This window comes from Pseudomonas sp. NY15437 (assembly GCF_048068435.1).
GTDB lineage: Bacteria > Pseudomonadota > Gammaproteobacteria > Pseudomonadales > Pseudomonadaceae > Pseudomonas > Pseudomonas nitroreducens_B.
On the sequence record NZ_JBLUQC010000008.1, the window covers coordinates 1 to 56,685 of the forward strand.

46 protein-coding genes and 3 pseudogenes (1 of these 49 only partly in view) are annotated in these 56,685 nt (G+C 67.9%); 20 read left to right on the top strand and 29 right to left on the bottom strand.

Going from position 1 to position 56,685, the window contains the following annotated elements:
* Positions 1–79: 79 nt before the first annotated feature.
* The 3 genes and pseudogenes from ACNFIA_RS18460 to ACNFIA_RS18470 form a co-directional block, all read right to left on the bottom strand.
* Positions 80–721: pseudogene (locus ACNFIA_RS18460) on the bottom strand (three-Cys-motif partner protein TcmP); the annotation flags it as partial.
* Positions 722–742: 21 nt separating this feature from the next.
* The gene (locus ACNFIA_RS18465) at positions 743–1,486 is read right to left on the bottom strand and encodes a DUF5131 family protein (RefSeq protein WP_416787445.1); all 744 of its coding nucleotides are present in this window, start codon (positions 1,484–1,486) and stop codon (positions 743–745) included.
* 29 nt (positions 1,487–1,515) lie between these two features.
* A complete protein-coding gene (locus ACNFIA_RS18470; protein ID WP_416787448.1) occupies positions 1,516–2,487 on the bottom strand; it encodes a site-specific integrase in 972 nt (323 codons plus the stop codon).
* Between the two features lie 179 nt (positions 2,488–2,666).
* Here ACNFIA_RS18470 and ACNFIA_RS18475 point away from each other — a divergent pair, with 179 nt between their 5' ends.
* Both ACNFIA_RS18475 and ACNFIA_RS18480 read left to right on the top strand, forming a co-directional pair.
* Positions 2,667–3,665 (top strand): DNA-binding protein, encoded by a 999-nt coding sequence (locus ACNFIA_RS18475; RefSeq protein WP_416787451.1) that lies wholly within the window; start codon positions 2,667–2,669, stop codon positions 3,663–3,665.
* Positions 3,666–3,862: 197 nt separating this feature from the next.
* Complete coding sequence (locus tag ACNFIA_RS18480) at positions 3,863–4,045, top strand: hypothetical protein (protein ID WP_416787455.1); 183 nt, start codon at positions 3,863–3,865, stop codon at positions 4,043–4,045.
* Between the two features lie 826 nt (positions 4,046–4,871).
* Here the strand turns inward: ACNFIA_RS18480 and ACNFIA_RS18485 are convergent.
* Positions 4,872–6,515: pseudogene (locus ACNFIA_RS18485) on the bottom strand (sigma-54-dependent Fis family transcriptional regulator); the annotation flags it as partial.
* Between the two features lie 349 nt (positions 6,516–6,864).
* On the opposite strand from ACNFIA_RS18485, the pseudogene ACNFIA_RS18490 reads away from it, so the two are divergent.
* The 5 genes and pseudogenes from ACNFIA_RS18490 to ACNFIA_RS18510 all read left to right on the top strand — a co-directional run bounded on the left by ACNFIA_RS18490 (position 6,865) and on the right by ACNFIA_RS18510 (position 12,212).
* Positions 6,865–7,928: pseudogene (locus ACNFIA_RS18490) on the top strand (ATP-NAD kinase family protein).
* Positions 7,909–8,883: a thiamine pyrophosphate-dependent dehydrogenase E1 component subunit alpha gene (locus tag ACNFIA_RS18495; protein ID WP_416787458.1), complete on the top strand. Its 975-nt coding sequence runs from the start codon at positions 7,909–7,911 to the stop codon at positions 8,881–8,883. The pseudogene ACNFIA_RS18490 and the gene ACNFIA_RS18495 overlap by 20 nt, the downstream one beginning before the upstream one ends.
* 32 nt (positions 8,884–8,915) lie before the next feature.
* Positions 8,916–9,935, top strand: a complete 1,020-nt coding sequence (locus ACNFIA_RS18500) for an alpha-ketoacid dehydrogenase subunit beta (protein ID WP_416787462.1) — start codon at positions 8,916–8,918, stop codon at positions 9,933–9,935.
* The gene (locus ACNFIA_RS18505; RefSeq protein WP_416787464.1) at positions 9,932–11,044 is read left to right on the top strand and encodes an acetoin dehydrogenase dihydrolipoyllysine-residue acetyltransferase subunit; all 1,113 of its coding nucleotides are present in this window, start codon (positions 9,932–9,934) and stop codon (positions 11,042–11,044) included. The genes ACNFIA_RS18500 and ACNFIA_RS18505 overlap by 4 nt, the downstream gene beginning before the upstream one ends.
* Before the next feature lie 103 nt (positions 11,045–11,147).
* Positions 11,148–12,212 carry a 2,3-butanediol dehydrogenase gene (locus tag ACNFIA_RS18510; RefSeq protein ID WP_416788000.1) on the top strand — a complete coding sequence of 355 codons (1,065 nt, stop codon included), beginning with the start codon at positions 11,148–11,150 and terminating at the stop codon, positions 12,210–12,212.
* Between the two features lie 122 nt (positions 12,213–12,334).
* Here the strand turns inward: ACNFIA_RS18510 and ACNFIA_RS18515 are convergent, their stop codons facing one another.
* From ACNFIA_RS18515 to tagH, 20 genes are all read right to left on the bottom strand, one after another.
* Complete coding sequence (locus tag ACNFIA_RS18515; RefSeq protein ID WP_416787467.1) at positions 12,335–13,447, bottom strand: alkene reductase; 1,113 nt, start codon at positions 13,445–13,447, stop codon at positions 12,335–12,337.
* A gap of 142 nt (positions 13,448–13,589) precedes the next feature.
* Entirely contained in the window at positions 13,590–15,818 is a 2,229-nt protein-coding gene (locus ACNFIA_RS18520) for a molybdopterin cofactor-binding domain-containing protein (protein WP_416787468.1), read from the bottom strand.
* Complete coding sequence (locus ACNFIA_RS18525; RefSeq protein ID WP_416787471.1) at positions 15,802–16,287, bottom strand: (2Fe-2S)-binding protein; 486 nt, start codon at positions 16,285–16,287, stop codon at positions 15,802–15,804. The genes ACNFIA_RS18520 and ACNFIA_RS18525 overlap by 17 nt, the downstream gene beginning before the upstream one ends.
* Complete coding sequence (locus tag ACNFIA_RS18530; RefSeq protein ID WP_416787472.1) at positions 16,284–17,549, bottom strand: c-type cytochrome; 1,266 nt, start codon at positions 17,547–17,549, stop codon at positions 16,284–16,286. The genes ACNFIA_RS18525 and ACNFIA_RS18530 overlap by 4 nt, the downstream gene beginning before the upstream one ends.
* 350 nt (positions 17,550–17,899) lie before the next feature.
* Positions 17,900–18,388: an HAD hydrolase-like protein gene (locus tag ACNFIA_RS18535; RefSeq protein WP_416787474.1), complete on the bottom strand. Its 489-nt coding sequence runs from the start codon at positions 18,386–18,388 to the stop codon at positions 17,900–17,902.
* On the bottom strand, positions 18,325–18,546 hold the full coding sequence (locus ACNFIA_RS18540) for an HAD hydrolase-like protein (RefSeq protein ID WP_416787476.1): 222 nt from the start codon (positions 18,544–18,546) through the stop codon (positions 18,325–18,327). The genes ACNFIA_RS18535 and ACNFIA_RS18540 overlap by 64 nt, the downstream gene beginning before the upstream one ends.
* A gap of 220 nt (positions 18,547–18,766) precedes the next feature.
* Positions 18,767–19,357: a hypothetical protein gene (locus tag ACNFIA_RS18545; protein ID WP_259754994.1), complete on the bottom strand. Its 591-nt coding sequence runs from the start codon at positions 19,355–19,357 to the stop codon at positions 18,767–18,769.
* 33 nt (positions 19,358–19,390) lie between these two features.
* Positions 19,391–19,801 carry a DUF3592 domain-containing protein gene (locus tag ACNFIA_RS18550; protein ID WP_416787479.1) on the bottom strand — a complete coding sequence of 137 codons (411 nt, stop codon included), beginning with the start codon at positions 19,799–19,801 and terminating at the stop codon, positions 19,391–19,393.
* 90 nt (positions 19,802–19,891) lie between these two features.
* Entirely contained in the window at positions 19,892–20,836 is a 945-nt protein-coding gene (tagQ, locus tag ACNFIA_RS18555) for a type VI secretion system-associated lipoprotein TagQ (protein WP_259754992.1), read from the bottom strand.
* 85 nt (positions 20,837–20,921) lie between these two features.
* Entirely contained in the window at positions 20,922–22,682 is a 1,761-nt protein-coding gene (locus ACNFIA_RS18560) for a formylglycine-generating enzyme family protein (RefSeq protein ID WP_416787481.1), read from the bottom strand.
* Positions 22,675–23,874, bottom strand: a complete 1,200-nt coding sequence (locus ACNFIA_RS18565; protein WP_416787485.1) for an FtsX-like permease family protein — start codon at positions 23,872–23,874, stop codon at positions 22,675–22,677. Before ACNFIA_RS18565 ends, ACNFIA_RS18560 begins: the two co-directional genes overlap by 8 nt.
* The gene (locus ACNFIA_RS18570) at positions 23,874–24,590 is read right to left on the bottom strand and encodes an ABC transporter ATP-binding protein (RefSeq protein ID WP_416788002.1); all 717 of its coding nucleotides are present in this window, start codon (positions 24,588–24,590) and stop codon (positions 23,874–23,876) included. The genes ACNFIA_RS18565 and ACNFIA_RS18570 overlap by 1 nt, the downstream gene beginning before the upstream one ends.
* Positions 24,591–24,592: 2 nt before the next feature.
* Complete coding sequence (locus ACNFIA_RS18575) at positions 24,593–27,685, bottom strand: serine/threonine-protein kinase (RefSeq protein ID WP_416787488.1); 3,093 nt, start codon at positions 27,683–27,685, stop codon at positions 24,593–24,595.
* Positions 27,682–28,413 (bottom strand): PP2C family protein-serine/threonine phosphatase, encoded by a 732-nt coding sequence (locus ACNFIA_RS18580; RefSeq protein WP_416787490.1) that lies wholly within the window; start codon positions 28,411–28,413, stop codon positions 27,682–27,684. Before ACNFIA_RS18580 ends, ACNFIA_RS18575 begins: the two co-directional genes overlap by 4 nt.
* Complete coding sequence (tagF, locus tag ACNFIA_RS18585; RefSeq protein WP_416787493.1) at positions 28,413–29,063, bottom strand: type VI secretion system-associated protein TagF; 651 nt, start codon at positions 29,061–29,063, stop codon at positions 28,413–28,415. Before tagF ends, ACNFIA_RS18580 begins: the two co-directional genes overlap by 1 nt.
* Positions 29,060–32,566 carry a type VI secretion system membrane subunit TssM gene (gene tssM / locus ACNFIA_RS18590; protein ID WP_416787496.1) on the bottom strand — a complete coding sequence of 1,169 codons (3,507 nt, stop codon included), beginning with the start codon at positions 32,564–32,566 and terminating at the stop codon, positions 29,060–29,062. Before tssM ends, tagF begins: the two co-directional genes overlap by 4 nt.
* Complete coding sequence (locus ACNFIA_RS18595) at positions 32,563–33,897, bottom strand: DotU family type VI secretion system protein (protein WP_416787499.1); 1,335 nt, start codon at positions 33,895–33,897, stop codon at positions 32,563–32,565. The genes tssM and ACNFIA_RS18595 overlap by 4 nt, the downstream gene beginning before the upstream one ends.
* A 3-nt stretch (positions 33,898–33,900) precedes the next feature.
* Positions 33,901–35,235: a type VI secretion system baseplate subunit TssK gene (tssK, locus tag ACNFIA_RS18600; protein ID WP_416787502.1), complete on the bottom strand. Its 1,335-nt coding sequence runs from the start codon at positions 35,233–35,235 to the stop codon at positions 33,901–33,903.
* 11 nt (positions 35,236–35,246) lie between these two features.
* Positions 35,247–35,750 (bottom strand): type VI secretion system lipoprotein TssJ, encoded by a 504-nt coding sequence (gene tssJ / locus ACNFIA_RS18605; RefSeq protein ID WP_416787504.1) that lies wholly within the window; start codon positions 35,748–35,750, stop codon positions 35,247–35,249.
* 43 nt (positions 35,751–35,793) lie between these two features.
* Positions 35,794–37,242 carry a type VI secretion system-associated FHA domain protein TagH gene (gene tagH / locus ACNFIA_RS18610; RefSeq protein ID WP_416787507.1) on the bottom strand — a complete coding sequence of 483 codons (1,449 nt, stop codon included), beginning with the start codon at positions 37,240–37,242 and terminating at the stop codon, positions 35,794–35,796.
* A 384-nt stretch (positions 37,243–37,626) separates the two neighbouring features.
* Here tagH and tssA point away from each other — a divergent pair, with 384 nt between their 5' ends.
* The 9 genes from tssA to ACNFIA_RS18655 all read left to right on the top strand — a co-directional run bounded on the left by tssA (position 37,627) and on the right by ACNFIA_RS18655 (position 49,514).
* Positions 37,627–38,652 carry a type VI secretion system protein TssA gene (tssA, locus tag ACNFIA_RS18615; protein ID WP_416787509.1) on the top strand — a complete coding sequence of 342 codons (1,026 nt, stop codon included), beginning with the start codon at positions 37,627–37,629 and terminating at the stop codon, positions 38,650–38,652.
* An 85-nt stretch (positions 38,653–38,737) separates the two neighbouring features.
* Positions 38,738–39,256, top strand: a complete 519-nt coding sequence (tssB, locus tag ACNFIA_RS18620) for a type VI secretion system contractile sheath small subunit (RefSeq protein ID WP_017518696.1) — start codon at positions 38,738–38,740, stop codon at positions 39,254–39,256.
* Between the two features lie 16 nt (positions 39,257–39,272).
* A complete protein-coding gene (gene tssC / locus ACNFIA_RS18625; RefSeq protein WP_259754976.1) occupies positions 39,273–40,766 on the top strand; it encodes a type VI secretion system contractile sheath large subunit in 1,494 nt (497 codons plus the stop codon).
* Positions 40,767–40,857: 91 nt separating this feature from the next.
* Positions 40,858–41,346, top strand: a complete 489-nt coding sequence (locus ACNFIA_RS18630; protein WP_017518698.1) for an Hcp family type VI secretion system effector — start codon at positions 40,858–40,860, stop codon at positions 41,344–41,346.
* A gap of 95 nt (positions 41,347–41,441) precedes the next feature.
* Positions 41,442–41,957, top strand: coding sequence for a type VI secretion system baseplate subunit TssE (tssE, locus tag ACNFIA_RS18635; protein ID WP_416787513.1), 516 nt, complete (start codon positions 41,442–41,444; stop codon positions 41,955–41,957).
* Positions 41,954–43,813, top strand: a complete 1,860-nt coding sequence (gene tssF / locus ACNFIA_RS18640) for a type VI secretion system baseplate subunit TssF (protein ID WP_416787516.1) — start codon at positions 41,954–41,956, stop codon at positions 43,811–43,813. The genes tssE and tssF overlap by 4 nt, the downstream gene beginning before the upstream one ends.
* Positions 43,777–44,805, top strand: coding sequence for a type VI secretion system baseplate subunit TssG (tssG, locus tag ACNFIA_RS18645; RefSeq protein ID WP_416787519.1), 1,029 nt, complete (start codon positions 43,777–43,779; stop codon positions 44,803–44,805). The genes tssF and tssG overlap by 37 nt, the downstream gene beginning before the upstream one ends.
* Positions 44,806–44,820: 15 nt before the next feature.
* Positions 44,821–47,502: a type VI secretion system ATPase TssH gene (gene tssH / locus ACNFIA_RS18650; RefSeq protein WP_416787521.1), complete on the top strand. Its 2,682-nt coding sequence runs from the start codon at positions 44,821–44,823 to the stop codon at positions 47,500–47,502.
* 65 nt (positions 47,503–47,567) lie between these two features.
* A complete protein-coding gene (locus tag ACNFIA_RS18655) occupies positions 47,568–49,514 on the top strand; it encodes a type VI secretion system Vgr family protein (RefSeq protein ID WP_416787523.1) in 1,947 nt (648 codons plus the stop codon).
* A 112-nt stretch (positions 49,515–49,626) separates the two neighbouring features.
* On the opposite strand, the gene ACNFIA_RS18660 is transcribed toward ACNFIA_RS18655, so the two are convergent.
* The 4 genes from ACNFIA_RS18660 to ACNFIA_RS18675 all read right to left on the bottom strand — a co-directional run bounded on the left by ACNFIA_RS18660 (position 49,627) and on the right by ACNFIA_RS18675 (position 52,973).
* A complete protein-coding gene (locus ACNFIA_RS18660; protein ID WP_416787526.1) occupies positions 49,627–50,151 on the bottom strand; it encodes a hypothetical protein in 525 nt (174 codons plus the stop codon).
* Complete coding sequence (locus ACNFIA_RS18665) at positions 50,148–51,452, bottom strand: PAAR domain-containing protein (protein ID WP_416787528.1); 1,305 nt, start codon at positions 51,450–51,452, stop codon at positions 50,148–50,150. The genes ACNFIA_RS18660 and ACNFIA_RS18665 overlap by 4 nt, the downstream gene beginning before the upstream one ends.
* Before the next feature lie 9 nt (positions 51,453–51,461).
* The gene (locus tag ACNFIA_RS18670) at positions 51,462–51,896 is read right to left on the bottom strand and encodes a DUF1795 domain-containing protein (protein ID WP_017518706.1); all 435 of its coding nucleotides are present in this window, start codon (positions 51,894–51,896) and stop codon (positions 51,462–51,464) included.
* Between the two features lie 162 nt (positions 51,897–52,058).
* On the bottom strand, positions 52,059–52,973 hold the full coding sequence (locus ACNFIA_RS18675; RefSeq protein WP_416787531.1) for a LysR family transcriptional regulator: 915 nt from the start codon (positions 52,971–52,973) through the stop codon (positions 52,059–52,061).
* A gap of 180 nt (positions 52,974–53,153) precedes the next feature.
* On the opposite strand from ACNFIA_RS18675, the gene ACNFIA_RS18680 reads away from it, so the two are divergent.
* The 4 genes from ACNFIA_RS18680 (at position 53,154) to ACNFIA_RS18695 (ending at position 56,422) form a co-directional block, all read left to right on the top strand.
* Positions 53,154–54,491 (top strand): nucleobase:cation symporter-2 family protein, encoded by a 1,338-nt coding sequence (locus ACNFIA_RS18680; RefSeq protein ID WP_416787534.1) that lies wholly within the window; start codon positions 53,154–53,156, stop codon positions 54,489–54,491.
* Between the two features lie 50 nt (positions 54,492–54,541).
* On the top strand, positions 54,542–55,051 hold the full coding sequence (locus ACNFIA_RS18685) for a deaminase (protein ID WP_416787536.1): 510 nt from the start codon (positions 54,542–54,544) through the stop codon (positions 55,049–55,051).
* 8 nt (positions 55,052–55,059) lie between these two features.
* On the top strand, positions 55,060–55,398 hold the full coding sequence (locus ACNFIA_RS18690) for a hydroxyisourate hydrolase (RefSeq protein ID WP_416787539.1): 339 nt from the start codon (positions 55,060–55,062) through the stop codon (positions 55,396–55,398).
* Between the two features lie 115 nt (positions 55,399–55,513).
* Positions 55,514–56,422 (top strand): LysR family transcriptional regulator, encoded by a 909-nt coding sequence (locus ACNFIA_RS18695; protein ID WP_259754961.1) that lies wholly within the window; start codon positions 55,514–55,516, stop codon positions 56,420–56,422.
* On the opposite strand, the gene ACNFIA_RS18700 is transcribed toward ACNFIA_RS18695, so the two are convergent.
* Positions 56,408–56,685, bottom strand: partial view of a substrate-binding domain-containing protein gene (locus ACNFIA_RS18700; RefSeq protein ID WP_416787542.1) — the end only. It continues 499 nt past the right edge of the window; the window shows 278 of its 777 coding nt (coding positions 500–777); the start codon falls outside the window, past its right edge; its stop codon occupies positions 56,408–56,410. The two genes, ACNFIA_RS18695 and ACNFIA_RS18700, sit on opposite strands and share 15 nt — an antisense overlap.

The following is a 56,685-nucleotide window of genomic DNA, read 5'->3' on the forward strand; positions in this document are numbered from 1 at the left end:
CAGCTCAATCGGGGCAGCAGGACGGCCGGTTTTCATATGTTGCTCCAAGGCATCTCTGATGCTGAAAAGCCTAGACCAAAATATGAGTGTTATTTGTGAAACGCCACACTAGGTACGTGATTAGAAAGTCGACATTGAAGGTCAGCAGGACCTCAGCATTGCTGAGGTGCTGGAAGATCCATTTGATCTGGCCGAATGGCACGTCGCCGTAGCCGTATTGATCGAGCAGAAACAGAACGCGCTCGCTTTTTCCAAAGGCCTTGAGGCTTTGCGCAATGGCCGGGAGGGCTTTGGTGAACTCGGTGGTATGCAGGTGAATGTCCTGTCCAATACGGGCCTGATGGCCGCGGCTGGCCAGGACTGCGTGCAAACAAGCAGTATTCTCCGGTTTCACATCCACAAAGTGATGCTGCGAGCAGATCGGTCGATGCTTGATGCGCCCCACGTTGTTGCGCATTTCCGATTCCTGGATTGCCTCCAGGGCGATCACCGGGGAGCCGAAGTGGAGACTGCCTGCGCTGTCGTTATATATGCCTCCACCGCTGAAACCATCGACAATCGATAGGCCGAGCAGTGGCATTTGCTGATTCCGCATCAGGACATCGATGTAGGCCTGGATGTAGTCGTCGATGATCTGGTGCTTGATCTTGCTGTGTGGATCGATGGTGGGAAAGGTTTGGGTTGCCCAGTCCCAGCGGTACTTCTCGTCATCCTTGGCCATCGGGTCGTCCTTGTTTTGATATCAGGCGAGGGTCAGCAGCGGAATTTCATCCCAGGTCTGGCCCTTCAGCAACCGGCCATTGGCTTTCTTCGAACGCTTCACGCCATCGGAGCCCCAGCCGCCCCATTGTTTGAAAAAGAAAGCAGCGCCAAAGGCATCGCACTGGCGGTGGATGTTATCCACCCACTCCTGCTTCATCGGCCGGGCCTTGGCGCCGGACTCGCCGCCGACGATGACCCAATGGATGTCAGTCAGGTTCAGTTCACCCAAGTCTTCTAGTAAGGGTTCCGCGGAGAGGAAACGGATCGTGGCGTTGATGCGGCGCAGGCAGTCGATCCTGGGCACGCCGTATTCCCGGTCCTCGACCGAGACCCCCAGCCAAGCGTTGGCCGGCGGTGTGCGCTGGCTGAAATAGTCGGCCAGGCGCTCGGCCCGCTTAGTGAGGATCTGGAAGGTATGCTGCGAGGCCTGGCGGATAACCGCGAATACCTGGTCGATGTAGGTGTCCGGCACCTGCTCATGGAACAGGTCAGACATGGAATTGACGAAGTAGATGGTCGGCTTTTTGCGCAGCAGGGGCTCCTGCAGTTTCTCCGGGCGCAGGCTGAGGCGGAAGCCGTTCTCGTAGCCGGGCGTGCCCATGGCCTGCAAGCGACGCGCCATGTTCTCGGCATAGCAGTGTTTGCAGCCCGGCGACACCTTGGTGCAACCCACCACCGGGTTCCAGGTCATTTCCGTCCATTCGATGCTGGTCTGCGTACTCATTGCACCGTCACTCCTGTCGTGCGTCGATGTTAGTGAGAAGCTGGCACTTGAGTCAAAGTGCTGGCATTTAGTTCGAGAGCTGGCCTCGCAGCGAGGCCGCCAAAGGAGATGGCAGGATCGATGTAGCGCATCGCCGATTTGATGTCCTTCCACCCCACGTAAGTCATTAGCGCCTTGATGTCCCAGCCATTGGCCGTGGCCCAGGTGGCGAAGCCTCGACGCAATGAGTGGCTGGTGTAAAGGTCAGCTTGGATACCCGCACGCTGGAGTATCTGCCGCAGTAAGGCGATCAGGCTGCCAGGATTCAAGCCAGCCTCGTTCAAGTTGCCCCAACGGTCCAGCCGGCGAAAAACCATCCCTCGAGCAATCCCTGCTGCGCTGATCCAGTCGAGATAGGCCTGTACTGGGCACAGCCGCCTCAGCGCAGGCGCGTAGTGAGTGGTACCAATGTTGTCCCGGTCGCCCTTGCTCCAAGGCAAAAACAGTGTCATGCCAGCACCGGCTTCGGCTTGAATGTGCTCCACCTGCAAGCGGCACAGTTCATCGCTACGAAAGCCTCGCCAGAAGCCGATTAGTAGCAGTGCCGTATCCCGCCGACAGCGCAAATATCCTGCCAGGTCTTCGGCTTGAAACAGACGCATAGCCTCCTGCTCCAAGCACTCAACTGCCTGCTCCAGATGCTGTAATTGCAGCGGCGCGGCCTGCTTTGTCTGGCTTGGGTGCAGGGTGCGAATGCCCTTCAGCACCTGGTGTACGGTCGGGGTCTTGGTGGGATCTGGGAAGCCCTGCCTGATATGCCACTGCGCGAGGGCGGCGAGGCGCTGCTTCAGCGTGTTGAGGCTCAGCGTGTCGGCGTAATCCACCAGGTAGCGCACGATGGCGTCACTGGTGGCCGGCAAGAAGCCGCCCCAGGTCACTTCAAAGTGCTCAATGGCGGACTGGTAGCTGCGGCGAGTGTTTTCCCTCGTACCAGCCCGCAGGTAACGCTCAACATCCTTCATCGCTGATTCACGCTCGTTTCGTACCGAAAAACGGTCGTTCAGCGGCCGAATAGGTCGCTGTTATCGAATAACCCTCCATTATTTTATCAGAGAACAGCACATTCATTTTGCAGAGTTTCGAGCATAATCAGTATGTAATTACGTGGTATGTAAACCGATACGAAATCGTAGGAGCAATTATGGCTCGTGGCGGCATTAACAAGGCGCTGGTTCAGAAGGCACGGCAGGCCATCCTGGCGCGGGGGGAGCATCCCAGTATCGATGCCGTCCGTGTGGCACTGGGCAACACCGGCTCGAAAACCACCATCCACCGCTACCTGAAAGAGCTGGAAGAAGCCGATCACGGCCGGAGGGCGGCGCCGGCGGCGCTCAGTGACGAGTTGGCCAATCTGGTGGCGCACCTAGCCGAGCAGTTGCTGGAGGAAGCACAAGCGGAAGTGACCCGGGAGCGCGAGCTACAGGACCGCGAACGCCGGGATTATCAGGATCGATTGCGCCAGGCGGAGGATCGCGGCCAGCAGTTCGAAGGCAAATGTACGGAGCTGACCGAGTGGTTGCAGACGGCACAACAGGAACTGCAGCAAGAGAGGCAAGCCCGGCAGCTTGCCGAAGTCGAAAGCGCTCGTTTGCTCCAAGCCCACCGCGACTTGGAAACACGCCTGCAGGACCGCGACGGGCAGATTCGCTCGCTGGAAGAGAAGCATCAGCATGCACGCGATGCCCTAGAGCACTATCGCCAAGCCGCCAAGGAGCAGCGAGAGCAGGAACAGCACCGGCACGAGGGGCAAGTGCAGCAACTGCAACTAGAACTGCGGCAGCTGCAGCAAACGCTGATGTTCAAACAGGACGAGATGACACAGCTGAACCGAGATAATGCCCGCCTATTGACGGAAGCTCGTCAGCAGCAGAAAGACCTGCGCGCCCTACAGCTGCAACTGACGCAGCACGAGCAGACTCTGGAGAAGAGGCAGCGGACCTTGATCGAGTCCGAGCAGGCGAACAGTGCCTTGCGGGAACGCTGCGATACGCTTCAATGTGAAGTAGCTCGCCTAGACGAAGCCAGGGCTACCCAGAGCCAGCTTGTGCAGAGCCTCCAGGAGCGCCTGGTCGAAGCTCTCACGCAGTTAAAACTCCTTGCTTCGCCGCCAGTCGACTCGACAAGCAACCAGGCCGGATGAGTGCATTCGAGTAGCAAAGTACGCTGCAGCCTGCCGCTACAATTATGGTTTTTGCGTAATTGCATAGGTCAAAGCCAGTGCAATTGCGTGGTCAAGTCAGATGCACTTCCGCATCGACTACACAGAGGATGGCTGACTTGTCTTCCAGGTCAATGGCTAATACGATAAGCCCCAGATTTATTGACACTGAGTTGTCTATGACCGCCACCAAGCGTCAAATCAAACCGCTGAATCAGCCTGACATTGTTGCTCAGTTCGAGGCAAAAGCGCGGCGCCTGGCTGGCCGTACGTCCGAAAACCAGCTCCGCTTCCTCAAGGTGGCCAAGGCTAAGGGCAAGGAAATGGAACCTGTCGGCCGGATGGCCGGCGTGCGTGCTTAGAGCTTACGCTCTCCAAGAGGCCGCCCTAGGGCGGTTTTTTTTGCGTCCAGTGTTTACCCGCCCTTAATCCAGGGTCGGCCCATAGCTCCAGATCAAGAATCCCACCGCCGCCGTGCAGCCCATCACCAACTACACGTACTCCGGCGAACTCATTGCGAATCCCGGCCGACCCTCCACAATTCCTGGATTGCTTCGTCCACTTCATCTAACACGGCTTCAGGTGATACTCGACCCCAGGCCTCAATGGTGGCGCCTACTCGCGTAGGTAGTTTGCCGACCTCCACGACAAGCCGGCCACCTCGATCAGATACAGCCAGCGCTACGGCCGTCGCCAGCAAGGATAGTTCCTCGGGAGTCAGTACGTCACACGCACGACTACTGTGTAGCAACTGCTGATACGCAGAAGGCAAGTCGAGCATAAGCTTGCAAACCTCGTTTGTGCCTCGAACGACGTCAGGGCCGCCCCAAAATCGAAAAAACCGGCACTAGGTCGGTTTTTCCACTTGAAGCTAAGGCTGAACTCAATCGGCCCGCCTCAGGTTGAGTCATTCACTGATGCTACTTCCCAACAGACGCACAGTAAACGTCGTCCGAGGCACAAGCAGCGTGATGTAACTGCAGGTCAAGCCAGATGAAGTGTCGCAAGGAGTTAAGAAAATTTTAGCTCTTCACTCATGAACGTCTGCACGGCAGCCATCGCGCAATGGCTCAGTACAAGACGGTAGTAGGTTGGGACTGATGCGGCTGGCTTAATGGATATTTAATAATAAAAACATCAAATTACAGATCAAATGAATGAATTTCCCCCTCATCTCGGCATGCCCCCGATCGTCGCGGCGCTGCAGATGGCGCAGGCATACCGCAGCACATGGCGCAGCTGGCGAACGTTGCCCGGCCAGTGATAGCCCAGCAGACATTCCAGCGCGCTGTCGCACAGGCTGACGCTGATGCCGCACAGTGCCGCCTCTTCGTCGAGAATGCGGTTGATCAGCGTCAGTTTGTCGGTGCGCTCGCGCAGTGGCGGCAACTCGAAGCGCGCACCGCTGAGGCGGAAATACAGGTCCTCGCGAAACGCGCCGGCTGACACCAGCGCCGCCAGGTCGCGGTGGCTGGCACAGACCACCTGGATATCGATCGCCTGGCGCCGGGCTGCGCCCAGCGGCGCGACTTCGCCCTCGGCCAGCACCCGCAGCAGGCGCGTCTGCAACGCCAGCGGCATGTCGCCGATCTCGTCCAGGAACAGCGTGCCGCCGTCGGCCTGCTGCAGCAGCCCGCGCATGCCTTTGCGCTCGGCTCCGGTGAAGGCGCCGGCCACATACCCGAACAGCTCGCTTTCGATCAGGCTTTCCGGAATCGCGGCGCAGTTCAGGGCAACGAAGGGTTTGTCCCGCCGCAGACTCATCTCGTGCAGCTGGCGGGCGAAGACTTCCTTGCCGGCGCCGGTTTCGCCATGGATCAGCACCGGAAGGTTGCGGTTCTTCACCCGTACCGCCAGGCGCAGCGCCTCGGCGATGCGGGCATCCTCCACCGCCGCCCTCCCCGGCACCGCCACGCTGGCCGCGCGCCTGGGCACGCTGAGGCGAATGTGCAGGCCATGTTCGGCGAGATGGTGCGGGCCTTCGTCAGCGGCGGCGCGCAGCTTGTCCAGGTCGAAAACCTCGCCGATGTGCTCGGGCAGCTTGCCGTAGCGCTCCTGCAGGTAGCGGCGCGCCATCGGGTTGAGCGCCCGGAGACGGCCGTCGCCATCCCAGGCGAGCAGATAATCCGGCTGGCTGTCCACGTAGCCGGGCGCCGAATGGGCGCGCAGGACCCATTGACCGCGCGTGCTGTGCATGAAGAAGGCATTTTCGATCTGGCGGGCGCTCTGCACCGCCATCTGGCGGATCAGGTGCTGGCTGCGGCGGTCATCCGGCGACTCCACGGCGGACACGTCGAGCACGCCCAGCAGTTCGCCCCAGGGGTCGAACACCGGCGCCGCGGAGCAGGTCAGGCCGATGAAGGCGGCGCGGAAGTGATCGCGCTTGTGCACGGTCACCGGGACGCCGTTGGCCAAGACGGCGGCCACCCCGCAGGTCCCCTCCTCGCCTTCGGACCAGCAGGTTCCCAGGTACAGCCCGGCCCGCCGGCACTCGCTGCGAATCGCCGATTCCACGCGGTAGTCGATGGTGCGGCCCTGGGCGTCGGTCAGCAGGACGCAATAGTCCGCGTCGCGCACGCGGCCATGCAGGCGCGAGACTTCCTCGCCGGCGATGCGCAGGAAGCTGTCGGCGCGCTCGCGGCATTCCTTGAGCAGCGTCTGGCTGAGGATGCGCGGCCCCTGGAGGGATCCCGGGTCGAGGTGATGCTGCTCCATCGAGCGGCGCCAGGAGTCCAGGATCAGGTTCGGCACCGGCAGGTCAGGCAGGCCTCCGGCATGACGCAGCACGCGGCTGACACAGTCCACGTGGGCTTTCGAGTTGGCAGGCAGCATGGGGCCTCCACGGCTCGGATCTTTTTCTTGTGAGGCCCATTTAAGCCCCAGCCCGCTCGCCAGACAAGCACGGCGGCCAGACGGCACGGGCGTGAGACGCCGCGTCTCAGCGTCTCGCCACCGGGCCTTGCAGCCTGACATGCGGCGTCTCATTCGGCGCTTCACGAGCGCTCATCGTGACCCATCGTGCAGGGCTCTGGCACGCGGCTTTCCGGCGGTTTCTCCGGCCGCTGGCATCGACTTTGCCCCTTTCTGTCAAAGGCCGCCGCGTGGCGGTCGTGACACCCAGAACAACAACAAGAGATGCCGTCATGCCCTTTCCTGCTCGTTTTCCCGGGTTCGGTGCGCCATGAGCCTGCGCGTCGGAATCATCGCCAACCCAGCCTCGGGCCGTGACCTGCGGCGCCTGACCGCCAACGCCGGGCTTTACTCCAGCACGGACAAGGCCGCCGTGGTGCAGCGCCTGCTCGGTGCGTTCGGCGCTTGCGGTATCGATGAAGTCCTGATGCCGCCGGACATGACCGGCATCGCCGCCGCCGTGCTCAAGGCCAGCACCAGCCGCCATGCCCGCGACAGCCGTTGGCCGCGCCTGGAGTTCCTCGACCTGCCGCTGCGCCAGAGCGTGGAGGACACCCGCCTGGCCGCGCGCCTGCTGGCCGAGCGCGGTGTCGCACTGGTCGCGGTGCTGGGCGGCGACGGCACGCACAAGGCGGTGGCCGCCGAGATCGGCGAGATTCCGCTGCTGTGCCTGTCCACCGGCACCAACAACGCGTTTCCGGAATTGCGCGAAGCCACCGGCGCCGGCCTGGCCGGCGGCCTCTACGCCAGCGGGCGCATTCCGCCGCACGTTGCCCTGCGGCGCAACAAGCGTCTGCGCGTCCGGCTGGCCTCGCGCGGTATCGACGAGATCGCGCTGGTGGAAGTCGCGGTCTCCCCATTGACCTTTACCGGCGCCCGCGCCATCTCCCGCGCCGACGACCTGGCGGAAATCTACGCCGCGTTCGCCGAGCCCCACGCCATCGGTCTCTCGTCGCTGTGCGGGCTGTGGAACCCGGTGTCGCGGCGCTGCCCGCGCGGCAGTTGGCTGCGCCTGTCGCCCCAGGCCGACGAGGCGCTGCTGGCACCGCTGGCACCCGGCCTGCTGCAGGCCTGCGGCGTGGTGGCCAGCGGCAGCCTGGAACCGGGCATCCCGCGCCGGCCGCTGCTGGCGGCCGGCACCCTGGCCCTGGACGGCGAACGGGAAATCGAATTCGCCGCCGCCGACCGCCCCGCCATCACCCTCGAACTCGACGGCCCGCTGAGCATCGACGTCGAGGCCGCCCTGGCTTCGCCGCCTGCCATCGCCTGCTGGCCGTTCCTGGCAAGCCCGTGAACCACCCTGGAGAACAACAAGATGTCCACGCTATCGACTGAGCAATTGCTGAATGCCTACCGCGTGATGCGCACCATCCGCGCCTTCGAGGAACGCCTGCACGTGGAGTTCGCCACTGGCGAGATTCCCGGCTTCGTCCACCTGTATGCCGGCGAGGAAGCGTCCGCCGCCGGGGTCATGGCGCACCTCGACGACGAAGACTGCATCGCCTCCAACCACCGCGGCCACGGTCACTGCATCGCCAAGGGCGTCGACGTGTACGGCATGATGGCCGAGATCTACGGCAAGAAGACCGGCGTCTGCCAGGGCAAGGGCGGCTCGGTGCACATCGCCGACCTGTCCAAGGGCATGCTCGGCGCCAACGGCATCGTCGGCGCCGGCGCACCGCTGGCTGCCGGGGCGGCGCTGGCCGCCAAGCTCAAGGGCAACCGCGCGGTGGCCGTGGCCTTCTTCGGCGACGGCGGATCCAACGAAGGCGCGGTGTTCGAGGCGATGAACCTGGCCTCGGTGTGGAACCTGCCGTGCATCTTCGTGGCGGAGAACAACGGCTACGCCGAGGCCACCGCCTCCAACTGGTCGGTGGCCTGCGACCACATCGCCGACCGCGCGGCCGGCTTCGGCATGCCCGGCGTGACGGTGGACGGCTTCGACTTCTTCGCCGTACACGAGGCCGCCGGCGCCGCCATCGAACGCGCCCGCGCCGGCGAAGGCCCGTCGCTGATCGAGGTGAAGCTGACCCGCTACTACGGCCACTTCGAAGGCGACGCCCAGACCTACCGCGCGGCCGACGAGGTCAAGCACTACCGCGAAACCCGCGACTGCCTGATGCAGTTCCGCGACCGCACCACCCGCGCCGGCCTGCTGCAGGCCAGCGCCCTGGACGCCATCGATGCCGAGGTCGAGGCCGGCATCGAAGAAGCGGTGCAACGCGCCAAGGCCGACCCCAAACCGTCCCCCGCCGACCTGCTCAGCGACGTCTACGTCGCCTACCCCTGAGCCGCCCGAAGAACAACAACAGGAGAGCCATCATGGCCAGAAAGATCAGTTACCAGCAGGCCATCAACGAAGCCCTGGCCCAGGAAATGCGGCGCGACGCGACCGTCTTCATCATGGGCGAGGATAATGCCGGCGGCGCCGGCGCCCCTGGCGAGGACGACGCCTGGGGCGGCGTGCTGGGCGTGACCAAGGGCCTGTACCACCAGTTCCCTGGCCGCGTGCTGGACACCCCGCTCTCGGAGATCGGCTACGTCGGCGCCGCGGTGGGCGCCGCCACGCGCGGGCTGCGCCCGGTGTGCGAGCTGATGTTCGTCGATTTCGCCGGCTGCTGCCTGGACCAGATCCTCAACCAGGCGGCCAAGTTCCGCTACATGTTCGGCGGCAAGGCCGTGACGCCGCTGGTGATCCGCACCATGGTCGGCGCCGGCCTGCGCGCCGCCGCGCAACATTCGCAGATGCTCACCGCGCTGTGGACGCACATCCCCGGCCTGAAGGTGGTCTGCCCCTCCTCCCCCTACGACGCCAAGGGGCTGCTGATCCAGGCGATCCGCGACAACGACCCGGTGATCTTCTGCGAGCACAAGCTGCTCTATTCGATGCAGGGCGAGGTGCCCGAAGAGCTCTACACCGTGCCCTTCGGCGAAGCCAACTTCCTGCGCGACGGCGACGACGTGACCCTGGTGACCTACGGGCGCATGGTGCACCTGGCCATGGAGGCGGCCACCAGCCTGGCGCGCCAGGGCGTGTCCTGCGAGGTGCTGGACCTGCGCACCACCAGCCCGCTGGACGCCGACAGCATCCTGGAAAGCGTCGAGAAAACCGGGCGCCTGGTGGTGATCGACGAAGCCAACCCGCGCTGCTCGCTGGCCACCGACATTGCCGCGCTGGCCGCCGAGCGGGCCTTCGATGCGCTCAAAGGGCCGATCCGCCAGGTCACCGCGCCGCACACGCCGGTGCCCTTCTCCGATGCGCTGGAAGACCTCTACATCCCCAGCGCGGCCAGGATCGAAGCCACGGTGCTGGAGCTGGTGAACGGGAGGAAGGTGGCATGAGCCGTATCCATACCCTGACCATGCCCAAGTGGGGCCTGTCGATGACCGAGGGCCGGGTGGATGCCTGGCTCAAGCAGGACGGCGAGACGATCGAGAAAGGCGACGCGGTGCTGGACGTGGAGACCGACAAGATCAGCAGCAGCGTCGAGGCGCCCTTCTCCGGTGTGCTGCGCCGCCAGGTGGCCCGCGAGGACGAAACCCTGCCGGTGGGCGCGCTGCTGGGCGTGGTGGTCGAAGGCGACGCTAGCGAGGCCGAGATCGACGCGGTGGTCGAACGCTTCCAGGCCGAGTTCGTGCCCGGCGGCGACGGCGAAGCCGACAGCGGCCCGGCGCCGCAGAAGGTCGAGCTGGACGGCCGCACCCTGCGCTATTTCGAGCGGGGCGAAGGCGGCGATGCGCTGCTCTTGATCCACGGCTTCGGCGGCGACCTGAACAACTGGTTGTTCAACCACGAAGCACTGGCGGCCGACCGTCGCGTCATCGCACTGGACCTGCCCGGCCACGGCGAATCCGGCAAGCAGTTGCAGCGCGGTGACCTGGACGAGCTGAGCGACGCGGTCCTCGCCCTGCTCGATCACCTGGACATCGAGCAGGCCCACCTCGCCGGGCACTCCATGGGTGGCGCCGTTGCGCTCAATACCGCACGCCGGGCGCCTGAGCGGGTGCGCTCGCTGAGCCTGCTGGCCAGCGCGGGACTGGGCGAGGAGATCAACGGCGCCTACCTGCAGGGCTTCGTGGACGCCGCCAATCGCAACGCGCTCAAGCCGCCGCTGGTGCAACTGTTCTCAGACCCTGCGCTCGTCACCCGGCAGATGCTCGAGGACATGCTCAAGTTCAAGCGCCTGGAAGGCGTGGACAGCGCGCTGCGCCTGCTGTCGTCCCAGCTGTTCGGCGACGGTCGGCAGCAGGTGGCGCTGCGCGACGTCCTGGCCAGCGGCGCGCCCCCGGCGCTGGTGATCTGGGGCGACGCCGACGCCATCATTCCGGCCCGCCATGCCGAGGGGCTGCAGGCGGAAGTCCACGTACTGCCGGGCCAGGCGCACATGCTGCAGATGGAAGCGGCGGACGCGGTCAACGCCCTGCTGCTGGATTTCCTCCAACGCCATTAGGCAACGCCACCAAAACAATGCCATCGACTCAACGCCATTGAACCAGCGCCCGGCCAACCGGCCGGGCCTGCAGGAGATCATCATGACCCTCACTTCCAACAGCATGCGCGCGGCGGTCTGGCACGGGCGCAACGATATCCGCGTGGAAAGCGTGCCGCTGCCGGGCGACCCGGCCCCCGGCTGGGTGCAGATCCGCGTGCACTGGTGCGGCATCTGCGGCTCGGACCTGCATGAATACGTCGCCGGGCCGGTGTTCATTCCGGTCGAGGCGCCGCACCCGCTCACCGGCATCAAGGGCCAGTGCATCCTCGGCCACGAGTTCTGCGGCGAGATCGTCAAGCTTGGCGCGGGCGTCGAGGGCTTCAGCGCTGGCGAAGTGGTGGCCGCCGACGCCTGCCAGCACTGCGGGACCTGCTACTTCTGCCGCACGGGCCTGTACAACCTGTGCGAGAGTCTGGCGTTCACCGGGCTGATGAACAACGGCGCGTTCGCCGAATGGGTCAACGTGCCGGCCAACCTGCTCTACAAGCTGCCCGAAGGCTTCCCCGCCGAAGCCGGCGCGCTGATCGAGCCGCTGGCGGTGGGCATGCACGCGGTCAAGAAGGCCGGCAGCCTGCTGGGGCGCAACGTGGTGGTGGTCGGCGCCGGCACCATCGGGCTGTGCACCATCATGTGCGCCAGGGCGGCGGGTGCGGCCCAGGTCATCGCGCTGGAGATGTCCTCCGCGCGCAAGGCGAAGGCGCGGGAAGTCGGAGCCAGCCATGTGCTCGATCCCAATGAATGCGACGTGCTGGCGGAGATTCGCCGACTCACCGACGGGCTCGGCGCCGACGTGAGCTTCGAGTGCATCGGCAACAAGCACACCGCCAAGCTGGCCATCGATGCCATCCGCAAGGCCGGAACCTGCGTGCTGGTGGGCATCTTCGAGGAGCCCAGCTCGTTCAACTTCTTCGAGCTGGTCGCCACCGAGAAGCAGCTGATCGGCGCCCTCGCCTACAACGGCGAGTTCGCCGACGTGATCGCCTTCATCGCCGATGGCCGCCTGGACATTTCGCCGCTGGTGACCGGCCGCATCGAGCTGGAGCAGATCGTCGAGAAAGGCTTCGAGGAGCTGGTGCACAACAAGGAGCACAACGTGAAGATCATCGTCTCGCCCCGGGCGGCCTGACCTCAACCTTGGGGCCGTGAGCGGGCGGCCCGGCCCCGGCGCCAGGCCGGGGCTTTTTTTACCGTCACAATGCCTGGGCACTGCCCTGCCCGCCTTGCCTGCCGACACGGCGAGCCCGCACCTCAGGGATGGGTGGGATAGTCGATGTACCCCCGCTCATCGCCGCCGAAGAACGACGCCGGATCGGGCGTATTCAGCGGCAGGCCTTCGCGGATGCGCCGCGGCAGATCCGGGTTGGCCAGGAACGGGCGACCGAAGGCGATGACGTCCGCGCGCCCGTCCGCCACCGCCTGCGCGGCGGTCGTCGAATCGTAGCCACCGGCGAGGATCAGCACGCCATCCCAGGACTCGCGCAACTGCCGGATGATGGCATCCCAGCCGGGGTCGACCTGCTCGTCCCGTACCGTGCCGACGATGGCGGGCTCGACCAGGTGCAGATAGGCCAGGGACATCTCGTTCAGGCGCTCGACCAGGTAGCCGAAGGTGTCGTGCGGGGTGTCGTCGCCCATTCCCATGAAGCGGCCCATCGGCGTCAGGCGCACACCGACCCGCTGCGGGCCGATCTGCGCCGCCACCGCCGCGACGATCTCCAGCACCAGGCGCGTGCGGTTCTTGATGGTGCCGCCGTACTGGTCCTGGCGCTGATTGCTGGCACTGTTGATGAACTGGTCGAGCAGGTAGCCGTTGCCGGCATGGATCTCGACGCCATCCATGCCCGCCGCGATGGCATTGCGCGCCGCCACGCGGTAATCCTCGATGATGTCGCGGATGCCGTCGAGCGTCAGTTCCTGCGGCACCGGCACGTCGCCCCAGGTACCGGCGCCATCGGCGCCCACGATGAAGGTCTTGCCGGGCACCGGCAGCGCACTGGGCGCGACGGGCAGGCCGCCGTCGGGCTGGAAGCTCGGGTGCGACACGCGGCCGACGTGCCAGAGCTGCATGAAGATCAGCCCGCCTTCGCGGTGCACGCCCTGCGCAACGTCCCGCCAGCCTTCGATCTGCGCCGGGCTGTAGACGCCCGGCGTCCACGCGTAGCCCTGGCCCTGGCGGGAGATCTGCGTGGCTTCGGTGATGATCAGCGCCGCGCTGGCGCGTTGGCGGTAGTACTCGACGTTCATCGCGGTGGGCACGTCGCCCGGCTGTCCGGCGCGCGACCGCGTCAACGGCGCCATGGCGATGCGGTGCGCCAGGGTATGGGTGCCAAGCTGGATGGGTTGGAACAGGGGCTGGGTCATTTCGGGTGGTTTCCTAAGTGGTTGCTGGTTGCTGGCCACTCTAGGAAACCCCCGTCGCCTTGATAATCCGCCGCCTCGGCTCAACCGTATTGCGCGTGGCGCAACGCTTGGCGCACGTAAACTGCATACGCGCCGACAGCGCTCAGCCGCGAGCCAGGGGCAGGTTCAGCGGCCGCTGGCCGGTGGCGTTGGCGAGGGCATTGCCCAGGGCGGCGGCCATCGGCCCCTGGACGATTTCCGCAGCGCCGAGGAACGGCTGGCCGGGCTGGTCCAGCAGGTGGACCTCGACCTGCTCGGGCAACTGCGGGAAGCGCAGGATCGGATAGCCGCTCCAGTCGTAACTGCGCACGCCGCCGGCGTCGTAGCGCAGCGCCTCATAGAGGCTCCAGCTGGTGGACTGGACGATCCCGCCTTCGACCTGGTTGCGCAGCCCGTCGGGGCTGACGATCTGCCCGACATCCACGGCGGTCACCACCCGTTTGACCTTCACCTCCCCGGTCTGCGGGTGCACCCACACCTCCACGGCAATGGCGCAGTAACCCATGATGTTCTTGTAGCGGGCGAAGGCAAAACCGACGCCTGAGCCGGCCTGCGCTGCCTTGCGCGGCCAGCCGAAGGCGTCGCGTGCGCGCTCCACCACCGCCCGCGCGCGGGGATCGTCGAGGTGGTCGAGGCGAAACTGCACGGCGTCCACCCCGGCCTGCCGAGCCAGTTCGTCCAGGCAGGCCTCGATGGTGAAGACATTGATGTGCGCCCCGAGCGAGCGCATGGCCGAGGTTCGGAACGGCATCTGCGTAATGAAGTGCATATCGATGCGCGTCGAGCCCAGGCGGTACAGCGGCACGGCATTGCGGTCGCCGTCCCCCTCGGGCTGGGCGATGGGGATCGACGGCGCCGAGGCGAAGGGCCGTGCCAGCAGGCGCGCGGGGATCAGCCGGCCGGCGTTGACGATTCGCTCATTGTGAGGCGTCGTCCACAGCTCGCCGCGCCAGTCAGCCAGGCGGCCCTCGCTGTCGAGCGTGGCCTGCACCTGGGTGATCATCGCCGAGCTGTAGGGCTCCCAGAGGTTCTCCTGCTCGCGCATCCATTGCAGCCTGACCGGCACGCCGGGGACTTTCATGGCGATCAGCGCGGCGTCCGCCGCGGCATCGTCCGCGCCGTTATGCCCGTAGCAGCCGGCGCCCTCGCTGTGGATGCAGCGCACCTGCTCCAGGGGCAGACCGAGCATTTCGGCCAGCCCGGCGCGCAACGGGTAGACGCCCTGGGTGTGGGTCCAGACGGTCAGCACCCCGTCCTTGAACCAGGCCACCGAACAGGACGGGCCGATGGAACCGTGCATCAGGTACTGCTTGGTGACGCGCGCTCGGTACTGCGCCTTCGCAGCGGCAGCCGCCGGCTGGCCTTCCTGGCGAATCGGGTAGGTTCTGGCTTCCAGGCGCGGCAGCAGTTCATGGATCGTGCGCTCGTCCGGGATGACGTCGCCTCCCGTCCATTGCGCCACCTCGTAGCCCACCCGCATGGCCTTGATCGCCTGCCATTCGTCCCGGGCGACCACGGCGAGGTAGTTGCCGTCGCGGATGACCTCGACCACGCCGGGCAGGCGGCTCAGGCGCTCGGCGTCGAAGGCGACAAGCCTGCCCCCCGGACGCGGCGGCCGGATGACGCGGGCGTGGAGCATGCCCGGCAACCGCAGGTCCTGGACGAACGCCTCGCCCCCGCTGACCTTCGCGGGGATATCCAGGCGCGGTAGCGAACGGCCGATCACCTGGAACTCGCCCGCCGGCTTCGCGGGGGACTCGCGGCCGGCATAGCGGTGCAGGTCCACGCCCGCCACGGCGTCGTGGTAGGCCATGCGCCGGCCATCGGGCGCCAGGATGGCTCCATCGCGCGTGGACAACTGCTCGACCGGCACATGCCATTGGCGCGCCGCCGACTCCAGCAGCAGTTGGCGGACCTGCGCCGCCGCATTGAACAGCGCCGTGCCACTGTCGAAGATGCTGTGGCTGCCGGCGGTATAGCCCTCGTTGGGCGTCAGCGCGGTATCGGCGGTAATCAGCTGGATCGCGCGTGGGTCGACCTCCAGGCGCTCCGCGGCGATCTGCAGCAGCGCGGTCCGCACCCCGGTGCCCAGCTCGACCTTGCCGGTGTACACCGTGATCCCCTCGGCGTCGAGGCGAATCCACGCATCCAGGTACGGGTTGGTGCGCAGGCTGCCCCGCAGGTCGGGCGCCAGGACCTGCGTGCCCAGCGTGTCCACCTCGGTGTCGGCCAGGGCGCGCCGCGCCGTGGGCAGTAGCGCGAACGCCACCACCAGTGCGCCGCCGCGCAGGAACGCACGGCGGGAGCAATCCAGCTCAGCGGCGGTTTTCATGGGGCATGGCTCCTTGTTCGGCGACGTGGCGGATAGCCTTCACGATGCGCAGGTGGGTTCCGCAGCGACACAGGTTGCTCGCCATGTACGCGCGGATGTCTTCCTCGCTCGGGTGCGGATTGCGTTCGAGCAAGGTCTGCGCGCGCATCAGCATGCCGGCGATGCAATAGCCGCATTGCGCCGCCTGCTCATCGATAAAGGCCTGCTGCAGCGGGCCGGGCCGCTCGGCGCTTCCCAGGCTTTCCACGGTGCGAATCGACTTGCCGGCGAGCCCCGAGCAAGGCGTCAGGCAGGCGAACACCGGCTTGTCGTCGACGATCACCGTGCACGCGCCGCACTGCCCCAGGCCGCAACCATATTTCGCGCCGTTGAGCCCCAGGTGATTGCGCAGCGCGTAGAGCAGCGGCATGTCCTCATCGAGGTCGAGCGTGTGCGGCTCGCCGTTCACCGTCAGCGTGGTCTGAGTCATGGCGTCTGCTCCCGTAGGGCATCGAGGGTGGTTGAAAGGTCCTGCCAGGGTTGCTGCGGCTTGGCCTTGGCCCGCAGATAGGCCGCGAGTTGCGCAAGCTGGCGGTTGTCCAGGCTCGCCGCGAACGGCGGCATGGCCGGGCCGGCCTGGCCTGGCGTGGGTGGCAGGCCTTCGAGGACGGTCTTGATGAAGTTGCGCGGGCTGTCGGCGCGCAGCGCGGAGGTCGTGGCGAGCGCCGGGCGCGCGTCGATCTGGCGCATCGGCGCGGCATCGTCATGACAGCCGGCGCAGGAGGCTTGGAACAGTGCGGCGCCCTGGTTCTGCTGCGCGTCGGCCGGCGCCTGCCGCGGCGCCGGCGGGACGGCACTGGCAGCGGCTGGCGGCAGGCTCAGCAGATACTCCGCGATGGCCTGCACGTCGGCGCTGGGTAGGCGCGCAAGCCCCAGGCTGACCGGGCGCATCGGCCCCGCCGCGGCGCCATGGTCGGCGGCCACCTCGCCGCGCAGGTAGGCGAGCAGTTGCTCGTGGGTCCATGGCGCCGGGGCGCTGGCCATGCCACGCAGGTCGGGCGCCTCCCAGCCATCGACGACCCCGCCGGCCAGTTGCTCGCCGGAGCTTTCGGCCCCCAGCAGGTTGAGCGGCGAATGGCAGGCCGCACAGTGGCCCGCGCCCTCCACCAGATAACGGCCACGGTTCCACGGCGCGGATCGCGTGGCGTCGTAGGAAGAGGTTTCTCCTCGCAAAAAGAGGATGTTCCAGAACGACACGAGCGGCCGGAGGCTCATCGGGAAGTTCATCTGGTTGTCCGTCGCCGGTGCGTTCACCGGCGGGCCGCTCATCAGGTACGCATAGGCATCGCGCAGGTCGTCGTCGGTCATCCGGCGATAGTGGACGTAGGGAAAGGCCGGATAGAGAAAATGCCCGTCCCGGGAAATGCCGTGGCGCATCGCCCGCTCGAAGGCTTCGAACGACCATTGGCCGATGCCGGTGCGGGCGTCCGGGGTGATGTTGGTGCTGTACAGCGTGCCGAACGGCGTGACCAGGCCGAGGCCGCCCGCCAGGTAGGCGCCGCCGGGCCTGGTGTGGCAAACCGCGCAATCACCGGCCTCCACCACGAGGCTGCCCCGGCGGATCTGCTCCTGGGACGCCGCGGCGAGTTCCCCCCGCGGCGCGATGGCGGGCCGCCAGAGGATGGCGAAGGCCAGTGCGACGCCCACCGCCGCCAGGACACCCAGGCCGGTCCAGATCGTTTTTCGCGTCATCAGCACTCACCTCCGCAATCCATGGATACCGCACCGGGCGTGTTCCAGTTTCCTGGCCGCGTCGCGTGGAGTGGCTATCGACTCCGGCGACTGCGGCATGCCGGCTCGAATGGTAGGGAGCGCGTCCTGATTGGAATATCGCCCCACCGAGCAAAACCGCGTTGCGCCACGCGCAATGCCTGTTGGCATGCATCAGGGAAATGTCGCGACGGCAGGACGTGGCGCGTGGACGCAGTGGCCCGCCCGCGTGGCAGCAGGACGCCATTCCCCGCCTGCGGCATCTTTGCGGGGCGCGGGTACTGAGGGCGAGTTAAAGCTCGTTAAATCCTATGAAGGCGGCAAGCGACGGCTCAGCCGGCCATCGGCTCGCCGCGTGGCTGTGCCAGCTGCTGCAACTGGCCGATGCTGGCGAACCACCGGTGCTGGCCCAGGCCGCTGAAGGCCTCCGGCGCGCCGTAGCCCCAGGCCACCGCGCCAAAGGCTATGCCGGCGCTGGCCGCGGCTTCGCCGTCCATGGGCTGGTCGCCCACGTAGATCGTCTCCTCGCGCGTCACGCCGAACTGGCGCATGACCCGGTTCAGGCGCGAGGCCTTGCCGAAGATCGATGCCCCGCACTCCAGTGCGCGGATGTGCCGGCAACACGGCCCCAGCACATGGGCGACGTTCTCCCGGGAATTGGACGACACCACCGCCAGGATCACGCCCTGCCGGTCAAGCTCGGCCAGCGTCGCGGCGATGCCATCGAAGAGCTGGATCGCGCTGCGCTGCTGCTTCATCAGGCGGGTGAAGCTGCGCGCCACCAGCGGCAGCTTCCAGCGCGGTAGGCCCAGGCGCGCCATGATCTGGCGTGCGCCCTGGTGCGCAGGCTGTCCAGGTCCTGCGGATGGATGCGGCTGAAGCCATGTCGATCGGCGACCTGTTTGAACACCCCGACGAACCAGGGAAAAGAATCGGCCAGCGTGCCGTCGAAGTCGAAAATGGCGAGTCGATAGGTCATCCGGATAGTTCTCGTGGGTGCCCGGGCAGGTGCGTTCAACAGGATCGCGGCGGCCCTCAGGGCGGCCGGCGTTGCGCGGCCAGGCAACGGCCACGCAACGGCCAGGCAACGGCCAGGCAACGGCCAGCAGCGTGCCCTGCCCTGCGCGCCGGGTCCAGCGCGGCGGGCGTGCTGGGGGATGACGATCGGACGCCTTGCGCCCGACCGTCGCGCAGCGGGCCTAGAACAGCCCGCCGATGTACACGGCCGCGCCGCCGCCCGCTTGCAGGCCGGCGGTCACGCCGCGCATGAACAGCGCGCCACGCGCCGACTGCAGCAACTGCCGCTGGACGGTGAAGCCGCCCAGGATCTGGGACGCCGGCACGGCCGACATGGCCATGGTCAAGGCCAGGAGCTTGGCATCCAGCCCGAACAGCACCGCCGTCCCGCTGTAGCCCAGGCCAAGACCGCCCGCCAGTTCGATGTAGGCGCAGGCGCCGGTGATGTCGTCGTGGCTCAGGTCGCGGTCACGCAGCGCATCGGACACATACACCTGGCCGGTGCTGGGGAAGGACTCGGCGGCACCGGTGGCGCCGACGCTCTTGCCGCGCACGTTGAGGTTGACCTTGCCGATCTTCGGCAGGCGGGCGCCGAAGCCCGCTCCCACCCCCACGCCACCGAAGGAGAACTTGTCCTCCTGGCCTTGCGGGTTCTTCAGCACCAACTGCCCGCCCCCGCCGGCCAGGAACATGAAGCTCACGCCCCCGCTGCTGCCGGTGACGTATTCCCAGGCGCTCGCGCGCAGGCTGATGGGGATGATCGAGTTTTCCATGGTTCAGATTCCTTTGAACGAAATACACGCGCCCTACCGGCGCTTGAGCAGCGAATGCAGGCCGACACCGGCGAAGGCGGCGCCCAGCAGACCGAGCAGGGCCGTCATGCCCCACAGGGCGCCGATGTCATCGACGATGGCGCTGGCCTGGGCGCGTTCGGGCAGGTACAGCACGCGAACGCTCTGGCCTTGCTGGTAGCCGAAGATCAACCCGTTCTGCGGATAGGAAATCCTCTGGCCGTCGTCCGTGGTGAAGGCCACCTGCGGGTGCGAGCCGCCGGCGTTGAGGCTCTCGACCTGGCCGTCGGCGACGTGGGCGTTGCGCAGGAACTGCACGCGGTCGACCACCTCGTAGGCGACGATCGCCAGGCAGACCAGGCCGATCACGCCGAACAGCAGGCCGCGCAGGACTTCAGCGGGGCGGGAAACGGAAGCTTCAGACATCGCGGGGACTCATCCTTGTTCAGTGACTGCCCCCTTCGGGCGGGCCCGAAGGGGGAACAACGGCGGCCGGCGCAACGCCGGCCTCCTGGCTTACGCGTTCGGGCAGGGAACCGGTGCCCAGTCGCCGATATCCGGGTTCTTGCACATGCCGTTGACCTGGGTGGTGCCCTGGGAGGCAACCTCCACGCTCTTCAGCTGCTTGGCCTGGGCATCACGCAGGGCGCGCTCGGAAGCGACCGCTTCGCTAGGCACTACCGGGAGTTTCTTCTGCTGGGTCTTGGTCTTGGTCTTGGTTTTCGCCTTGGTCGGCGAGGTGGTGGTGCTGCTGGCCTGGGCGACGGTGGCGACGTCGGCACGCTTGACGCCAACGGTCTGCAGGTCCTTCTCGTAGGCCTGGGTGTAGTTGCTCAGGTCTTCGCCGGCCTTGCCGCTGACCGCGGTGATCAGGTCGTTGGATTCCTTCAGGCCGGCGACGATTTCCGCGAGGCGCTTGCGACCTTCGTCGTCCTTGATGGTCCCGGCCTTGCGCTGTTGCAGCAGCGCGCTGAACTGCTGCTGGTAGCAGGACTGCGACGCCTGGGCGTAGGCCACGCTGCGATCGATGTCGGCGGAGCTCTTGTCCGCGTCGGCGGCGTAGGAAGCCAGGCGCTGATGGTCGTCGGTGATCTGCTTCTGCTTCTCGGTGTAGTAGCCGGCGGCGCCGCCGACCAGCGCACCACCGGCAGCGCCGATGGCGGCGTTGCGGCCGCGGTCTTCCTTGTTGCCGACCAGCGCGCCGGTCAGGGCACCGCCCACCGCGCCGATCACGGCGCCGGTGGCGACCGACTTGGTCATGTTGGAGTCGGTGTCGCGCAGGTGCTGCACCGGCTCGTAGCAACTGGGGTAGTACTCGACCTTGGTGCTCTTGCCGATCTGCGAGACCGGCGAGCTGGAGCAGCCGCTGAGCAGGACAGCGACACAGGTGAAGCCGGCGGTGGCCAGCGTCAGCGCGCGACGGCGCGGGTGCAGGGATACGGAGTTAGCGAACGATTGCATTTCTGGGCTCTCTACTGGGGTTTGACCACCCCGGAAACGGCGGGTCGCCGACCGGGTTCCTTCTGTACATGCCTGGCATCGGTGGTCATGGCTTCGGTACTGCCGATGCAAGCAATTCCTTCAGGACCGCCTCCGGTTCCGCGCGCTGCTGCTGGCGGTACTGGCTGACGTGCCTGACGAACAGGGTGGCGCGGGTGACCAGGCTCTTGCCGATCACCGGCTTGCGATTGAGTTCTTCCTTGATGCGCTGGAACTGCGCCTGGATCACCGCGTCGGTGTAGCGCGTGCCGGTGGCCAGGTTGTCGATGTAGATGGCCACGGCGCCATTGAGCGCACTGCTGCCGTTCTCGATGGCCTGGCCGAACAGCTTGGCGCTGGCGGCGTCCTTGGCCTGCTCGGCCTGCTGCTGGCTCTTGCGCAGGTTGGTGAGGCGGATGTTGTAGTTGTTGATGGTTTCCGCCACCAGCGCCGAGGACTGGATCAGGTTGCCGGCGGCCTCCTCGCGCTGCCGGGCGATCAGCGCGACGTTGCGCTTGAGTTCCTCGTTGATCGTGCCCAGCTCGGCCTGCAGGCGCGCATCGGTGGTGGCAGCGATGATGCCGTCCAGGCGCTGGGTCGGGTCCTGGGTATCGTCGATGGCGTCGGTCAGCCCGGCCAGGCGCCCTTCCTTCTTCCACTGCTCGAACAGTTCCTGGTAGCGCGATCGCGGCGCCGACAACGCGCCGATGGCCACGCGGAAGCCGGTGGTCTCATTGCGCTGCTCGGTGCCGTCGGGGGCGAACAGCGGGTACTCGCGACGCATGCCGGTGAACAGGGTGCCCTCGCCTTCGAGGTAGTTGCCGCCCTTGACCACGAAGCCGCCATAGGCGCCTTGCAGACGGCCGGCATGCACCAGCTGGAAGGACTCCTGGACCATCTCGGCGGCATTGCCGATGACGTCGAACAGGCCGATCGGGTTCGGCTGGCGCGTGCCGATGGGCATCAAACGCGCCGCCTGGCCGGTGCCGCCGGCCACCTGGTTGAATACCGCCCAGTCGGCCAGCGGCCCGTCGTTGTCGCTGCCCTCGACCCGGCGCGGGAACAGCCGCGCCTCCAGTTGCTGCCGCGACACCGCCTGGGCGCCGCGCGCGGCGAACTCCCACTCGACCTCGGTGGGCAGGCGGACGAAGCCGAAGCCGCCGTCCTCCTCGCTCTTGCCACGGCCGCTGACGGGCAGGCGGTCGCGCTGATACTTCATCAGCCAGGCGCTGTACACCGCGGAAAAGCGCTCCGCCTCGAAGCGCGACAGCTTCACCTTGGGCAGCCGCCCGGCCACGCCGTCGGGCAGGTTCAGTGTCTCGCAGGCCGGCGCGTCCTGGCCCTCGGCCAGCGCCTGGGCCTGTGCCTGGGCCTGTGCCATCACCTGGGCGTACTGGCGGGCGGTCACCTCGTACTTGCCGAGGAAATAGAACATCGGTTTCAGCGGCTCGCCTTTGCCCGCCTTGGGCAACTGGCTGGCGATGGCCTTGCTCCAGTCCGCCGGCAGGTCGCCCAGGCTGAACTGGCCGTTGATGTACTCGCGGCGATAGCCGGAGATGAACGACTGCTTGTAGCCGGGCTCGCCCTCGCTGAAGGGATAGCCCAGGTTGACCTCGCGATCGTCCAGCGAGCCCTTGGCCAGCACGTAGACGTAACGGAACACCATCTCCCCGCCGCAGGGCAGCGGCAGTGCCACGTCATCGGCCAGCGGCTTGGGGTTGTTCAGCTTGTCGCCCTCCTCCGCCTGCGCGGCGGGTGCCGCGAGGAGGGACTGGAGGGCCAGGGCAACGGGGGCCAAGGCCAGGACAGCACGGCGCCATTCAGACATCTCTGACTCCTTGAGCAGCATCGATTCGGCTGGTGCGCCACCCGCCGAGCAGCGCCGCCAGCAGGCTGGCCACGAGCACCGCGAGGACGGCGATGAGGTAATGAACGGGCAGCAACTGCGCGGCATGCTCGCCCGGCTGCGCCACGAACAGTTGGTTCAGCCCGCCCTGGGCCAGGCGGTACACCAGCGCCGCGAACAGCGTGGCGAAGGCTGCGCTGTAGAGCGCCTGCAGCACCACGAAGGCGAGCAGCGCCGAGGTGCCGAAGCCCACCAGCCGCAGCACCGCCAGCTCGCGGCGCTTGCGTTGCACCGCGGCCAGCGCGCCGGCGCAGATGGCGGCGAAGGCCCCCGCCAGGGCCAGGGCGGCGATCAGCCAGAACACCAGCGTCAGGTTGCGCGACAGCGACCGCACCCGCTCGATGGCGGCGGCCTGGGTGAAGACGTCCACGCCCTGCCGGGCGAAGTGCAGGCGCAGCGGCTCGACGTCGTCCAGGCCGCGGGCATACAGGCGGAACGCCGGGTAGATGCGCTGCGCGTGATCGCCGGCTGCCTCGCCGGGCCAGCCGAAGGCCGCCACGGCGCGTCCGTCGCGGAAGTCCTCGGCGGCTTCCAGCAGCGCCGGCGCGGCGAACAGCCCATCGCGGCCGAACGCTTCCAGCGGCAGCACGCCGATCACCTGCACGGCCATCGAACGGGAACTGTCGCGGCCGGCGTTCTGCCGCGTCAGCAGTGCCTGCAGCGTGTCGCCGGTATGCACGTTCAGCTTCTGCGCCGCGGTGTGGCTGAGCAGCACCTGGGTCAGCTGCGCCGGCACCGGCAGGCTGCCGAGCAAGGGGTCGCCGGCGGTGGTCGGGATCATCTCGGCGGTCAGCGCCTCGCGGCCGGGCTGCGAGAGCTGCACGCTGGCGGCGATCTGCCGGGTGCGCGGCACGGCGAAAGCCACGTCCGGGCGCGCCGCCAGCGCGGCAACGTAGGCCGCATCGAAGCGCGCACCGCCCAGCGGGATGATCTCGCGCACGCCCGGGTCGCGCTGCAGGCGCTCGGTGAGGCTGCCGACCAGGCCGAACTTCAGGCCGAACAGCACCAGCAGCGGCACCAGCACTGCCACCAGGGCGAGCACCGCGCAGGCGGACAGCCGCCAGTCGCTGCGGTAGTCCTGCCAGGCCAGGCTGGCGACCAGGAACAGGCGCATCAGGCGTGCTCCTCCAGGGTCGCGCAGACACCGCCGTCGCTCTCGCGCCGGCAATCCAGGCGCAGGATGCGCAAGCCGGCCTCGCGTGCTGCGGCCTCGTCGTGGGTGGCGATCACGCAGCAGGCCTGCTGTTCGCGCACCTGTTCGAGGAACAGCGCGAGCACCTGGCGGGCATTGAGCGGGTCCAGCGCGGCGGTCGGCTCGTCGGCCAGCAGCAGCGCCGGGCGATGGGCCAGGGCGCGGGCGCAACCGACGCGCTGGCGCTGGCCAACGGACAGCTGGGCGGGTTTTTTCGCCAGGTGTTCGTGGATGTCCAGGCGTCGCGCCAGGCGCTCGACGCTGCCGTCATCGGCCAGGCCCAGCAGGCGCCGCGGCAGCTCGATATTGCCGCGCACGCTGAGATAGCCGAGCAGCCCGCCGGTCTGCAGGACGTAGCCGCAGTGACGGCTGCGCAGCGCCGCCAGGGTGCTGCGCTGGCCGGTGCGCCAGAGGTCGGCGACGGCGTACACGCCCGCCCCCGCCCGCCAGTCGAAGCGCGCGGCCTGCTGTGGCGGCGCCACCAGGGAGAGCAGGTCCAGCAGCGTGCTCTTGCCGCTGCCGCTGGCTCCCACCAGGGCCAGGCGCTGGCCGGGCGCGAGGTCCAGGCACGGCACGTCCAGGCGGAAACGCTGCGCGCCCTGCCCCCGGATACTGCTGACGTCACGCAGGCTGAGCAGGCTCATGGCAGCGTCGCCAGCGGCACACGGTACAAGGCATCGCCCGGTTCGGCAGCGCCGAAGCGGACCCAGTTGGCCGTGTCGTTGTGGAAGGTTTCGTAGAGGCGGATCTTCGACTCCAGTTCGTCGATGAAGTCCTGCTGCTCGGCCACCGACAGCGACAGCCAGAGGTCCTGGGTCATGCCCAGGACCTTGCTGCGGTACGGCAGGCCGTCGAGGTATTCGCCCAGCAGGCCGCCCTTGGCCAGGTTGCCGCCCTGGCGCAACGCCGACGGGTCGCGGCTCATGTAGGCACTGGCGCTGGCGATCTCCTGAAAGAAATCCTTGGGCGAGGTCTGCGTCTTGCGCGCCGCATCGACGATCAGCTTGAGCGACTGCTGCAGCTCGTTGAGTTGCAGGCGGGTCAGCAGCGCGCACACCTGGAAGGCCGGCAGCGCCGGGTTGCTCAGGTCGCGGTCGGCGGTCCAGGCGCTGACCAGCTGCGGGCTCTGCGCCTGGGTCTTGCGGCCGAGGAAGTCCATGTGCATGGCGTAGCCGATGGCCGCCGACTTCTGCGCAAGACTCGGCGCGCCATTGAGTTGCGGAGCTGCGCTGGGGGCGTTGCCGCGCACCTGGTGGACGAGGTCGGCGAACACGCTGCCGATTTCGTCCAGGCGCTGGCCGAAGCGCTGCACATCGCCGCCCGGCACCGGCACGTAGAGGTCACCGATGCGCGGGTTGGCGTCGGCGGTCAGCGTGCGGTACTGCTGCTCGGCGGCCGCATGGTTGTTCGCCCCGGCCGGAGTCAGGAGGTGCAGGGCATACAGGTGGATCTGCTTGTTCAGTGCAGCCTGGCGGACCTCGGCCTCGTTCATGCGCGTCGAACTGTAGGGGTCGCTCTTGCGCAGCGCACCGGCGTCGCTGACCACCAGCACCACGCGGCCGCCGTAGCCGCTCCAGTCCATGCCGTCCACCGCCTGCATGATGCCGGCGAAGGCGTCTTCGTTGAACGAGTGGCTGGACACCGTGGTGGCCTTGATCTGCCCGGCCAGTTGCAGGAAGCGCGCGGGATCGCGGCCTTCCTCCAGCGGGATCAGGGTCTTGCTCAGGTACTCCAGCCCCGGCGTCTTGTCGGTGTTGTTGCGAAAGCCCACCAGGCCGAAGCTCACGCTGTCGAGTTCGCCGCGCTCGGCGAGCTTGCCCTGCAGGCTGCGCACCACCTCGCGGATCTGGTCGATATAGGGTTGCATCGATACCGAGGTATCCACCACCAGCACGATGCCGGTGCGGAACGCGTCGGCGGCGGCAGCCTTCAGCGGCTTGCCCTCCAGCGTGCTGGCCGCCTGGCTGCCGGGGTCGATGGAGGCGACCTTGAGCATCTGCACGATCTGCCCGTTCTCATCCATGCTCTCGCGCGACTCGAAGATCGGCAGCAGGTAGAAACGATCCTGCGCCACCGCGCGGGTGGCCGGCTCCAGCGCCAGTACCTGGGTGTTGTCGCTGGCGTCGGCCTGGGCCTTGCGCAGCAGGCTGCGGGCCGCGTTGGGGTCGGCGATCAGTTGCTCCAGCAGGCTGTCCTGGCGCAGGAACATCACCGGGGCGCGGCCGGAGCGTTCGGTGAACTTGAGCACCAGGCTCTGCTTCCAGTCGGCGCCCTCGCTCGCCGGCAGCCAGCCCAGCGCGCGGCCATCGCTGGCGGCGCTGACCTGCAGCCAGTCCTGGCCGGCGACGCTGCGCCGGGCATACACGTACAGCACGGAAAACGCCGGCAACGGCTGGCCGGCGCCCTGCCCCGGCTCGCTGTGCAGCTGCGCGCCGGGCTTGGCCAGCACGCGTTGGTACAGCGTCTTCTTGCCGGGGATCAGCAGCGGGTGCTCGCCGGCCAGCGACTCGTCGGCCGCCCGGGCCTGGCTCGGCAGGCCGGACGTCTGCGGCGTGGCACTGGCGAGCGTCTGGCCCGGCGCCTCGTCCCTGGCGTTCTGCTGGTCCATAGCCACCGGCGCCTTGGCCGTGCGGCCGAGCCACCAGTAGCCGGCGCCACCGACACCCAGTGCGGCCGCAACGGCCACGGCGAGCAGCGCCAGTACCGGGCCTTTTCGTTGCCCCGATGGGGCGTGCCCGGCCGATGGCGGCACGCGACCGGCAGCGGGCGGTGGCGTGACCGGGGGCAGCGGCGCTTGTGCCGGTGCCGCCTGGGGAATGTCGATGGACACCGCCTGCAGGCCGCCCAGCTCCGTGGGCGTCGGCTTGGCCAGCGGCGCCGGGTCGCCGGCCGGCGGTGGCGCCACCGGCAACGGGCGCACGACGGTGGCGTCCGGGTCGGACGCCGGTAGCACATCGAGGGCGGCGAGCAGCTCGCCGGCATGGGCGAAACGTTCGCCCGGCTCCTTGGCCAACAGGCGCTGCAACAGGTGCTGGTAGCGACCGTGGTGCAGCGGCAGCTCCGGCAGCGGCTGGGTCAGGTGCGCCAGTGCGGTGGACAGCGCATCGGTGCCCAGGTACGGCAGTTCGCCGACGAGGATTTCGTAGAGCACCACGCCCAGCGAATACAGGTCGGCGCGTCCGTCGATGTCCATCCCGCGCGCCTGCTCGGGGCTCATATAGTTGGGCGTGCCGACGGCGAAGCCGGCCTGGGTGAACTGGGTGCGGTCATCCAGCGACTTGGCGATGCCGAAGTCCGAGAGCACGGCCGTGCCGTCCGCGCGGAACAGGATGTTCGCCGGCTTCACGTCGCGGTGGATCAGGCCCTGGGCGTGGGCGTAGCCCAGCGCCGAGGCGATCTGCCGGACGTAGGCCAGGCCCTGCTCCGGGCTCAGACCGGCGGCGATGCGTTCGCGCAGGGTGCCGTTGGGCAGGTACTCCATGGCCATGTAGTACTGCTCGCCGGCGTTGCCGATGTCGTGCACGGTGACGATGTGCGGGTGCGACAGGCGCGCCAGGGTTTTGCCTTCGCGCAGGAAGCGCTCGCAGAAGGAGGCGTCGGCCGCCAGCGCGGGCGCCATGATCTTCAGCGCCACCTTGCGCTCCAGCGAACGCTGCACGGCCAGGTAGACGGTGGCCATGGCGCCTTCGCCGATCACGCTGTCGATGTCGAATCCGGGGATTTGCAGGTTCATGCCAGGGGTTCGCTTGCCTTGATGACGATGGCGGTGATGTTGTCGGGGGCGCCGCGGGTCAGGCCCAGGTGCACCAGGCTGCGCACCACCTGGTACGGGTCGGCGTGGCCAAGCACCTCGCGGATCTCGTGGTCCTCGGCGGTACGGGTGAGGCCGTCGCTGCACAGCAGCCAGGTGTCGCCGGGGAGGATCTGCACCTGCTGCGCGGACAGTTCGAGCTGGTCCTGCACGCCGATGGCGCGGGTGACGATGTTCGCCCGCGGGTGCACGCGCGCCTCGGCTTCGCTAAGCAGGCCGCTGTCCTGCAGCTCCTGCACGTAGCTGTGGTCGCGTGAAACCGGGCTCAGCTCGCCGTCGCGCAGGCGGTACAGGCGGCTGTCGCCGGCCCACAGGCACAGGCCCCGGTCGGCGCGCACGGCCAGCAGGACCACGGTGCTGCCCATCATGCTCACGCCGCGCTGGCGGGTTTCTTCACGCACCGCGTCGTTCACCTGGGCCAGGCCCTGGCGCAACGCGGCCTCGTAGTCCTGCAGCGAGCCGGCCGGCGCGATGCGCCGCAGCGAATCGACGATCAGGCTGCTGACGTAGTCGCCGGCCGCGTGGCCGCCCATGCCGTCGGCGACCACCCAGAGCCCGTCCTCGGGGCGATCCAGGTAGGCGTCCTCGTTGATCTGGCGGACCAGGCCGACATGGCTGTGCGCCGCCGAACAGTAGCCAAGCGTTGCCATCAGCACGACGCCTCCCGGCCCAGCAGGCAGGCCGCGAAATGTTCGGCGGCCGGCAGCCCGTGGCAGCGCAGCAGGCCCGGGGCGACCTGCTCGGAGCCGTTGCCCCACCACAGGCTGGCGCCGTCGCAGGCGCGCTCGGCGAGGGCCGCCAGGCGAGCCGAAGCGTCCAGCGCCGCCATGCGCTGCGCGGCGAGCAGCGACTCGCACGCGGCGGCGCCCTGTTGGGGGATGTTCGGCAGTGCCTGCACCGCCGCTTCGAAGTCCTCGAAGCGGGCGCCCTCCTCCAGCGTGGCCAGCAACGCCGCCTCGACGGCGTCGAACCAGCCATCGGCAGCCTGGAGCGCCGCCAGCGACTGCCCCTCCGGCAGCACCACGGCGACCGTCAGGGGGAAGTAACGGCCGACGCGGTCGATGCTCGGCATCAGCACACCCGCCACCGGCGCGGCGCCGCAGACGCCCGGCGCCAGGACGAAGCGCCACAGCGGGCTGACGAGATAGGCCTGCAACCAGGCCTCGCCCAGTTGCCGCTGGCACGCCTGCAGGCCGGCGGCCAGCCAGGCGTCCCAGGGTTGCTGGAAGCTGGCGGGCAACCCGCGCCCCACGAAGTCGCCGCGGCTGGCGATCTTGCCGTAGAAACCCACTGCCGTCATAGCCGCTCCGGCAGGCTGAAGCCGGCTACCGCGCGGCTCTTGAAGGGGTTGAAGGCGCTGTTGGCGCGCAGCTCGTAGGCGATGCTCGCGCTGTCCACGCGCAGGCGCAGGTTGAAGCGATCCGGTGAGCCGCCGCCCACCAGCTCGGACTGGTCGAGCAGGCGGAACCAGGCCCACGGGCCTTCGACGGTCAGTGCCGAACGCCCGCCCGTCGCTGGAGGCGACACCGACAGGCGCACCGCGCCGATGCTGTTGGGGTTGGGCCACTGCATGGCCACCGGGCGGCTGGGGCCGTGGTCGTAGCTCAGTTGCTGGCCGTCCAGGTCGAGCAGGAACTGGCTGACCGAGGCGTCCATGGTCACCGGCTTGAGTTCGAAGCGCACGCTGGGTTGCAGGCCGCCGCCACGGAAGTACACGTCGCGGATCAGCGCCGCACGCTGGAACGTCTGCAGCACGCCCGGCGCGATGCCCAGCTTCTGCGCCGCGCCCGGCTGCCAGCGCCAGGTGGGGCTGGAGGTGTCGACGTAGGGTTGCAGGTAGCGGCGGAAGTAGTTGTCCATCACCCCGCCGACGCCGAAGAACTGGCCGAAATCGTCCAGGGTGGCGTCGCGGGAGCTGCCCGGCACCAGCGGATAGCGCCCGCTCAGGGACTGCCGCCAGACATTCACCACCTCGCTGGTCCAGGCCGCGTTCAGCTGGTTGCGCACGCCGCCCATCATGGTGTTGGTGGTCGAGCTGACCACCGACTTCACCAGCCCCTGCACCACCGGCGGCTGACGCTCGGCGGCCAGGCTGACACGCGCGGCGGCGGCGCTGGCCTGGTTCTTCGCCTCGCCCAGCAGCGCGTCGCCACTGGCGCCGACCATGGCGCTGACCTGCACGTAGAGCGCGTTCATGTCCGCCAGCAGCGCATCGATCGCCATGGACGAGCCGCCCTCCTGGCTGACCAGGGCCGTGAGGTCGGCGAAGTGCGCGCTGACCGGGTCCTGCCCCGCGGGCTGCGCCACCGGGCCGGTGCCTTCCGGCGCCTGGCCGAGCAGCGAGCCGAGCTTCTGCTTGAGCTGGTCGACGCCGGCGTCGGCCTTCTTCACCTGCGCGGCGACGGCCGGGTCGGCCTGCTGCAGGTCGGTTTCATGGGCCACCGCCAGCAGCAGCTTCTTCAAGGGCGAGGTCGGCCCGGAGATCACCCGCAGCACGTCGGCAGCCTGCGCCACGCTGGTGATGGGCACGAAGTCGATGTCCGCCAGCAGCGCATCCCATTGCCGCACATAGTCCTGGAAATACAGCTGGCGCACTTCGGCGGCCAGGGTCAGGGCGTCCTCGGCATCGTTCAGCGAATGACCCAGCACCCACTGTTCCTCGGCCAGCACGCCGGCCTGGTTGACGCTGGCCAGGAGGAAGGCCTCGCGGTAGCCGCGCAGCGTGAAGAAGCCGCTCAGCGGATCGGCCAGCGGCTTGCCGCTCTTGCGCACGAACACCAGGGCGGCGTCACGGCCGGCGGCCTCGCTGAGGCGGAAGTCCTCAACGCCTTCGGGCAGCTTCTGCCGTTTTACCCGGTCGTACACGCGCTGCGCCACCGGCAGGCGTTGCAGTTGCTGGCGCAGTTCGTCGATCAGGCGCTGGTCCAGGCGCGCATCCGGCGGGCGCCGCTCGAACAGGGCCTGCAGGTGCGTGTTGAGCGCCTGGCGCTGCGCTGCCGGCAGGTCGCGCGGCAGGCTCTGGTCCCAGTCCAGGCTGATCCAGGCCTTGAGGAAGTCCGGGTCGTAGTGCGCGCCATCGCCCAGCATCAGGTAGGCCTTGAGCCCTTCGTAGAGGTAGTCCGAACCGCCGCCGCTGCGCAGTTGCTCCTCGACGCGGCTGACCAGGCGTGGGGCGAAAGTCGCCACCAGCAGGCGGCGGTAGACGTTGCTGGCTTCCTCGTCGAGCATGTCGCCCTGGTACAGGCCCAGGCCCTCGGCCATGCCCGGCGGGTCGCCGGCCAGGTGGCGCACCGCGTCGAGCAGCGGCAGCACCGCCAGCACGTCGCGCTGGGCCGGGCTCAGGCTGCGCACGCTCTGTTCCAGCGGCGCGGTCTTCGTCCCGACCTGGGCGATGTAGGCCTGGTTGGCGCGGTAGCTCAGCAGCCACAGCGTGCCCACCACCAGCACCAGTGCCACGCTGGCGGCCAACGCCCCGATGGCCACCCACTTGCGCCGCCGCTCGACCTTCGGGTCGACGCCGACCAGGCCGCGTTCGGCGAAGGCGACATCGGTGAACAGGCGATGGAGGAAGTAGCTGCGGCCCGTGCCGTTCTGCCGCGCCAGGTGTTGCCGGTCCAGGTTCATGCTCTGGGCCATGGCGCCGATCAGGCGGTCGATGGGGCTGCCTTCCTGGGTGCCGCTGGTGAAGTAGACGCCGCGCAGCAGCGCGCGCTCCTCATAGGCGTTGGGCTTGAACACCCCGCCGAGGAATTCTTCGAGCATCGCCTTGAGCGCGGCGAACTGCTGGGGGAAGCCGTAGATCAGGTCGCGCCGCGCGGGGTCGCGTTCGTGCTGCAGGCGCTCGACCAGACGCTGGTTGAGGCGCTGCTCCAGCGCGGCGAATTCGCTGCCGAAGGCCTGCAACGGCCCGCCGGCCTGCTGGCCGTCGTCCAGGGCGAAGGTGAAGCCCCACACCTGGGCGCGCGCCTCGCGGTCCAGGTCGTCGAAGAACTCCATGAAGCCCGGCACCAGGTCGCACTTGGTCAGCATCACGTAGACCGGGAAGCGCACGCCCAGCTGGGTGTACAGCTCCTGCACCCGCGCGCGGATCGCCACCACGTGCGCCGCCCGCTCCTGCTCGCTGGCCTGCAGCAGGTCGGCCAGGCTGATGGCGATGAACGCGCCATCGATGGGCCGGCGTGCGCGCTCGCTCTTGAGCAGGTCGAGGAAGCCCAGCCAGGCCGCCTTGTCGACCTGGGCATGGCTGTCCTGGGTGGTGTAGCGGCCGGCGGTGTCGAGCAGCACGGCCTCGTCGGTGAACCACCAGTCGCACTGGCGGGTGCCGCCCACGCCGCGGATGGCGCCGGCGCCCAACTGCGCCGCGAGGGGGAAGGTCAGGCCGGAGTTGACCAGCGCGGTGGTCTTGCCCGAGCCCGGCGGGCCGATGATCACGTACCAGGGCAACTGGTACAGGTTGCGCCGCTCCGCGCCGCCCAGGCGCGCCTTTTTCAGCAGCGCCAGGGCCTCGTCCATGCGCTGGCGAAGGGTCGCCAGCTCCTCGGCGGTGGCCACGCTGGCCGCATCCGGTGCCGTCTCGGCCGCCAGGCTGGCAAGCATGCGCCGCTCCTGCCGGCGTGCCTGCAGCAGGCGCCACAGACGCCAGCCCAGCCACAGGCCGAACAGCAGGACGATCAGCGCCCAGCGGCGCCAGGCCGGCACCAGCGCCGTCAGCAGCGGGCCGATGAACCAGATGATCAGGCTCAGGGCGACCAGCCCGAGCACGGGAATCACCCAGCGGGTGACGAATCCGAACAACGACTTCACTCCACACCCTCCGCCAGTACCGTGACTTCAACCCGACGGTTCTTCGCCCGTCCCTCGGCGGTGGCGTTGGAGGCCACCGGCTCGGTATCGCTCAGCCCCTCGGCGCTGAAGCGTTGTGCCTGCCCGGTGCGCGCCGCGAGGATCTGCAGCACCTCTTCGGCGCGCGCCCGCGACAGCGCCCAGTTCGACGGGAAGCGCAGGGTGGCGATGGGACGGTTGTCACTGTGGCCGGTGATGCGCACCTGGCCGTTGATCTTGCCGATGGCGTCGGCGATGCGCCCCATCAGCGGTTGGAAATCGTCCTTGATGCTGGCGCTGCCGGAGGCGAACAGCTCGTCGCCGCGGATGGTCACCACCGAGCGATCGACGCCGTCCTGCACCGCCACGCGGTTGGCGCGGATGTCCTCGGCGAGGAAGGTCGCCAGGCGCGGACGTTCCACCACGCGCGGCTTGACCACCGCCGGCTCGATGCTCTGCACGGGCATCTCGCCCAGCGCGTGGATCTGCCGGAACACCGGCTCGGCGTCGGCGGCCAGCTTCAGGCGCAGGCCGAACAGCAGCAGCAAGAGCAACGCCAGCGCCACGGCCAGGCCCACCCACGGCGGTACCAGGCGCGACAGGCGATCAGGCATGACCTGCACACCCCGCCAGTGCGGCGACAACTCGCGCTCCCGCTCGCCGCGCACACTGCGCAGGGTCGCGGCGGTGCGCTCGCGCAGCGCTTCGAGCTGGCTGCGGCCGTCGTGCATCACCCGGTAGCGGCCTTCGAAGCCCAGGCTCATGCACAGGTACAACAGTTCCAGCAGATCGATGCGTTCGCGCGGGCTCTGCAGGCAATGCTCCAGCAGCTGGAATACCTTTTCGCCGCCCCAGGCCTCGTTGTGCACGGTGATCAGCAGGCTCTGCTTGCCCCACTCGCTCGCGCTGCCCCACGGCGTGCTGAGCACCGCCTCGTCCAGCGCGGTGCACAGCGCGTAGCGCGCGAGCAGCACGTCGTTGCGGGCGACGCCGGCGGCCTCGGCGCGCTGCTCGAACTGGCGCAGGTAGCCCAGCAGTTGCGCGCGCAGGCTGGCCGGCGCCGGATGCGCCAGGGTGCTGCGCAGGCGCGTCAGCAGGCTGAGCAGCGAGCCGGCGGCCTGTTCCAGCGGGTTCATGCCCAGCGCCTGGCCGGCCGGCAAGGGCGCGGCGGCCACCGGCAGCGGTGCGGTAGGCGACGGCGCGGCGGCTTGCGGGGCGCGGCCACCGGGGCGCGGCATGAACTGGGTGCGGTCGTTGCCCAGCGGATTGGGGCTGGCGTTGCTGCTCGGCCACTCGTCGTTGTTGACGCTCATCGCTTATCCCCGGATCGCCCAGAAGGCCAGGTTCAGGCCGGGGAACTCTCCGGCGACGTGGAAGGCGAAGCCACCGGACTGCGCCAGTTGCTTCCAGTGCTCGCTGCCACGGTCCAGCTCGTAGTAGGTGGAGCCGGCGTGGAACGGAATCTGCCGTGGCGCCACCGGCAACGGCAGCAGGCCGATGCCCGGCAGCTGCAGGTTGACCAGGTCGCGGATGTGCTCCACCGAGCCGATCTTGCTCTGCTGGCCGAAGCGCCCGCGCAGGGTTTCGGCGGGCATGTCGGCGCGCACCACGAGGACGAAGCTGGCGGTGTCCAGCAGACTGCGGTCGGCGAGCATGCCGACGTGGATGCCGTAGGCCTTCTCGACGATGGGGATCGGCACCGCCTTGCTGTCGATGAGCATCGACAGCGCCTCGCGCAGCGCCTGCATCACCGGGGTGAAGCTCATCACCAGGTCATCGTGCTGGTACACCGGGAACGCCGCCGGGCGCCGCTCGGCGCGGGAGAAGGTGGCGAACTCGCCGGCCAGGGCGAGCAGCTCGCTGTACAGGCGCTCCGGGTGCAACGGAGTGATCCGCGCCAGGTGCGCCACCAGCGGCTCGGCGCGGTTGACCAGTTGCAGCAGCATGAAGTCGGCGATTTCCGAGGCGCCGCCGGCGCTGGACGCCACCACCCGGCCGGCCAGGGCTTCGCCGCGCTGGTGCAGCAGGCCCAGCAGTTCGCTGCGAAACGCCGCCAGGGGCTTGCTGACGCTGACGTCGAGCAGCGGCGGGATGTACTGCTCGTCCAGCAGCAGCGCGCGGTCGGCGCGTTTCTCGCGCACCCGCGCCACGCCCAGTGCGGCGTAGTCGTGCAGGCCGTCCGCGGCGGTGAGCAGTCGCAGCGCGCGCTCGCCCACCGCGACCGGAATGCGGCTCTCGAAGGCAGCGTTGTCGTCCCGTACCTCGCGCACCTGGCTGCGGTAGCGCGCACCGCCGGCGGGCTCGCCCGCCTCCACCGTGTCGCGCACACCGGAGCGGCGCAGCGGCAGGGCGAGGTAGATCACCCCGTCACGCAGGCCGTCCTCGATGTCCAGCGGTTCGGGAGCGACATCCTCCTGGGGGATGTTGAACGGCGTGCCGTCGGGCAGCAGGCCGCGGGCCGTGACGATGGCCAGCTTGCCCTGGGCCAGCAGCCCGGCGTCGAGCTGGAGCTCCGAAAAACCCCAGCCGGCGGCGGACAGCGGCCGGCTGCGGGCGTCGATGAGGCTTTCCAGGTAGCGGTCGTGCTGCTGGAAATGCTGGGTGCCGATGAACATGCCTTCCGACCAGATCACGCGGTTGTTCCAGGACATAGGGGCTCCGTTTAGCGAGAGTCGGGACGGGAGGGTTGTTCGAGTGCCACCACGCGCACGGCGTTGGCGCCCAGTTCGATGCGGTAGCGGCTCGCCTGCCCGGCCACGGGCTGCAGCACGCTGCGCCATTGCGCGCGGTCGAGGTCGCGGTAGCCGACCATCAGCGCCACCTGGCGGGTGGCGGGTTCCAGGCGGCGGGTCAGCTCGCGCTGCTCGCCCGGCTGCAGCAGCCAGTCGTCCTGGGCGACGAGGTCAGCGCCCAGGACACCGGCCGCCTGTTCGGCGAGGCTGAAGTAATCGGCGCGCTCGAACAGCGCGGCGCTGCGCAGCTCCAGCAGGCGCACGCGCACCGGGGCGCTGTGGCCATCGGGCGTGGGGTTGAGGCGGCTGTCGGCCTGCACCAGCAGGGTCAGGCGGGTGCCCTCCTCCGGCGCCGGCGGCACGCTGGGCGTATCGCTGGAGCAGCCACTGCACAGCAGGGCCAAGCCCGCTGCCAGTAAAACCTGTCGAATCATCCTTGTTCCTCGGTAACGCTTGTTTCTTCCCTGATCGACCGGCCTAGGGGTGGCGCAGGCGGGCGATGTGTTGCTCGTAGGCACGGCCGAATTCGCGGCCGAACAGATCCTGGAAATCGTCTTCGGCTTCGCGCGACAGCGTGCCGTACAGCTCGACGAACTGCTGCCAGCTCTGCGCCTGGCGGGCGCCCGGCAACAGGCTGGAGAGGCCGCCGCCCTTGCCCATGCGCGCCTCCAGCGCATGGGGTTCGAAGCGTGCCAGCAGGTGCTTGATCGCCGCCTCGACCCCGGCCATCACCGCCAGCTGGTGCGCGCGCAGGTCGTCGAAGCCATCGCGCACCGCCTGGTCGGCCGGCATGAACGCCGGGCTGCCGCCGCGCAGCAGCAGGAGCAGCGCTTCGTCGGCATTGGGGGCGAATTTCAGCGGGTTGTTCTCCACCGGGCGCACCAGGGTCTGCTGCATGCGGAACTCGCCCTTCAGGCTGCTGCGCGCGCGCAGGACGTCGATCAGCCCTTCCACCATCAGCCGGTAGCTGCGACCGATGGCCTCCATCTGCGCGGCGGCCTGGCGGTTGTCCAGGCGCAGGCGCTCCAGACCGGCGCCGCGCAGGAAGGCCTGCAGCAGTTCGTCGTCGTTTGCCGCCGGCGCGGCGGCCGTGGCGCGGGGCTCGTGCTCGGCGGCCCGGGCCGGCGCGGCCGGTTGCTCCACGGGCGGCGCAACGACCGGCGGCAAGGGTTCGGGGGTGGATAGGCTCAGCGGCGATGCCGGCTCGACCGTGGCGAAGGGATTGGCCGCCGCCGCCGTGTCGCCGAGCAGGTCCCAGTCCTCGGGAATCAGGCCGGCGCCCGCTGCCGGCGCCGACGGCACGACGGGTGCCGGCGTGGGCGAGGCCGGTGGCGGCGGCAGGGTCGCGGCGGGCGGGCGGAAGTCATGGCGCTCGGCTGGCACGTGGTCGGCAATCGGCGCCGGAGCCGGCGTTGACGGCGCCAGAAAATCGAACAGGTCGGGCAGGGTTTCCTGCGGGGAAACGCCCTGCAGATGCGCCGAAGCCGAGGGGCTGAAGGGGGTGTCGGGGATCGCCGCGGGGGCCGACTGATGGGCGGCCATCAGGGCTTCGAAGCTGTTCGCCGAGTCCGCCGCGGCGAAGGGCGAAGCGCCGGACGTCAGGCCGGTTTCGATGCGCGCCTGGATCTCGTAGTCACCGATACGGATAACTTCGCCATCTTCCAGAAGTTCACTGCTGCCACGGCGCATGCGAACTCCGGCATTGACCAGTTCGACACCGTTCGTGCTGTTATCAGTAAGGAAGTAGCGGCCATCTTTATATTGAATGAGGCAATGTCGCGAAGAAACCAGGCGCGCAGGGTCCGGTAATACCCAGTCATTGTCGGGATTACGGCCAATTGCCATCACACCGGTATCCAACGTCATTTCAGGACATTGACCGGGGGTGATCTTGTGATAACTGGTGATGGTCAAACGCAGCGCCATGTAGCCTCCCTGCCTGCTCCGCTTCCCGTCGTCCCATCCAGGGACAACCCAACCCTCATGCGGGTTCCACACTTTTTCCTACAAGCGTGAACCCTTGATTCTGAAGGGCTGACGGCGGAAACCGCGCGATCTTATCCTTGCTTTCCGCGACCGGCAAACACGAATCGCCGAAGAACTTCTCGACTCTTTGGTGCGGGTCACAACTGCAGTAACACGTAAATAGCTTACCTTGACAACAGCAACTACTAAACCAAAAATGGCGACTTCATCGCAAATATGTGATGGCTCAGTGATATTAACTGAGGGCAACTTCCCACAGAAATAACATGGAAACTTCTGGGGACTTTGTCAGCCAAATCCACACCGATAGGGAGATCGATTACTGTGGATGGATCGCTTTTGCTCGCCTCGATTTCAGAGAGCGCGCCCTGTGGCGTTGATCTGGAATACGACAGCGAATTCCTGCAACTCGAACGCGATGCCCAGGGGCGCCCCGAGCGCAGCATGGGCGACGTGGTCCAGGCCGCCGAGCCGCCGGATTGGCGCGCCATCGAGCAGGCCAGCAGCAGCCTGCTGCAACGCAGCAAGGACCTGCGCATCACCCATTTCCTCGTGCAGAGCAGCCTCGCGCTGGAAGGTCTCGACGGCCTCGCCAGCGGCCTGACGCTGATCAGCGAACTGCTCTCGCGCTACTGGGCCGAACTCTACCCGCGCCTGGACGCCGACGACGACAACGACCCCACCGTGCGGGTCAACACCCTCGCCGGCCTGACCTGCGACACCAACCTCGCCCTGCTGCGCAACGCCGTGCTGCTGCGCTCGCGCGTGTTCGGCACGGTGACCGTGCGCGCCGCCCTCAATGCCGCCGGCCTGCTGCCGGCGAGCGACGAAACCCTCGGCGCCGACGAACTCAACGGCGCCCTGCGCGACAGCGACCCTGAACGACTCGACGCTACCCGCACGGCGATCCTGGCCGCGCTGGAGGCCGCCCAGGCCATCGAGCGCCAGGTCGCCGAGCAGGTCGGCTCCGACCGCGGCGTCGACCTGCAGCCCTTGCGCCAGCCGCTCAAGCTCGCCCTGCAGGTGCTCGGCGACCCCGCGCAGGCCCCGACTGACGGCACCGACGCCACGGCGCAGGAGCCACCCCGTACCGATGCCGTGGGCGCCGCTGCGAGCACCAGCGCGCCCCCCGCCAGCGACGTAATCCGCAACCGCGACGATGTGCGCCGCAGCCTCGACCGGCTGCTGGAGTACTACGCCCGTCACGAGCCTTCCAGCCCCCTGCCCGTGCTGCTCAATCGGGCGCGGACGCTGGTCGATGCGGATTTCGCCAGCATCGTGCGCAACCTGATTCCCGACGGCATCAGTCAGTTCGAAAACCTGCGCGGCCCCGACGCGGACCAGGCCTGACCGGCCGGGAAACGGGATCACGCGTAATCGATGACGGCCCGCGGGCCGACACGCAGCGTCGCGTCAGGCGACCAGGAGAGAAGCCATGTCCAGCAACAGCAGTTCCCAGAAGTTCATCGCACGCAATCGCGCCCCGCGGGTGCAGATCGAGTACGACGTCGAGCTCTACGGCGCCGAGAAGAAGGTCCAGCTGCCCTTCGTCATGGGCGTGATGGCCGACCTCACCGGCAAGCCCGCCGAGCCCCTGGCGCCGGTGGCCGAGCGCAAGTTCCTGGAGATCGACGTCGACAACTTCGACTCGCGTCTCAAGGCCATGAAGCCGCGCGTGGCGTTCAACGTGCCCAACGAGCTGACCGGTGAAGGCAACCTCAGCGTCGACATCACCTTCCAGAGCATGGACGACTTCAGCCCGGCGGCCGTGGCGCGCCAGGTCGATTCGCTCAAGCAGCTGCTCGAGGCCCGCACCCAGCTGGCCAACCTGCTGACCTACATGGACGGCAAGACCGGCGCCGAGGAAATCATCATGAAGGCGATCCAGGACCCTGCCCTGCTGCAGGCCCTGGCCAGCGCGCCGAAACCGCAGGACAACGAGCCCCAGGCCTGATCAGAGGAGGATCACCATGAGCGAGATGTTGCGAGAAGAGCAGGCCATCCAGGCGGCCGGCGAGCAGACCAGCGAATTCGCCAGCCTGCTGATGCAGGAATTCAAACCCAAGACCGAGCGTGCCCGCGAAGCGGTGGAAACCGCCGTGCGCACCCTGGCCGAACAGGCCCTGGCGCAGACCGACCTGATCTCCAACGATGCGATCAAGTCCATCGAGTCGATCATCGCCGCCATCGATGCCAAGCTCACCGCCCAGGTCAACCAGATCATCCACCACGCCGACTTCCAGCAGGTGGAAAGCGCCTGGCGCGGCCTGCATTACCTGGTGAACAACACCGAGAGCGACGAGCAGCTGAAGATCCGCGTGCTCAACATCGCCAAGCCCGAGTTGCACAAGACCCTGAAGAAGTTCAAGGGCACCGCGTGGGACCAGAGCCCGGTGTTCAAGAAGCTCTACGAGGAAGAGTACGGCCAGTTCGGCGGCGAGCCCTACGGCTGCCTGGTGGGCGACTACTACTTCGACCAGTCGCCGCCGGACGTCGAGCTGCTCGGCGAGCTGTCCAAGGTCTGCGCGGCGATGCATGCGCCGTTCATCTCCGCCGCCTCGCCCACCGTGCTGGGCATGGGCTCCTGGCAGGAGCTGTCGAACCCGCGCGACCTGACCAAGATCTTCACCACCCCCGAGTACGCCGGTTGGCGCTCGCTGCGTGAGTCCGAGGATTCGCGCTACATCGGCCTGACCATGCCGCGCTTCCTGGCGCGCCTGCCCTACGGCGCGAAGACCGACCCGGTGGAAGCCTTCGCCTTCGAGGAAAACACCGACGGCGCCGACAGCAGCAAGTACACCTGGGCCAACGCCGCCTATGCCATGGCGGTGAACATCAACCGCTCGTTCAAGCACTACGGCTGGTGCTCGCGCATCCGCGGCGTGGAGTCGGGCGGCGAAGTGCCGAACCTGCCGGCGCACACCTTCCCCACCGACGACGGCGGCGTGGACATGAAGTGCCCGACCGAAATCGCCATTTCCGACCGCCGCGAGGCGGAGCTGGCGAAGAACGGCTTCATGCCGCTGCTGCACAAGAAGAACACCGACTTCGCCGCCTTCATCGGCGCGCAGTCCCTGCAGAAGCCGGCCGAGTACGACGACCCGGACGCCACCGCCAACGCCAACCTGGCCGCGCGCCTGCCGTACCTGTTCGCCACCTGCCGCTTCGCGCACTACTTGAAGTGCATCGTTCGCGACAAGATCGGCTCCTTCAAGGAGAAGGACGAGATGCAGCGCTGGTTGCAGGACTGGATCCTCAACTACGTCGATGGCGACCCGGCGCACTCCACCGAGACCACCAAGGCCCAGCACCCGCTGGCCGCCGCCGAAGTGGTGGTCGAGGAAGTCGAGGGCAACCCCGGCTACTACAACTCCAAGTTCTTCCTGCGTCCGCACTATCAGCTCGAAGGGCTGACAGTGTCGCTGCGGCTGGTTTCCAAACTGCCGTCGGCCAAGGGCGCCTGATCGGGCGCGACGCGGGTTCTGCAAAGCGGCGCCGTCGGACCGGCGCCGTCCCTGACACCTTCCATTCGGTCACTGCACCACAGGAGAAAACATGGCTGTCGATATTTTCATCAAGATCGGCGACATCAAAGGCGAGTCGATGGACAAGACTCACAAGGACGAAATCGACGTACTGAACTGGAGCTGGGGCATGACCCAGTCCGGCAACATGCACGTCGGCGGTGGCGGTGGCGCGGGCAAGGTTTCCATCCAGGACCTGACCCTGACCAAGTACGTCGACAAGGCGACCCCGAACCTGATGATGCACTGCTCCAGCGGCAAGCACATCGACAAGGCCGTGCTGACCGTGCGCAAGGCCGGCGGCGAGAATCAGGTCGAGTACCTGATCATCACCCTGCAGGAAGTGCTGGTCACCTCGCTGCACACCGGCGGCTCGGGCGGCGACGACCGCATCACCGAGACCGTCTCGCTGAACTTCGGCCAGGTCTCGGTCGACTACCAGCCGCAGAAAGCCGACGGCGGCAAGGACGGCGGCCCGATCAAGTACGGCTGGAACATCCGCCAGAACGTCAAGAAGTAAGCCTGCATGCCCCCGTCGCCTGAGCGCCGGGGGCTTGCCTGCGGGCACCGGGCGCGCCAGCGCCCTTCCCCGCCACTGCGTACAGGATTCCTCCGTTGGTAGCCGACCTGACTTCCCGCGAGCGCCTGCAGCCATCGCTGCTCGACCGCCTCATCGATGACGCCCCCGGCACCCTACACGACGCGCCGGGCCGGCGCGCGTTCTCGCACAACGAGCTGCGCGCGGCGGTGCTGCGCGACCTTGCCTGGCTGCTCAACTCCACGGCGCTGCTCGACCCCGAGCGCAGCCGCCAGACGCCCGCCGGCACCTCGGTCCTGAACTACGGCCTGCCGCCGCTGGCCGGCAACAGTGCCTCGAGCATCGACGTGCTGGCCCTGGAAGGCCTCATCCACCAGGCCATCGCCACCTTCGAGCCGCGCATCCTTCGCCATACCCTGCGCGTGCGCGCACACAGCGCCACCGGCGAGATGAACCACAACGCCCTAAGCTTCGAAATCGAGGGCGACCTGTGGGCGCAACCGGTGCCCCTGCCCCTGCTGCTGCGCACCGAACTGGACCTGGAATCGGGCCATGTCTCCGTGGTGCCCGCGCAACAACGGAGGCGCCCATGAATCCGCGCCTGCTGGAGCTGTACAACCAGGAGTTGCAGCACATCCGCGAGAGCGCGGCGGAATTCGCCCGCGACTACCCGAAGATCGCCAGCCGCCTCAACCTGGCCGGCATGGAGTGCGCCGATCCCTATGTCGAACGCCTGCTCGAAGGCTTCGCCTGGCTCACCGCGCGGGTACAGCTCAAGCTCGACGCCGAATACCCGACCTTCACCCACAACCTGCTGGAAGTCGCCTACCCGCACTACCTCGCCCCGACCCCGTCGATGTGCGTGGTGCAGATGCAGACCAACCCCGATGACGGCTCCCTCAACGACGGTTTCCGCCTGCCCCGACAGAGCGTGCTGCGCGCGCCGCTGGGCAAGGAAGGCCAGACGCCGTGCGAATTCCGCACCGCCCATGAGGTGACCCTGTGGCCGCTGCGCGTGGCCCAGGCCGAATACATCGCCAACCCCGCCGCCGAACTCGGCCGCCTGGCCGCTGCCGAACCGCGCGCCAAGGCCGCCCTGCGCCTGACCCTGCGCAGCGGCGTGGAGGTCCCGTTCAACAGCCTGGCGCTGGAAAACCTGCCGCTCTACCTCAACGGCGTCGACGAGGTGCCGGTGCGCCTGTACGAGCAGCTGCTCGGCAACGCCTGCGCGGTCTACGCCTGCCAGAGCGGCCGCGACTGGGTGGAGCGCCTGCCCGCCGACGCCCTGCGCCCGTGCGGTTTCGACGACGAAGACGCGGCCCTGCCGGTGGTGCCCCAGGCCTTCCAGGGCTACCGACTGCTGCAGGAGTATTTCGCGCTGCCGCAGCGCTATCTCTTCGTCGACGTCACGGGGCTGCAGCGCGCGGTGCGCCGCTGCGACGGCGAGGAGCTGCAGTTGATCGTGCTCTTCGACCGCCTCGACAAACAGTTGCAGGGCCAGGTTGGCGCGCAGCAGTTCGTGCCCTTCTGCACGCCGGCGATCAACCTGTTCCCCCGGCGCCTGGACCGCATCCACCTGAGCGAGCGGGTCCACGAGCACCACGCCATCGCCGACCGCACCCGGCCGATGGATTTCGAGATCCACTCGCTGACCTCGGTCAGCGGCCACGGCACCGGCGCGGACCAGACCTTCCTGCCCTTCTACGCCGTGCGCGATCCGTCGCGCTATGGCCAGGAGAAGGCCTATTACATCCTGCGCCGCGAGCAGCGCGTGCTCTCCAGCGAGCAGCGACGCAGCGGCGCCCGTTCCAGCTACGTGGGCAGCGAAACCTTCATCAGCCTGGTGGACAGCCACCAGGCGCCCTATCGCCACGACCTGCGCCAACTGGGCCTGGGCGCGCTGTGCACCAACCGCGACCTGCCGCTGTTCATGAACCCCGGCAGCGGCAGCAGCGACTTCACCCTGGCCGACAGCGCCCCGGTGCAGGCGGTGCGCTGCCTCACCGGCCCCAGCCGGCCACGCCCCAGCCGTGCCCATGACCGCGAGGCCTGGCGGCTGATCAGCCAGTTGTCGCTGAACTACCTGTCGCTGGCGGAGAACGGCCAGGGCGCCGCCGCCCTGCGCGAACTGCTGCGCCTGTATGCCGACAGCCAGGACCCGGCGCTGCCGTTGCAGATCGAAGGCCTGCGCGAGGTCAGCAGCCGGCCCATCACCCGGCGCCTGCCGATGCCCGGCCCGATCGTTTTCGGCCGCGGTTTGGAGATCACCCTGGAGTTCGACGAAAACGCCTTCCGCGGCACCGGCGTGTTTCTCCTGGGGGCGGTGTTCGAGCGCTTCCTGGCGCGCTACGTGTCCCTGAACAGCTTCACCGAAACCGTGCTTCGCAGCACCGAACGTGGCGAGATCATGCGATGGAAAGCCCGACCCGGACGTCGACCGAACCTCTGAGCGCCCTGCAGGCGATGCAGGCCGAGCCCTGGGAATTCGACTTCTTCCAGGCGCTGCGGCGTATCCAGTGCGAGCACCCCGACCTGCCCCGCCTGGGCCATTCACGGCGCCTGGCGGACGACCCGCTGCGCCTGGGCCAGCAGCCCGAAGGCAGTTTTGCCCCCTCCACCCTGGCCGCCGTGCGCCCGCCCGAAGGCAACACGCCGGGGCGCCTGGAGCAGTTCTTCTTCGGCCTGGGCGGGCCCAACGGGCCGCTGCCGCTGCACATCACCGAATACGTGCGCGACCGCCAGCGCAACCATGGCGACAGCACCAGCAAGCAGTTCTTCGACGTCTTCCACCATCGCCTGCTGAGCCTGTTCTACCGCGCCTGGGCCGAGGCCCGGCCGACCGTGAGCCACGACCGCCCGGACGACGACTACTGGTCCGAGCGCCTGGCCGCCTTCAGTGGCCGCGGCCAGCCCAGCCTGCGCGGCAAGGGGCTGATCGATGGCGACGCGGTGCTGCATTTCACCGGCCATCTGTCCGCGCAGACACGCTACCCGGATGGCCTCAAGGCGATCCTGCAGGACTACTTCGGTGTGCCGGTGCGCATCGAGGAGTACGCCGGGCAATGGCTGCAGCTGCCCGAACGCACGCGCCTGGGCGTGGCCTGCACCCGCCTGGGCGAGGACTTCTGCCTGGGCGGCCAGGCCTGGGACCGCCAGCACTGCTTCGGCATCCGCCTGGGCCCGCTGAGCCTGGCGCAGTACCAGGCGCTGCTGCCCGACGGCCGCGCCTTCGCCGAGCTGGTGGCCTGGGTCGGCGAATACCTGGGCGAAGAGCTGGACTGGCAATTGACGCTGCAACTGCGCCGCGAGGAAGTCCCCGCGCTGCGCCTGAACCAGGGGCTGCGCCTGGGCTACACGACCTGGCTGGGCCGCCCCGCCCACGACCCGAAGGACCTGGTGCTGTCCCGGCACCACGCCGCGCCGAGCGCGCCGGCACACTAGACAAGGAGCAACACCATGGGTGAAATCAGTCGCGCCGCGCTGTTCGGCAAGCTCAATCCCACCGCCTACAAGGCCATCGAAGCCGCCACCGTGTTCTGCAAGCTGCGCGGCAATCCCTACGTGGAGCTGGTGCACTGGGTGCATCAGCTGCTGCAGCTGCCCGACTCGGACCTGCACCGCGTGGTGCGCCAGTTCAGCCTGGAGCCGGCGCGCCTGGCGCGTGACGTCACCGAGGCGCTGGACCGCCTGCCGCGCGGCTCGACCTCCATCACCGACCTGTCCGCCCATGTCGAGGAAGCCGTGGAGCGTGGCTGGGTCTATGGCAGCCTGATGTTCGGCCAGAGCCAGGTGCGCAGCGGCTTCCTGGTCATCGGCCTGCTCAAGACCCCGAGCCTGCGGCACGCGCTGCTGGCGGTGTCGCGCGAGTTCGAGAAGGTCAAGGTGGACACCCTCGCCGAGCGCTTCGACGAGTACATGGGCGACTCGCCGGAGAACGGCCAGGGCGCCAGCGACGGCTTCGAGGCCGGCGTCGCACCGGGCGAATCCAGCGGCGCCCTGGCCCCCAGCGCGCTGGGCAAGCTGGAGGCGCTCAAGCGCTTCACCGTCGACCTCACCGAGCAGGCGCGCAACGGCGAGATCGACCCCATCGTCGGCCGCGACGAAGAGATCCGCCAACTGGTGGACATCCTCATGCGCCGCCGGCAGAACAACCCGATCCTCACCGGCGAGGCCGGGGTGGGCAAGACCGCGGTGGTCGAAGGCTTCGCCCTGCGCATCGTCGCCGGCGACGTGCCGCCGCCGCTCAAGGACGTCGAGCTGCGCGCGCTGGACGTCGGCCTGCTGCAGGCCGGCGCGAGCATGAAGGGCGAATTCGAACAGCGCCTGCGCCAGGTCATCGAGGATGTCCAGGCCTCGCCCAAGCCCATCATCCTGTTCATCGACGAAGCCCACACCCTGGTCGGCGCCGGCGGCGCGGCGGGCACCGGCGACGCGGCCAACCTGCTCAAGCCGGCCCTGGCCCGCGGCGCGCTGCGCACCGTGGCGGCGACCACCTGGGCCGAGTACAAGAAGCACATCGAGAAGGACCCGGCACTGACCCGGCGCTTCCAGGTGGTGCAGGTGCCCGAGCCGTCGGAGGACAAGGCGCTGCTGATGATGCGCGGCGTCGCCTCGACCATGGAGCGCCACCACCAGGTGCAGATCCTCGACGAGGCGCTGGAGGCCGCGGTGAAGTTGTCGCACCGCTACATTCCGGCGCGGCAACTGCCGGACAAGTCCGTGAGCCTGCTGGACACCGCCTGCGCCCGCGTCGCCATCAGCCTGCACGCGGTGCCGGCGGAAGTGGACGACAGCCGTCGGCGCATCCAGGCGCTGGAAACCGAGCTGGCGATCATCGCCCGGGAGCACGCCATCGGCATCGAGGTGGGCGCCCGCCGCGCCAACAGCGAGGCCCTGCTGGCCGCCGAGCGCGAGCGCCTGGTCACTCTGGAGGCGCGCTGGAGCGAAGAGAAGGCACTGGTCGACGAGCTGCTCGCCACCCGCGCCCGGCTGCGCGAACAGGCCGGCACGGTGGACAGCGACAACGCCGGCGACGACCACCACGCCCTGCGTGCGCAGCTGCTCGATCTGCAGCAGCGCCTGGCTGCGCTGCAAGGCGAGGCGCCGCTGATCCTGCCGACCGTGGACTACCAGGCCGTGGCCTCGGTGGTCGCCGACTGGACCGGCATCCCGGTCGGGCGCATGGCGCGCAACGAACTGGAAACCGTCCTGCGCCTGGACGAGCACCTGGCCACGCGGATCATCGGCCAGGACCATGCCCTGCGGATGATCGCCAAGCGCATCCAGACCTCCCGCGCCGGGCTGGACAACCCCAGCAAGCCGATCGGCGTGTTCATGCTCGCCGGCACCTCCGGCGTCGGCAAGACCGAAACCGCCCTCGCCCTGGCCGAGGCGCTGTACGGCGGCGAGCAGAACCTCATCACCATCAACATGAGCGAATTCCAGGAAGCGCACACCGTTTCCACCCTCAAGGGCGCCCCGCCCGGCTACGTCGGCTACGGCGAGGGCGGCGTGCTGACCGAGGCGGTGCGCCGTCGGCCGTACAGCGTGGTGCTGCTCGACGAAGTGGAAAAAGCCCACCCGGACGTGCACGAGATCTTCTTCCAGGTCTTCGACAAGGGCGTGATGGAGGATGGCGAGGGCCGTCTGATCGATTTCAAGAACACCCTCATCCTGCTCACCACCAACGCCGGCACCGAGCTGATCGCGCGCCAGTGCGCCAACCCGGCCGCCCTGCCCGCGCCGGACGACATCGCCCAGGACCTGCGCCAACCGCTGCTGGAAATCTTCCCGCCGGCGCTGCTCGGCCGCCTGGTGACCATCCCCTACTACCCGCTGAGCGACGCCATGCTCAAGGCCATCACCCGCCTGCAGCTGGAGCGCATCAAGAAGCGCGTGGAAGGCACGCACAAGGTCGCCTTCGACTACGACGACGCGGTCATCGACCTGGTGGTCTCGCGCTGCAACCAGATCGAGAGCGGCGGCCGCATGATCGACGCCATCCTCACCAACAGTCTGCTGCCGGACATGAGCCGCGAGTTTCTCACCCGCCTGTTCGAAGGCAAGGCGCTGGCCTCGGTGCGCATCGGCGTGGAGAACAGCGAGCTGGCCTACCACTTCGCCGACGCCGCGGCCTGAGCCCGCGTTGAAGCCGGGGCCCGCGCCCCGGCGATTTCCAGCAAGGCAGAGGACCGGATATTTCCATGCAGTTCACCCCGTTCACGCAACATTCCCGCTTCGCCCAGGTCTCCAGCCCGCTGGGCCCGGACGCGCTATTGCTGCGCGATTTCTCCGGCAACGACGAGCTGGGGCGGCTCTTCGAGTACGACCTGCAACTGGTCTCCCGCGATGCCAACCTGGACTTCAACCAGCTGCTGGGCAAGCCGCTGTGCGTATCGGTGCAATTGCCCGAGGGCGGCCAGCGGCATTTCCATGGCCTGGTGGCGCGCTGCGGGCAGAGCATCGACATCGGCCAGTTCGCGGCCTACCAGGTGACGCTGCGGCCCTGGCTGTGGCTGCTCAGCCGCACCTCCGACTGCCGCATCTTCCAGCACCAGAGCGTGCCGCAGATCATCAAGCAGGTCTTCCGCGACCTGGGGTTTTCCGATTTCGAGGATGCCCTGAGCCGCAGCTACCGCGAGTGGGAGTACTGCGTGCAGTACCGCGAGACCAGCCTGGACTTCGTCAGCCGGCTGATGGAAAAGGAAGGCATCTATTACTACTTCCGCCACGAGAAGGACCGCCACGTGCTGGTGCTGGCCGACGCCTACGGCGCCCACCGCACCCCGGCCGGCTACGCGCAGGTGCCCTACTACCCGCCGGACGGCCAGCACCGCGAGCGCGACCACCTCAACGACTGGCGCCTGGCGCAGCAGGTGCAGCCCGGCTCCCTGGAACTCAACGACTACGACTTCCAGCGCCCCGCCGCGCGCATGGACGTGCGCTCGGCGCAACCCCGCCCGCACAGCGCCGGCGACTACGCGCTGTACGACTACCCCGGCGCCTACGTGCAGAGCGAGCATGGCGAGCAGTACGCGCGCAACCGCATCGACGCCTTGCAGAGCCTGCACGAGCGCGTGGAGTTCAGCGGCAACGCGCGCGGCCTGGCCAGCGGTGACCTGTTCAGCCTCACCGGCTTCTCCCGCTCCGACCAGAACCGCGAATACCTGATCGTCGGCGCCAGCTACCGCGTCACCCAGGAGTCCCTGGAGAGCGGCAGCGGCGGTGGCGACCAGTACCTGTGCAACCTCACCTGCACCGATGCGCAGCAGACCTTCCGCCCGCTGGAGATCACCCGCAAGCCCAGCGTCCGCGGCCCGCAGACCGCCCGCGTGGTCGGTCCCAGCGGCGAGGAAATCTTCACCGACCAGTTCGGCCGGGTGAAGGTGCACTTCCACTGGGATCGCCACGACCAGTCCAACGAAAACAGCTCGTGCTGGATCCGCGTGTCCCAGGCCTGGGCCGGCAAGAACTGGGGCAGCGTGCAGATCCCGCGGATTGGCCAGGAGGTGATCGTCAGCTTCCTCGAAGGCGACCCGGACCAGCCGATCATCACCGGGCGCGTCTACAACGCCGACCAGGCGGTGCCCTACGACCTCCCCGCCAATGCCACCCAGAGCGGCATCAAGAGCCGCTCCAGCAAGGGCGGCACGCCGGCCAACTTCAACGAAATCCGCATGGAGGACAAGAAAGGCGCGGAGCAGCTGTACATCCACGCCGAGCGCAACCAGGACATCGTCGTCGAAGTCGACGAGAGCCACAGCGTCGGCCACAACCGTACCAAGAACATCGGCAATGACGAGAACGTGCGCATCGGCCAGCACCGTTCGCGGGCGGTCAAGCAGAACGACAGCCTGCTGGTGGGTGGCATGAAGAGCGACAAGGTGAGCATCCAGTACCTGATCGAGGCCGGCGCGCAGATCCGCCTGGTCTGCGGCCTCAGCGTGCTGGAGTTCAACGCCGATGGGCGCATCAACATCTCCGGCAGCGCCTTCAATATCTACGCCAGCGGCAATGGCAACATCGACACCGGCGGCCGGCTGGACCTCAACTCAGGCGGCGCCAGCGCGGTGGATGCCCAGGGCCAGGGCAAAAAGGGCAGCATCGACGCCGAGGTACAGGCGACCTTCCCGCCGCCGCCCAAGGCCTGATGCCCACGCGCGCGCCCTGCCCCGGGCGCGCGCCAGGCATCGGCGGATCGGGGGGATGCTCGCGGCTCCAGCACGGGTCGTTGAATTGCATCCGTCGCTGCCCCGTGGAAGCTCAGGGGTTGTCCGGCACGAAGTCCGGGCCGCCGAGCCGGTCACGCAGGTGGATCGAGGTGCGCAGCAGCGGCCCCCACAGGCCGTTGTCACTGTTCCAGCTGGCACCGGCCCAGCGCGTGTCGGCCAGCAGGTCGGCCTTGCGCTCCTGGGTCAGCTGCTTGAGCTGCGCGGCCACCCCGCCGAGGTCGACGTCGAACAGCCCGGCATAGCGACCCGTGGGTTCCGCGTGCTTCTTCGAAAGGCAGTAGCGGTAGTACCAGACCCAGCGATGGGCGAGGTAGATCGCGCGGTTGCGGTCGGGATAGCTGGCCAGCAGCTTCATCAGCGCAGCGACGAAGCGCGGCGCGAAGCTGGGGTCCTGCTGCCACTGCGGCACCACCAGTTCGTCGAACGCCTGGGCGACGTTCTGCGGCTCGGGGTTGTCGGTCTGCGCCTCGACGAAATAGAACGGCTCGCCGGCCAGGAATCGGTCCAGTTCGTCGTTGGCCAGCGCCAGGGACAGGACGTCGTCGGGTGTCGTCATGGAATTCTCGTCACATCTTGGGTGGAGGACAGTATGCCCAGGTCATTGCCGTGGGCAATCGGCACGTTGTCCAGCACGGCCTCGCGGTTGCCGCCGGGATAGGTCACGCCGCCGGGCCGCCACAGCGAGTTGGCGCCGCCCTCGTTGCCGCTGGGCATGACCACCTTGGGGTTGTCGATGTTGACTCGGTAGATGTCCTTGCCGACCAGATCGCCCTTCTTGTAGCCCAGCGCGTCCTCCAGCACCGCCACGTCGCCGCTCTCGCGGTACTTGGCAACCACCGCATCCATGTCGGAACGGGCCATGACGAACTTCTTCGGGTTGAAGGTGGTGTACATCGGGTCGGCGATATCGCCGGGGGTGAAGAGGAAGGAACCGCCTTCCTTCTCGAACACCTCCAGGTGCTGCTTGACGTAGGAGTCCTTCAGGTAATCGGTGGGGGGCGGCCGCTTGCCGTGGGGCAACGCCAGGATGTCGTTCTCGGTGACGCCGGGTTTGAAGGCATTCTGGCGCAGCTCCCAGGCCGTTGGCTCGCGGCCCAGGCGCGCCATCTTCGGGCTGAGGCCCAGCAGCGCCATGCCGGCCACGCCCTGCAGCAGGTCGCGGTAGCCGGGGCCGAGGCGATCACCGAGCTGGCCAAGCAGCTCCATGCCCCCCATGATCAGCCCGCCGACCACCACGAAGGTGCCCAGCGCCGCCAGCCCAGCCATGGCGGCCAGCACCAGCCCGCCCAGCGCGGCGACGATGCCCAGCGCCTCCAGCCCGGTGTGCAACCATTCCTCGAGGTCGAGGACGAAGGCCACGCGCTCAGTCGGGCCGCCGATGAAGGTGTTCTTGCTGCCGGTCTTGATGTGCGCGCCGCAGACCATCTTGCTCTGCAGCCGCGCGGCGGGCTTGCCGTTGATGTACACCGTGGCGCTGCCCTCGGCGATCACCACCGGGAACGGCCACATCGGGTGGTTCAGCGGCAGCCCGGTGCAGCTGGACGACGCATCGTCGCCCGCGCGCATCGCGTTGCGGCTGTTCACGTAGACATTGAAGCTGCCCCGTATGAGCACCCCGGTCGTGGGCTCGGGCAACTCGAAGATGGTGGTCAGGCCCTTGACGATCTGGAACATCGACAGGCCGCCCGCGGCGATCGAACCGGCGATGATCACCGCCGCCAGGCCACCGGTGGCGGCCGTGGCGGCGACTACCGCGGCGCCGATCAGGGCCCCGGCGACCGCGCCCGCGACCATCGCGGCGACGCCGAAACCATGGGCGATCTCATCGCCCAGGCGTGCTGCAGCTTGCGCATCCATGCGGCGTACTCAAACGGTGGTCGGCTGGGGTACCAGGCTCTGCATCGCCTGCTTCCAGGCCGCTTCATGGTGCGGCAGGTCGTAGGGCGTGGTGGTAAGGGTGGTGATCAGCACCGCCGGACGGCGTTCGATGAACACCTGGCGCAGCATCAGGTCACGGCCTTCGCGCTGCCACTGGTAATCCAGCATCACCGCGGCGTGGCCATGGATGTTGAAATCCCAGCGCTTGTGCAGCTTGAACCCCGGCAACTGCTTTTCGGCATTGGCCAGTTGACCGCTGACGTACTCGGCGAACGAGGCGTCGCCCTGGCTGGCGTCCCGGCTGATGACGAAGCTGGCTTCGCGGGCCGGGCCATTGGCGGGCAGCTTGAAGATGTTGATGCTCTGGTCCTGCCAGGCATCGGGAATATCCAGGTCCGCTTCGTTGAGGCGATAGAGCGACAATGTTTAACCCCTTCCGTAGGATTCTGCTCTCTGAGCTGAACGAAAAATCTTCCAGCAACGCATCCGAACAATCAAGGATTGCATTGTGCCAGCGTCGCGCGACAGTCGCAGCGACAGGGCCCTCAATATTCCATACCGACTACACGGCTCCGCTGCTGAGCCTCAGCGCGTCGTCTGCACACCCTGGCGGTCGAGTTCGTAGACCTTCGCCCGCTGCAGGCATTCGCGCAGCCAGCGCTCCGCCTTGCCCGGCCGGTGCTGGCGTTGCCAGAGCAGATCGACGCCCACCAGCCAGTCCGTGTGGGGGTAGGCCTCCAACTGCAATTCCACCAGTTCGCCAGCGGCGAGTTCACGCTGGATCAGTTGCCGCGGCAAGGTCGCCCAGCCGAGGCCCGCGCGGACCATCTCCACCAGCGCCAGGTAGCTTTCCGCCCGCCACACCTGGGCGGCGCGCAGGTATTCGCTGCTAGGCAATTTCTGCGCATGGGCCACGTAGGCCAGGCGGCGGTAGGCGTGCAGATCGGCGAAGCCGACCTGAGCGCGCCGGGCCAGGGGAAAGGTGGCGTGGCAGACGTGGGCCATGATCAGTTTGCCCAACTGCTGGAACGCCAGCGCCTGTGGGTAGTGCGGCTGCGAGAACGCCACGCCGAGGTCCGCCTCGCCCTTGAGCACCAGCTCGCTGACGTCGCCATTGAGCGGGTGGCGGATCAGCAGGTCGACGAAGGGAAAGGCCGCGTCGAACTCACTGAGCACCGGGATCAGCGAGGCATAGGGCACCTCGATGGCGAGCGTCAACGAGGGTTCCACCTGGTCCGCCAGGCTGTCGGCGCTGCCCTCCAGCGCGTAGCAGCGCTCCAGCACCGCTTCGGCCTGCAACAGCAGCTTGTGCCCGGCGGGCGTCAGCGAGGGGATGCGGCTGGAGCGATCGAACAGCTCGACGCCCAGGTCGGTCTCCAGGTTGCCGATGGCGGCGCTGATGGTCGACTGGGTCTTCCCGAGGCGACGCGCGGCGGCGGAAAACGAACCGGCGTTGACCGCTGCGACGAAGACCTGCAACTGCTCCAGGGAAAAGCGCATCGGTTCGGCTCCGGCGTGATGATCCATCGATACTAACGATGGTTATTCATTTGTTCCATCGCTTGTAACGCAGGATCATCCCCCTCGACATCGGCAGCAGCTGCCCTCGACCACTGTGCTGCGTGTCACTCCGGGCGCCCGTAATAACAACAAGAGCCGCACCTTCAGGAGATACATGACATGAGCCACACCCACGTTCACCCGGTGGACGAGTTGTTGCCCCTGCGGCAGCTCTTCACCTTCGGTCTGCAGCACGTCCTGGTGATGTACGCCGGCGCCGTTGCCGTCCCGCTCATCCTGGGCAGCGCCCTGGGCTTGACCCAGGCGCAGGTCGTCACGCTGATCAACGCCAACCTGCTCACCTCGGGCATCGCCACGCTGATCCAGACCCTCGGCTTCTGGCGCTTCGGCGCGCGCCTGCCGCTGATCCAGGGCTGCTCCTTCATCGCCCTGGCACCGATGATCATGATCGGCAAGCAGTTCGGCCTGCAGGAAGTGTTCGGCGCGGTGATCGCCGCCGGCGCCATCACCATCGCCCTGGCGCCGTTGTTCAGCCGCCTGCTGCGGTTTTTCCCGCCAGTGGTGATCGGCAGCCTGATCACCATCATCGGCATTTCCCTGATGCCCGCCGCCGCCATCTGGCTGGGCGGCGGCAACCCCGGCGCGGAAGACTTCGGCAAGCCGGCCAACCTGCTGCTGGGCCTTGCGACCGTGGCCATCACGCTGGTGATCTACGCGCGGTTCTCCGGCTTCATCGGCAACCTCAGCGTGCTGCTCGGGCTGATCGCCGGCAGCCTGGTGGCGGCGGCCTTCGGCATGACCCACTTCGGCCAGGTCGGCGCAGCGGCGTGGTTCGAACTGAGCCCGCCGATGGCCTTCGGCGTACCGCAATTCTCCGTGACACCGATCCTGATCATGGTGCTGGCGATGCTGGTGATCATGGCGGAAACCACCGGTAACTGCCTGGCCATCGGCAAGCTGGTGGGCAAGCCGACCAGCCAGCGCACCCTGAGCGACGCCTTCCGCGCCGACGGCCTGTCGACGCTGCTGGGCGGCTTCTGCAACAGCTTTCCCTATAACGCCTTCACCCAGAACACCGGGCTGATCGCTCTCTCCAACGTGAAGAGCCGCTTCGTGGTCGCCGCGGCCGGCGCCATCATGGTGCTGATGGGGCTGTTCCCCAAGCTTGGCGCGCTGATCGCGGCGGTGCCCACGCCCGTGCTGGGCGGCTGCGCCATCGTGATGTTCGGCATGACCACGGTCGCCGGCATCCAGGAGCTCTCCCGCGTGCGCTTCGAGGGGACCCGCAACGGCATCGTCGTTGCCGTCTCGATCAGCATCGGCGTGCTGCCGATGTCCTTCCCCGCCCTCTTCGAACACGCCAGCGGCCCGCTCAGGCTGGTGCTGGAAAGCGGCATCTTCCTCGGCGCGATCACTGCGATCCTGCTCAACCTGCTGCTCAATGGCGAGCAGCGCGCCACCACCGAACCGGCCAGCCAGGCCGGCACCACCCAGTGACCCATCGCGCGCGCTCCGGCGCGCGCCCTTTCACTGCCCAAGGAATCTCCATGAGCCACTTCAGCAACCTTACGCCGGCCGGCCTGTCCGAACTCGACCTGGACCTGCTGCGCCAGTCGATCCGCCTCTCCGAAGAGTCCCGCGAGCGCGGGCGTCATCCCTTCGCCGCTCTCGTCGCCGATGCCGAGGGCCGCGTGGTCGCCCGCGCCGGCAACAATTCCATGCCGCCCGAAGGCGACCCGACCCAGCACGCGGAACTCGTGGCAGCCGCCCAGGCCGCGCGCCTGCTGAGCCCGGAGGAGCTGGCGAACTGCACGCTGTATACCAGCGCGGAGCCGTGCTGCATGTGCGCCGGGGCGATCTACTGGACGGGCATCGGCCGGGTGGTCTATGCGCTGTCCGAGCACGCGTTGCTCGGCCTGACGGGGGCGCACCCGGAGAACCCCACCTTCTCCCTGCCCTGCCGCGACGTGTTCGCCCGTGGCCAGCGCGCGGTCGTGGTCCACGGCCCCCTGCTGGAGGACGAAGCCGCGACCGCCCACGCGGGGTTCTGGGAATGAACGGCGGTGTGTCCATCCACGTCGTCGACATCGCCACGGGGCGCGTGGTGCAAGGCCTGGAAGTGAGCATCGGGCGTCCGGACGGCGCGCCCATCCTGCACGGACGCATCGATGAGCGTGGACTGCTGCCGGGGCTGGAAACCCTGGCCGAGCAGTTCGGCAGCGGCGTCTACGACGTGCGCCTGCAGGTCGCCGCCTTCTACCGCGCGGCTGGGACCGCCCTCCCCGCCACGCCGTTCCTCGATGAGCTGATCTACCGCTTCGGCATCGGCGATGCGCGCCAGCACTATCACCTGCCGTTCAAGCTCACCGCCTGGGGCGTGTCCTGCTTCCGTGGCGGCGCCTGAACGGCGAATGCCTGCGCTCTGGCGCTTCGCATCGGGCACGGGCGGCGGCGGGCTTTTCCGTTCTTGGCCGGGCATGCTATTGATGCAGCTCTTCTATCAATAGCGCAGCCCCGCCATGAGCATCAACTTCGACCTCGACGACCTGCAAGCCTTCCGCGCCGTGGTCGAGAAAGGCAGTTTCCGCAAGGCCGCCGAGGCCGTGAAGATCACCCAGCCGGCGCTGAGCCGGCGCATCGAGAAGCTTGAATCGGCGTTGAACGTCAGGCTGTTCGAGCGCACCACGCGAAAGGTGAGCCTCACCCCGGTCGGCCGCGCCTTCCTGCCGGAAGTCGAGCGGGTGCTCGATCACCTGGACAGCGCGCTGATGAACATCGCCGAGGTCGCCTCCAGCCGGACCGAGCGCGTCACCATCGCCTGCGTGCCCTCGGCGGCCTATTACTTCATGCCGCAGGTGGTGAGCGAGTTCCATCGGCTCTATCCGCGCATCAAGATCATGGTGCTGGACTCCAGCGCCAATGACGTCAACGCGGCGGTGGCCAGCGGCGAAGCGGACTTCGGCGTCAGTTTCACCGGGCACCTGGGGCCCGAGCTGATCTTCGAGCGGTTGCTGGAGGAGCGCTATGTGATGGCCTGCCGCCGCGACCATCCGCTGGCGGACCTGCCGTCGGTGACCTGGAGCCAGATGTACGAGTACGACTACATCTCGCTGGACAAGTCCTCGGGCAATCGCCTGATCCTCAGCCAGGCCCTGAAGCGCCTGCATCCGCCGCGCCAGAGCATCTGCGAGACGCGGCACGTGACGACGGCGATCGGCCTGGTGGAAGCCGGGGTGGGCGTGGCGGCGGTGCCTTCGATCGCGATGCCGCGCACGAGTCATCCGATCCTGACCGCGGTACCGCTGGAGGAGCCGCAGGTGATGCGGCATGTGGGGTTGATCAAGTGCCGCGGACGCGCGTTGACGCCGGCGGCACTCGAACTGGAGCGGCTTGTCAGGGACATGCCGGTACGGTCAGCGGGGGATTGAGTCCAGCCCGGTCGCCTGGATGACCGGCTGCGCCGCCGGCGACGACAGGTACGCCAGCAGCGCCTTGGCCTGCGCCGGGTGCTTGGCGTTGCACGGGATGCCGGCGGAATAGCGGGTGACGGACTGCAGGCTTTCCGGGATCTTGCCGACGAAGGTCACGCCGGGCACGGGCAGCAATTCGGCGACCTGCTGGAAGCCGATTTCGTATTGCCCGGACGCCACGACCGACGCCACCGGGATGCGCTCGATCATCTTGGCCTTCG

What these genes read in the sequence shown, in the direction of transcription:
- ACNFIA_RS18465 (WP_416787445.1), bottom strand. Translation starts at nt 1,486, where the DNA reads ATGAGTACGCAGACCAGCATCGAATGGACGGAAATGACCTGGAACCCG.
- ACNFIA_RS18470 (WP_416787448.1), bottom strand. Translation starts at nt 2,487, where the DNA reads ATGAAGGATGTTGAGCGTTACCTGCGGGCTGGTACGAGGGAAAACACT.
- ACNFIA_RS18475 (WP_416787451.1), top strand. Translation starts at nt 2,667, where the DNA reads ATGGCTCGTGGCGGCATTAACAAGGCGCTGGTTCAGAAGGCACGGCAG.
- ACNFIA_RS18480 (WP_416787455.1), top strand. Translation starts at nt 3,863, where the DNA reads ATGACCGCCACCAAGCGTCAAATCAAACCGCTGAATCAGCCTGACATT.
- ACNFIA_RS18495 (WP_416787458.1), top strand. Translation starts at nt 7,909, where the DNA reads ATGTCCACGCTATCGACTGAGCAATTGCTGAATGCCTACCGCGTGATG.
- ACNFIA_RS18500 (WP_416787462.1), top strand. Translation starts at nt 8,916, where the DNA reads ATGGCCAGAAAGATCAGTTACCAGCAGGCCATCAACGAAGCCCTGGCC.
- ACNFIA_RS18505 (WP_416787464.1), top strand. Translation starts at nt 9,932, where the DNA reads ATGAGCCGTATCCATACCCTGACCATGCCCAAGTGGGGCCTGTCGATG.
- ACNFIA_RS18510 (WP_416788000.1), top strand. Translation starts at nt 11,148, where the DNA reads ATGCGCGCGGCGGTCTGGCACGGGCGCAACGATATCCGCGTGGAAAGC.
- ACNFIA_RS18515 (WP_416787467.1), bottom strand. Translation starts at nt 13,447, where the DNA reads ATGACCCAGCCCCTGTTCCAACCCATCCAGCTTGGCACCCATACCCTG.
- ACNFIA_RS18520 (WP_416787468.1), bottom strand. Translation starts at nt 15,818, where the DNA reads ATGAAAACCGCCGCTGAGCTGGATTGCTCCCGCCGTGCGTTCCTGCGC.
- ACNFIA_RS18525 (WP_416787471.1), bottom strand. Translation starts at nt 16,287, where the DNA reads ATGACTCAGACCACGCTGACGGTGAACGGCGAGCCGCACACGCTCGAC.
- ACNFIA_RS18530 (WP_416787472.1), bottom strand. Translation starts at nt 17,549, where the DNA reads ATGACGCGAAAAACGATCTGGACCGGCCTGGGTGTCCTGGCGGCGGTG.
- ACNFIA_RS18535 (WP_416787474.1), bottom strand. Translation starts at nt 18,388, where the DNA reads ATGGCGCGCCTGGGCCTACCGCGCTGGAAGCTGCCGCTGGTGGCGCGC.
- ACNFIA_RS18540 (WP_416787476.1), bottom strand. Translation starts at nt 18,546, where the DNA reads ATGACCTATCGACTCGCCATTTTCGACTTCGACGGCACGCTGGCCGAT.
- ACNFIA_RS18545 (WP_259754994.1), bottom strand. Translation starts at nt 19,357, where the DNA reads ATGGAAAACTCGATCATCCCCATCAGCCTGCGCGCGAGCGCCTGGGAA.
- ACNFIA_RS18550 (WP_416787479.1), bottom strand. Translation starts at nt 19,801, where the DNA reads ATGTCTGAAGCTTCCGTTTCCCGCCCCGCTGAAGTCCTGCGCGGCCTG.
- tagQ (WP_259754992.1), bottom strand. Translation starts at nt 20,836, where the DNA reads ATGCAATCGTTCGCTAACTCCGTATCCCTGCACCCGCGCCGTCGCGCG.
- ACNFIA_RS18560 (WP_416787481.1), bottom strand. Translation starts at nt 22,682, where the DNA reads ATGTCTGAATGGCGCCGTGCTGTCCTGGCCTTGGCCCCCGTTGCCCTG.
- ACNFIA_RS18565 (WP_416787485.1), bottom strand. Translation starts at nt 23,874, where the DNA reads ATGCGCCTGTTCCTGGTCGCCAGCCTGGCCTGGCAGGACTACCGCAGC.
- ACNFIA_RS18575 (WP_416787488.1), bottom strand. Translation starts at nt 27,685, where the DNA reads ATGAACCTGCAAATCCCCGGATTCGACATCGACAGCGTGATCGGCGAA.
- ACNFIA_RS18580 (WP_416787490.1), bottom strand. Translation starts at nt 28,413, where the DNA reads ATGGCAACGCTTGGCTACTGTTCGGCGGCGCACAGCCATGTCGGCCTG.
- tagF (WP_416787493.1), bottom strand. Translation starts at nt 29,063, where the DNA reads ATGACGGCAGTGGGTTTCTACGGCAAGATCGCCAGCCGCGGCGACTTC.
- ACNFIA_RS18595 (WP_416787499.1), bottom strand. Translation starts at nt 33,897, where the DNA reads ATGAGCGTCAACAACGACGAGTGGCCGAGCAGCAACGCCAGCCCCAAT.
- tssK (WP_416787502.1), bottom strand. Translation starts at nt 35,235, where the DNA reads ATGTCCTGGAACAACCGCGTGATCTGGTCGGAAGGCATGTTCATCGGC.
- tssJ (WP_416787504.1), bottom strand. Translation starts at nt 35,750, where the DNA reads ATGATTCGACAGGTTTTACTGGCAGCGGGCTTGGCCCTGCTGTGCAGT.
- tagH (WP_416787507.1), bottom strand. Translation starts at nt 37,242, where the DNA reads ATGGCGCTGCGTTTGACCATCACCAGTTATCACAAGATCACCCCCGGT.
- tssB (WP_017518696.1), top strand. Translation starts at nt 38,738, where the DNA reads ATGTCCAGCAACAGCAGTTCCCAGAAGTTCATCGCACGCAATCGCGCC.
- tssC (WP_259754976.1), top strand. Translation starts at nt 39,273, where the DNA reads ATGAGCGAGATGTTGCGAGAAGAGCAGGCCATCCAGGCGGCCGGCGAG.
- ACNFIA_RS18630 (WP_017518698.1), top strand. Translation starts at nt 40,858, where the DNA reads ATGGCTGTCGATATTTTCATCAAGATCGGCGACATCAAAGGCGAGTCG.
- tssF (WP_416787516.1), top strand. Translation starts at nt 41,954, where the DNA reads ATGAATCCGCGCCTGCTGGAGCTGTACAACCAGGAGTTGCAGCACATC.
- tssG (WP_416787519.1), top strand. Translation starts at nt 43,777, where the DNA reads ATGGAAAGCCCGACCCGGACGTCGACCGAACCTCTGAGCGCCCTGCAG.
- tssH (WP_416787521.1), top strand. Translation starts at nt 44,821, where the DNA reads ATGGGTGAAATCAGTCGCGCCGCGCTGTTCGGCAAGCTCAATCCCACC.
- ACNFIA_RS18655 (WP_416787523.1), top strand. Translation starts at nt 47,568, where the DNA reads ATGCAGTTCACCCCGTTCACGCAACATTCCCGCTTCGCCCAGGTCTCC.
- ACNFIA_RS18660 (WP_416787526.1), bottom strand. Translation starts at nt 50,151, where the DNA reads ATGACGACACCCGACGACGTCCTGTCCCTGGCGCTGGCCAACGACGAA.
- ACNFIA_RS18665 (WP_416787528.1), bottom strand. Translation starts at nt 51,452, where the DNA reads ATGGATGCGCAAGCTGCAGCACGCCTGGGCGATGAGATCGCCCATGGT.
- ACNFIA_RS18675 (WP_416787531.1), bottom strand. Translation starts at nt 52,973, where the DNA reads ATGCGCTTTTCCCTGGAGCAGTTGCAGGTCTTCGTCGCAGCGGTCAAC.
- ACNFIA_RS18680 (WP_416787534.1), top strand. Translation starts at nt 53,154, where the DNA reads ATGAGCCACACCCACGTTCACCCGGTGGACGAGTTGTTGCCCCTGCGG.
- ACNFIA_RS18685 (WP_416787536.1), top strand. Translation starts at nt 54,542, where the DNA reads ATGAGCCACTTCAGCAACCTTACGCCGGCCGGCCTGTCCGAACTCGAC.
- ACNFIA_RS18695 (WP_259754961.1), top strand. Translation starts at nt 55,514, where the DNA reads ATGAGCATCAACTTCGACCTCGACGACCTGCAAGCCTTCCGCGCCGTG.